Consider the following 56,693-nt stretch of genomic DNA (forward strand, 5'->3'; position numbering starts at 1 on the left):
AAGCCACAACAAGATGTCATTATCGATTGGCAAGCTGCCTTGAAACAGAGTGCGAATAAAGAAGACTTAGCCAAGGACATGCTGCGCATGCTGATTGACTTTATTCCTGAGGTAGAAGAGGTGGTCGATCAAGCCATAGAGCAAGAAGATTTCTCGCGTGACGATCTTATTCATGTGGTGCATAAACTTCATGGTAGCAGCTCTTACTGCGGCGTACCGAGGTTGAAGTCACTGTGTGCAACCTTAGAACAAGCCCTGCGCTCGGGTGCGAGTATCGAAGACATCGAGCCGGAAATGTTCGAACTGCAAGATGAGATGATTAAAGTCACCACGACAGCAAAGCTTTATATCGAGCAGTAGACATAAGCGCACCTAATTCGAAATCGCATCAATAAAAAAGCCAGAGCATCGACTCTGGCTTTTTCGTATTCGGTTATTAATCCGTAATCAGGCTAAGTTAGGATTCAAAAATCACCGTCGCAACGGCGTAATGACGTTCATCCGAAATCGACAGATGAACATGATTGACGCCCATCGACTCAGCGATTTGCTTCGCCACACCGGATAAGGTCAGTACTGGCTTTCCAAACTCATCATTAGAAACCGTAAAGTCATGGAAAGTTACGCCCTTCGCAATACCTGTTCCTAACGCTTTTGAGGCCGCCTCTTTTACTGCGAAACGCTTCGCAAGGTAACGCCCTTTTTGCTTCAATTCAGCAAACTTTATCATTTCATCATGCGACAAAATGCGCTTTGCGAATGGTTCACCTGTTCGACCGAGCGCTTTTTCAATGCGCTCAATCTCTGCGATGTCAGTGCCTAATCCTAAAATTGCCATGATTAAATCTGATTACTTACGAGCCGCAACCATGATGGCTTTCATTTCTGCCACAGATTTTTCTAGACCATCGAAAACCGCACGACCAATGATCGAGTGACCGATGTTCAGCTCGTAGATTTCTGGCAGTGCCGCGATTGGTGCAACGTTGTGGTAAGTCAGACCGTGACCTGCGTTTACGATGATACCTAGGTCATCTGCGTAGCTTGCGCCTGCTGCAATCTTCTTCAGTTCATCTTGCTGATCTTCTTCTGTTGTCGCATCTGCGTAGTGACCTGTGTGAAGCTCAATGTAAGGTGCGCCACAAGCTTTTGCCGCATCGATCTGTTGACGGTCAGCATCGATGAATAGAGAGACTTTAATGCCCGCTTCAGTTAGCTTTTGCGTTGCCGCTTTCACTTTCTCAAGTTGACCGACAACATCCAGACCACCTTCTGTTGTCAACTCTTCACGTTTTTCAGGAACCAGACAAACGAACTCAGGCTTAGTTTGTAGCGCAATCTCAACCATCTCGTCCGTTACCGCCATTTCAAGGTTCATACGAGTTTGAATGGTTTCACGTAGGATACGTACGTCACGATCTAGAATGTGGCGACGGTCTTCACGTAGGTGGATGGTAATACCGTCAGCACCGGCACGCTCTGCGATCTCAGCAGCATGAACTGGATCTGGGTATTTAGTACCACGTGCATTACGTAGAGTGGCAATATGGTCGATATTAACGCCTAAGTAGATTGAGCTCATTTTCCGTTACTCCGTGCTCGATATGTCTGAATAAATAATTCGCGACTTTTTAAAGGTTTGCCGCCAAGATACGGCTTTAATGCCATACGTGTAAAGCGTTTCGCCGCTTTTAATTGCTCTTTAGTGACGAATCGCCGTTCACTAATCGCAATCAATTCATTACCTAAAAATGTCAGATTGTCGCGCCTTACTGAAGCTATGAATCCCTTTTGTTCACGATAACGGTAAGTCATCTCAGGATCGACAGGCTCACCCGTCCCGGCACAATGCAAGAAATCAACGCCATAGCCCATTGAAGACAGCAGAGCCAGTTCAAAACGACGCAAGCCCGGTTCAGGGTTATCACTCTGAGCCAATTCCGTTAGTGCATGCAGGTAATCATGAAACAGCGCAGGCATCGGCACTTCCGCCATTAACACGCGCCCGACTAATTCATTTACGTACATTGCGGAGTAAAGGTTTATCCCAAACAACGGCAAACCCAAACTGATTGGCTCAGCCTGACGTAAGGTTTTCATTGAACCTTTGCCGGACCATTTCAGCAATAGTGGTGTGAAGGGCTGTAATGCCCCTTTAAGATTGGAGCGTTTGCTGCGTGCGCCTTTCGCCATCAATGTGATACGGCCATATTCCTCGCTGAATACATCAAGAATTAAGCTCGATTCACTATAAGGGCGTCGGTGCAATACAAAGCAGCGTTGAAAGCCTTCTGAAGACTGGTTGCTCATTTCAATCTGTGTGCCTAAGTCGGTAATAAAAAATAAGGAGCCAAGCGGCTCCTTATTCTAATCGATATTATATTTTAGTCGATGTTGGAACGAAGTGTCTTCGTTACCAAACTTACAAGCAACCAAACTTATAGATCGTCGATGTAACCCAGTGAGCGTAGTGCACGTTCATCGTCTGCCCAACCAGATTTCACTTTTACCCAAGTCTCTAGGTAAACCTTACGACCGAATAGTTCTTCCATATCTAGACGCGCTTCACGACCAATCGTTTTGATCTTCTCGCCGCCTTTACCAATCACCATTTTCTTCTGACCGTTACGTTCAACAAGAATCAGGGCGTTAATGTGAAAACCGTCGGTTTCTGGGTTGTAATCGAAACGCTCAATCTCAACCGTTACTGAATATGGCAGCTCTTCACCAGTAAAGCGCATCAGCTTTTCACGCACGATTTCAGACGCCATGAAACGCTGAGAACGGTCGGTTACGTATTCTTCTGGGAAGTGGTGCGTTGCTTCAGGTAAGTGGTCACGAACGTGCTTGCGCAGAACGTCGATGTTCTTACCTTGTTTTGCAGAGATTGGCACAACGTCAACGAAGTCCATTTTCTTAGACATGTCGGCCATGTGCATCATCACTTCGTTACGATCTTGCACGTTGTCTACTTTGTTCACACAAAGCACAACTGGGAAGTTCGACTTTTGAAGCTTAGTCAGCACCATCTCGTCGTCTTTGGTCCAATGTGTACCATCAACCAAGAAGAAGACTAGATTCACATCACTCAGAGATGAGTTAGCCGCTCGGTTCATCAAACGGTTAATCGCACGCTTCTCTTCAATGTGAAGTCCTGGTGTATCCACGTAAATCGCCTGGTAATCACCATCAGTGTCGACACCCATGATGCGGTGACGAGTTGTTTGCGGTTTACGAGACGTAATCGAAATCTTCTGACCCAAGATTTTGTTCAGAAGCGTCGATTTACCTACGTTTGGACGACCAACAATCGCAATGAAGCCACAGTGTTGGTTCTCTGGTGAACTTACTTCACCGTTTGATGCGAAGAACGCATCGATATCGAATTCGTTATCAGCCATTCGTTAATTGCTCAAGTGCCGTTTCTGCAGCCGCTTGTTCTGCCTTGCGGCGGCTGGTGCCTTTACCGATTACAGGCTTATCCACACCTGCTACGTCACACTCAACCGTGAACTCTTGGTTGTGCGCTTCACCTTTAATATTAGTCACTGTGTAGACAGGTAGTGGTTTTCTTCTGCCTTGCAGGAACTCTTGTAGGCGAGTTTTTGGATCTTTTTGTGATACGCCAGGCTTGATGGCTTCAAGACGCGAGTTGTACCAGCTCAGTACAATACCGCGCACGGCTTCAATATCACTATCAAGGTAAATCGCACCAATAATGGCTTCTACCGCATCGGCTAGAATAGAGTCTCGGCGGAAACCGCCACTCTTCAATTCACCTGGACCTAATTTTAAATAATCTCCTAGATCGAATTCACGACCTAGCTCCGCCAATGTGTGCCCACGAACCAAAGTAGCGCGCATGCGACTCATGTCACCTTCGTTAACTTTCGGGAAACGATGGTACAGATCATCAGCGATGACAAAACTTAAAATTGAATCGCCCAGAAACTCAAGACGTTCATTGTGCTTGCTATTGGCGCTGCGGTGAGTCAGCGCCAAGTTGATAAGCCCAGCATCCTTAAATTGGTAGCCGAGCTTTCTCTCTAGTTTCTCAATTGGAGAATTCATACTCTCTCGATATTTAAATGGTTAGTGAATACCACCGATGCGGTTGAAACGCACACCAGTTGGAATCCAAGAAGGTAGAACGCTATCTGCGCCACGTTCAAACTCGAAGCTGATCCAAATTGCGACAGCTTTACCGACTAAGTTAGCCTCTGGAACAAAGCCCCAGAAACGACTGTCCGCACTATTATCACGGTTATCACCCATAACAAAGTACTGACCTTGAGGTACAACCCATTCACTTGTGCCGCTACGAGGGTAGTAGTTTTCCACTCGGTTGCGGACGATAGGGTTAACCAAGATTTGATGTTCAACGTCACCCAACTTTTCATTCATCTGAATCAGAGGAATGCCATTTTGGATAAATTGGCTCTCTTCAACATTGCTCAGTTTAACTGGCTTACAAGCTGACTCACCTTTTGATTGAATACAAATTTGCTTGTCTGAAGAATAACGAACCGTATCACCAGGTAAGCCAACAACGCGTTTAATGTAGTCAATGTTTGGCTGTGGTGGATACTTAAATACAACGATATCACCACGCTCAGGTTTGCCTGTTTCTACTAGCTGATGACGCCACACTGGATCTTTCAATCCGTACGCGTATTTCTCCACCAAGATAAAATCACCTACAAGTAGAGTTGGCATCATTGAACCTGACGGGATTTGGAACGGTTCATAGATAAAAGAACGTAATACCAGAACAAATGCAATTACTGGGAAAATAGAGACACTATTCTCTACCCACCAAGGTTGGCTTTCTACTTTTTGCAGTGTCACTGCATCCAGACCGTTTGCCGTTTGCGCTTGAATCTCCGCTACTTTTGCTTGACGTTTTTTCGCAAACACCAACTTTTCCAGTAGCCAAACTACGCCAGTTACCAAAGTCACGATAACTAGAATCAGTGAGAATGTATTCGCCATTAAATTCCCTTATCTAAAAATACGAAAGTGAAAGAGCCGAAACCCTTTCACTTATTTTACTATCTAACGTCTTATGACAGACAAGAGTACGAGATAGTTCAACTCTAGTCTTTACCAACGTGAAGAATTGCTAGGAACGCTTCTTGAGGCAGTTCTACGTTACCGATCTGCTTCATACGTTTCTTACCTTCTTTCTGTTTCTTCAGAAGTTTCTTCTTACGGCTCACGTCACCACCGTAACATTTCGCGATTACGTTCTTACGTAGCTGTTTCACAGTAGAACGCGCGATGATGTGGTTACCGATAGCCGCTTGGATCGCGATGTCGAACATCTGACGAGGGATGAACTCTTTCATCTTCTCTACAAGCTGACGACCACGAGTCTGAGACTGATCTTTGTGCGTAATCAACGCTAGTGCATCCACTTTGTCGCCGTTCAGTAGTACGTCTACGCGTACCATGTTCGATGCTTCAAAACGTTGGAAGTTGTAATCCAGAGACGCGTAACCACGTGATGTCGATTTCAGACGGTCGAAGAAGTCCAGTACTACTTCCGCCATTGGGATATCGTAAGTAATCGCAACTTGGTTACCGTGATAAACCATATCCACTTGCACACCACGCTTCTCAACACAAAGTGTGATTACGTTACCTAGGTAGTCAGAAGGAACTAGGATGTTACAGCGCGCGATAGGCTCACGGATCTCTTCAATGTCATTAACCGCTGGCAGTTTTGCCGGGCTATCAACGTACATTGTCTCACCGTTAGTTTGCTCTACTTCGTAAACTACGGTTGGTGCCGTTGTAATTAGGTCAAGATCGTATTCACGCTCTAGACGCTCTTGGATGATTTCCATGTGCAGCATACCAAGGAAACCACAACGGAAACCAAAGCCAAGTGCTGCTGAGTTCTCTGGCTCATAGAATAGCGATGCATCGTTTAGGCTTAGTTTGCCTAGTGCGTCACGGAAGTTTTCGTAATCGTCAGAGGATACAGGGAACAGACCTGCGTATACCTGAGGTTTTACTTTCTTAAAGCCAGGTAGTGGCTTCTCGCTGCCGTTCTTCGCCAGTGTCAGTGTATCGCCTACTGGAGCACCTAAGATATCTTTGATACCACAAACAACCCAGCCTACTTCGCCCGTATTTAGAACATCAGTGTCCACTTGCTTAGGCGTGAAGATACCTAGGCGGTCTACGCCCCAAGTTTGACCTGTGCTCATTACTTTGATCTTGTCGTTTTTCTTCAGTGAACCGTTTTTAATACGAACCAAAGAGACAACGCCAAGGTAGTTATCGAACCATGAGTCGATGATCAGTGCTTGAAGTGGCGCTTCAGGATCACCTTCTGGTGCTGGAATTGCTGATACGATGTTTTCTAGAACGTCTTCAACACCTAGACCTGTCTTCGCAGAACAGCGGGTTGCTTCCATTGCATCGATACCAACGATTTCTTCAATTTCTTCCGCTACACGCTCAGGATCGGCTGCTGGTAGGTCAATCTTGTTTAGGATTGGTACAACCTCAAGATCCATTTCGATCGCGGTGTAACAGTTAGCTAGCGTTTGAGCTTCTACACCCTGACCTGCGTCAACCACCAGTAGCGCACCTTCACAAGCGGCTAGAGAACGTGATACTTCGTACGCAAAGTCAACGTGTCCCGGAGTATCGATGAAGTTCAGCTGGTACGTTTCACCGTCTTTAGCGGTGTAGTTTAGCGTCACACTCTGAGATTTAATGGTGATACCACGCTCACGTTCAAGATCCATAGAATCAAGAACCTGTGCGGCCATTTCACGATCACTTAATCCACCACAAACTTGGATTAGACGGTCAGATAGGGTCGACTTACCATGGTCGATGTGGGCGATAATCGAAAAGTTACGAATGTGCTTCATAGATTTATGGGTGACTAACTCTTTACAAATAGGGACATAAGAAAGCTGTCGTTTGACGGCATTTCAATCAAGTTGGCAGATTCTACCCAATTTCGTTAACGGGCGCACCTTATTTAGAGTGTAGGACTCATTGAATGGGCTCACCAAGAACTCGAATCAAAGTAACTTGCCGTTTTGACTCGTCTTCCAGTGGACGTGACACGCGTTTAGCAAGCCACATACCACCAGCAGCAAATAGCACTGAAGATAGAATGACGATTCCCTCACCACCAGAGGTAAGAGGCGCTAACAGGAAGTGGCCGATAATAGCGCCAATAATCAAACCAAAAAGAGGGAGGAGGTAGACTGCCATGGCTGATTTGATAAGGCTTGATTCAGGAAAACCTATTTCCACAACCTGACCAACTTTAACGGACTTTCGAGTGCGCAAATGCCATGACAATGTTTTATTTCCCATTGCTTTGGTCACCACGCCTGTGCCACAACTTTTTTGCGACGAACAGCTGCTGCAACTGGTTTGTTGCTCGCAGCTAAGATCGATATCATATTGCTGACCGTGACGATGAACACCCGTCACGGTAGCAAGTGCAGTCATCATGGTTGTTCACTCTTTGTTACATCAAAAGTAACCGACTGCGCAATTCTTTGCGCTGTTGCAGGGGGAATATCACCAACAACAGAAATCTCATGTTCACCTTTAATGAAGCTATGTAATGTACGACGACCTTGACGAACCAATTGTCCCTTTAAGGAGTGCTGGTCTTTTTTAGCAACATAAACAGAGAAGTTGAATAAGCCATCAGAATATAGTTGGCTCTCCACCATTTGGTCTGTCACAGCCATGCGGTAGCGATTAAGCTCATTTGGCTCAAAACCTTCTGGTGTCCAACCAACATGCCAATTACTCGTACCTATATCGCCTTTTGGCATTGTTAATACGGCTGGCAATTGAACATCTTGTAGGCCACTCATTAACTCGGCAATTTTGGGATTTACCGTGTAAGAAATCGCCCTGTACTGCTCAAGCATCTCACCATCACGATCGACTAAATCAGCACGCAAAGGCAATTTACTTTTTTCATCTATCCAAAGCACATATGAATAACGTAAGCCATCTTTCGGTACAATTCTCAGTACTTGTGTAGGTACACCCGCTTCTCGCGCTCGGCCGATTTGTACATAGTCATAATACAAATTGAGCTCATCGATGTCAGTGTTCAGCATAGGCATGATCGGAGCCACCATTTTACCTGATTCAATGGTAAAAGGTTCTGCACCAGTCTCGACATAACTGACTTCTCGCCCACGTCTAATCACTTCACGTACAGGACCACTTAGATAGACTAAGTGAGCATATTGCTCTTCACCATGTGGCGCATGACGATACAACAAAGGCTCGATGCTGTTCTTTTTGATAAGGATGTATGAGAGCTCGTAGCTTAGGGTTTGGCTCGCTTCGCTCATTTGATGCAATAAAGCCTCCGCTGGCTTGTCACCAGCAAAGGCTTGTGGAGTCATCATACTGAACAGAGCGCAAGCGCTGATCAGAAGTTTCTTCATTCAATATCCGGAGTCAGGGAAGCACCTTGCTCAGAAGCTTCACTGTTAATTCTTAACTGCAATTCGTAGTCACGCAGCATAGCATGAACGCGTTTACGTTGCTCTTGCATATTCGCTTCACCAACAGAACGCTCTACGGATTCACGAGTTAAACTCACTGGTTCTGCACTACCGGCAAATGGAATAGTCTGCAAGACTGGTAATTGTTCAGCTTGCGGAAGTGACGGATCGCTCCCTCCATATTGCTGAACACCGAGTATCACCGCTAAAGACACACAGGCAGCCACGGCAACTTGACCAAACTGCGTTAACCAAGCAGGAAGCTGACGCTTAGCTTGTTGTGGTTCAGGTTGTGACTCTCTAGGTGCATCACCAATTGAGATTACGTTGGCACTGTGCGTATCGATGGCACGATGTGCTGGCTCATCTTCTAATGCTAACGCTACGCTTTCAGCAATATTCCACTCAGGCTTTGCTGGTGCTTCACCTCGCATGACATCACCAATCAGATGATAATGTTGCCAAGCCTCTAGACTATCATGGTCTTGCTCTATCTCTTTGATAAGAGCCTTATCGACCAGTTCACCATCCATGAGAGCTGAAAGTTTTTCTTTGTCAGCCATTATTTTCACCATAGTTAACTTGTACTAGCGCTGTAAAAGAGGTTTGATTTTCTTTTCCACCGCTTCACGAGCACGGAAGATACGAGAGCGTACCGTTCCCACCGGGCAATCCATTACTTCAGCAATTTCCTCATAACTTAAGCCGTCTAGCTCACGTAGAGTCATTGCTGTCTTTAAATCTTCAGGTAAAGCTTCAATTGCACTGAACACTACCCGTTGCAATTCTTTGGACAACGTTAAGTTCTCAGGGTTCGAAATTTCTTTTAAAGCGTTACCTGTCTCATAAAATTCAGCTTCTTCAGCATCAACATCCGTTGCTGGAGGTCTGCGCCCCTGAGCTACGATGTGATTTTTCGCAGTATTCACAGCAATGCGGTACAACCATGTGTAGAACGCACTTTCTCCACGAAAACTCGGGATAGCTCGGTAAGCTTTAATAAATGCTTCTTGTGCTACATCTGGAACATCACCAGGATTACTTACGTATCTGGAAATAAGGTTACATACCTTGTTCTGGTACTTAGTTACCAGCAGGTTGAATGCTTGCTTATCGCCATTCTGAACTCGCTCAATCAATACTTGATCGGTCAGCTGCTCGTTCATTCGAGCGGATACTCCTATTTGTTATGCCCCTACTCTTCTCAGATATGGGTACTAATTATGCAAAACGTAGTATTGACACCACTGCTTACTTGAGCACTATTGTGACTCTGGTGTGAATGAGAAGTTCCATGTTTTTTCAATTTTTTCGTCATGGCAATTTCACAACGTGATGTCGATATCCTATTACGCTCCCAAAGCCCTGCTTACACGATGCGCTAACAGGCATGCATCTGAGTGTGACTTGGGTATAATGGACGAACTTTACCCTAGATTGTGCTGGGTCAAGTTCAGAAAAGCAATGGAGTTGACAAACTATTACTTTTCATTTGCATAGCTAAAGCAAACAAGGCAAGACCTCCAATTAGAGAGCGTCTGCGCCCAGTGATTACAAACAAAGCGTACGTAATTACACAAAGAAAGAAGAGTGGCTCAAGCCACCAATAACATTTGCAATGATTTTAGCCTTTTGGCGACGGATGTCGTAAACATGGAATGCACATGAAGTGCAAACAATACACAAGGTAACCCTTTTACCTTAGCTTGGGATCAGAAAAGTTTTATGAACATGAACCGTGAACACGAATGTGATGTGTTAGTGGTAGGGAGTGGTGCCGCAGGCTTGTCGTTAGCATTGCGAGTTGCCAACCACTGTAAGGTTATCGTATTGAGCAAAGGCCCACGAAGTGAAGGCGCAACGTATTATGCTCAAGGTGGTATCGCAGCAGTATTTGATGAATCCGATACAATCGAATCTCATGTAGAAGACACCCAAATCGCGGGTGACGGTATCTGTGATGAAGATACTGTAAAATTTATCGCCGAAAATTCCAAAGAGTGCGTTCAGTGGTTAATCGATGGTGGCGTGCCGTTCGATCGTGAAGATGATGACTCCGACGATGAGCCACGTTACCACTTAACTCGCGAAGGCGGTCACAGTCGTCGTCGTATTTTACATGCCGCAGATGCAACTGGTATGGCAATGCAAACATCATTGCAAGACAACGCACACAATCACCCAAACATTCATGTCTTTGAGCGTCATAACGCGCTCGACTTGATCACTGAAGATAAAGTCGGGGGAGACAAGAGCAAAGTTATCGGTGCTTACATTTGGAACCGTAACGAAGAACAGGTAGAAACTGTTAAAGCAAAGTTTGTGGTACTTGCCACTGGCGGTGCTTCAAAAGTTTACCAATACACCTCTAATCCAGATGTATCTTCCGGAGACGGCATTGCCATCGCATGGCGAGCAGGTTGTCGTGTAGCTAATATGGAATTCAACCAGTTCCACCCAACCTGTCTTTACCACCCAGAAGCGCGTAACTTCCTGCTAACCGAGGCTCTACGTGGAGAAGGTGCATATTTACGTCGACCAGATGGATCTCGCTTTATGCCGGACTTCGATGAACGTAAAGAACTTGCCCCACGAGATGTCGTCGCTCGCGCTATAGACTTTGAGATGAAGCGTTTGGGTGCCGATTGCATGTACCTCGACATCAGTCATAAGCCTGCTGATTTCATTACCAAGCACTTCCCAACCATCTACTCTCGATTGATGGATTTGGGCATCGACATGACCAAAGAACCAATCCCAATTGTTCCGGCCGCACACTACACGTGTGGTGGCGTAATGGTTGATCAAAACGGCCATACCGACCTAAAGAACCTATACGCTATTGGTGAAGTAAGCTACACGGGCTTGCATGGTGCAAACCGTATGGCTTCAAATTCACTATTAGAGTGTGTGGTGTACGCATGGTCAGCAGCCAAAGATATTCTTAAACACCATACCGAGGTTCAGATCACCACTAAGCTCCCATGCTGGGATGAGAGCCAAGTAACCAACAGCGACGAAGAAGTCATTATCCAACACAACTGGCATGAGTTGCGACTTTTCATGTGGGATTACATGGGTATCGTGCGTACTGATAAACGCTTGGAACGCGCACTGCGTAGAATTCAAATGTTGCAACAAGAAACGCATGAGTACTACAGCCATTTCCGTGTATCAAACAACTTGCTAGAACTGCGTAATCTATTGCAAGTGGCAGAGTTAATGGTGCGCTGTGCAATGCAACGAAAAGAGAGCCGAGGCCTGCACTACACTTTGGATTATCCAAATCAGTTAGAAAATAGTGGCCCGACGATCCTAACCCCTAACAAATAGTACTAAGCGGGAGCTTCGGCTCCCCTTTGCCACTGTCTGAGAATCAGGCAGAGTTGCCGATATTGCCGGTCGTCACACCCATCTCGCCACACATTTACCCGCCTACCACATTCAGTGACAAACGTAACCTTAAGAGCTTTGGCCGATAGATCCACTTTCATCAATGAAGAGGTCAACCTTTCACATTTCACAATGCCATTTCGATGGACAAACCACTGGCCTAAGCTAGGCTTTGCCACAAAGCCAGTACGATAGTGATACTGAAGAACCAGTAATAACAAATAAATAGATAATGAGAGTGGAATATTAGAAAGGACAGTCGCCCAAACCAAACCAGATAAAACCATCAGATTTAAGATTTGGGCACTTAATGAGGAGGTAACGGTGCAATTAACGAACTTTGCTGAGGTTGTGAGCGACAATTTTATCAACCATCGACGCATGACCTAGGTTTTCACTGCGACCATGCCCCATTACCCACGTAAATAGATCTGGATCATCACATTCTAGTAGTGAGACAAAATCACGCTGCTCTTGTTCACTCAGAGCATCAAAGCACTCTTCAAAAAACGGCATAATCACCACGTCAAGCTCAAGCATGCCACGACGACAAGCCCATTTAATACGCGCCTTTTCTTCCGCAGTGTACATTCAGTATTCCTTCATAGATGTGTAGTTCTTAGTGCGGAGTGTAACAAGGGATGTGAGACGTCACTAGTGTGCGGGTCACAATATATTGCCAAGTCACTGCAAATCCTGATCGCATTTAGTAAACAAACGTTCAACTGAGTCAAACACCTCAAAATTGAGTGGGTATATTGAGTGCTGACAAATGCCGATTCTGCAATTAACATAGCTGAAAAATATCTTCAAAAGGCATTGTAATCATGGAATGGCAAACTCGCTTTTCACCGCTGAACTTATCGACACAAGACGCACTACCTAAGCTGTCTATCTCGCTTTTGGATAACCTGGGCATGATCACCATGGTCGGTGACGACAAGAAGTCCTACCTACACGGTCAAGTCACTTGCGATGTGGTTTCTCTCGAGAAAGACCAATCAACATTGGGGGCACATTGTGATGCGAAAGGTAAAGTGTGGAGTGTTTTCCGCCTATTCCACCATAACGATGGCTACGCAATGGTTCAGCCGAAATCAGCGATTGAAGTGGAACTGAAAGAAATCAAAAAATACGCGGTATTCTCGAAGGTGGCCATCGAAGAATCAAGCGAAGTAGTACTGGGTGTTGCTGGTGAGAATGCAGATGCTTTCATCTCAACACTAAATGCTGATTCCGGCGACGTACTTGCAATTGAAGGCGGCACAGCTGTCAAAGTAGCTTCAAGCCGTTGGTTGCTTGCGCTTACAGCAGACGCCGCACAATCTATAGTTGAAAACAGCCAAGCAACACTGACCACAAATGAGCTTTGGACTCGTTTCGATATTGAAGCTGCACTACCATACGTGGCAGCAGACGCTCAAAACGAGCACATTCCGCAAGCACTAAACGTACAAGTGCTCGGTGGTATCAGCTTTACGAAAGGCTGCTACACAGGTCAAGAAACCGTAGCGCGTGCGAAATACCGCGGCACCAACAAACGTGCAATGTACATTGTTAAAGGTGCAACCGCTGAAGCCTTAGGTGAAGGTGCGATTGAATTGGAGCGTAGTGTTGGTGAAAACTGGCGTTCAGTAGGCGCATTGCTCACACATTACCAATTCAGCGACAACCAAGCGATGGGTCTCATTGTATTACCAAACAACCTAGACGATGACACTCGTCTGCGCTTGGTTGCTCAACCAGAGTGTGAATGGGAAATCGCAGCGCTACCGTACAGCCTTGACGATGAGTAATACCATTCATACCCCTTTGATGCAGTTTTTAGCGGACCAGAACATCGAATTCCGCCTTCTTCCTCATCAAAGACCTGCAATGACCATTGAAGATGCCGCGCAACAGCGCGGCATTCGCCCTTCTCAAATGGTCAAAGCAATCCTTTTGCGCGATATGGGGAACCAATACGCACTTGCCTGTGCGCCAGGTGACCGCAGTGTTGATCCAAAGAAAGTACGCGCCCTACTGCAATGTCGTCGTATGACGTGTGTTGATCGAGCGGACGTAGAAGCCATAACAGGGTACAAGATTGGCACTGTCACTCCGCTTCTATTGAAGCGCTATATGCCGATCGTATTCGACCCAAGCTTGCTCGAAGAAACGGAGATCACCATCAGTAGTGGTGATCGCATGGCAGGCTTAGCGATGTCCATCGATGATCTAATCCAATTGTGCCAACCAACCATGGCTGATATCTGCCGCTAACATGTAATCAAACGCAGGATTCTCACTCCTGCGTGATCTCACTCATATCTCCCCGATTACATCATGGAATCTTTAGTCATTTTTAAAACATAAATAGTCACAAGTGAAAAACTCGTATATGCTGAATTCGTTGGTTAAGTTTTCAACAACAACTCAGCCAACGTAAAGTGAATCTGCTGACCAAGTGACAATGTTCATAACGTCAGATATCCACTTTTGTGTAATGCATCTGTGACTATTCGCCCGCCATTGCGGGCTTTTTTTTGAACTTACCTCAGCTTTCTATCTCTAACTCTATAAATAAGAAACGTTTGCTATGTGAGTAGCCTTTTAGTTTGTGCACGCTAATGGCCAATTTAAAACCTTCAGCAAACAATCATTTTCCTTCTATTCTTAATTCTGTAACAAAGCTATTGCTTAATGCTCACACTTGAAGGAGAAAAGACAACAAGTTGGTTCCGGCGTACATATTTTTTTGGGGTAATCCTCACGTTAAATAAGATATGGCACTGTCAAATTGTCGATGACAGCACAAATATCTAAAGCCATCGTTCTAACCTGTACTTAATACCATTGCTGTCACAATAATTTTTGCGTCAGAAAAGTAGAATACTAACGCTAGGTAAGAGATAAGGAAGAGTAAATATGAGACTGTTTAAGCGCTATACACCAGGTATGATTGCTAAACACATAAGTCGTCTTTTTAAGGGAAGAATCTATATTTACGGAGTCGGTAAGTTCGAGTTTGATAACGGAAAATTGATGTTGCCAGAGAAAGCTGAGAGGCGTCACTTTCAGGCAGTAAAAGAGATTAATCAAGAGATTATGAAACTCAGATGCGCCTACGCTTAGCTTAAACATCGATGTAATAAGAAAGGCTGGATAAACCAGCCTTTTTTGTGCCTTCCGTTCGTCACGCAATAGGCGTTTTTATTGACGCGCTAGTTCCGGCAAATTGCCTTTCAAACCCAATGCACGTTTCATTATTTCATCTTTTGCACCGGGCAGTTGCCCTGCTAGGCTCAAACCAATACCACGAACCAGCTTCTTGGCAGGATTCTCACCGGAGAACAGGTCACGGAAGCCTTGCATTGCCGCTATCATTTTTGCTGCTTCAGCTTTACGCCAGCGTTCGTAACCACGTAGGTTACGTTTGGAGCCAATGTCTTGTCCTTGTTTCCACAACGCCAACACTTCTTGTGCTAAGCTAGCTGCATCCAATAAACCAAGGTTTACCCCCTGCCCTGCAAGTGGGTGAATGGTATGCGCTGCATCGCCAACCAACGCCACGCGTTCAACCACAAAGTCACGTGCGTAACGCATCTTAAGTGGGAATGCCGCACGTTCGCCAACCACTTCACACAAACCTAAACGCACATCAAACTCACTAGTTAATGCTTTATTGAACTCTTGTTCGTTCATCGCCAACAGTTGCTCTGCACGATTTGGTTCGGTTGACCAAACAATCGAACACATGTGTGGGTCAGACATAGGAAGGAACGCCAATGGACCATGCGGTGTAAAGATCTGGCGCGCAACGCTGTTGTGCGGATCAGCGGTTTTTACGTTTGCAACAAGTGCGCTATGACCGTAATCCCAATGTGTCAGAGGGATATCCATTTGGTTACGTAACCAAGAGTTTGCGCCATCTGCACCAACAACCAACTTAGCTGTCATAGCTTGACCATTGTCGAGCGTTAGCCAGCTTTCTTGCTCACCCACCGCAAGTGTTGCACAACGAGCAGGCATAAACAGCGTTACGTTATCCAGCTTTTGTACTTGCTCTAGCAACGCCAACTGAATCACACGGTTTTCAACGATATGACCGAGATCCGGCTGAGCCATGCTTTGTGCATCAAATGCGATATTGGCGAAGCTGTCTTGCTCCCATACTTCCATCGCGTAGTACGGTGACGCTCGACGCTGCTCAATGCCTTGCCATGCACCAAGGTTACGAAGGATGGTTTCACTTGAACGACTTAACGCCGAAACGCGAACATCTGGCAGTTCATTTAAGGTGCCGTTTGGTACTGCACCTTCGATAACGGCTACACGCAGGTCACTATCCTTAAAAGCGGCAGCCAATGCTAAACCTACCATTCCACCGCCGATGATGGCGATATCTACACTTTGCATCATTGCTTTTTGTTACCTAATTCGTTGCCGTTTATCGTTTCACTAAGCCAAGTGTATGGCGTAGCAGCGGCTGCTTAAAAGTAGAAAGGTTATCCATCGTTGCGAGGGCAAGGTTACGCCCGATTCGCATCGCAGGTAAATCATTTGAGAAAATATGCACCAGAGAGCTTGTTAGCCAAATCGTTTCGCTGCGATCGTCTTCACGGCGTTGGCTAAATCGCATTAAGCCTTGATAACAGCCTACGTCTTGGCGTTGCTTAACGAGCTCTTCCGCTAGCGATGCCACATCGCGAATACCAAGGTTGAAGCCTTGCCCTGCAATAGGGTGTAGCGTTTGTGCAGCATTGCCGACAATAGCAAAGCGGTGCGAAATGTTTTGCTTACGATGACGCAGAAGAAGTGGGTAGCTCGCACGTTGTCCAACTTTTTGCATCGCTCCTAGTCGCCAGCCAAAATCGCTCTGCAAGCGCTCAAGAAACTCTGCATCGGACAAGTTCACCACGGTTTGCGCCTCTTCAGGACGCAAACACCACACTAACGACATACGGTTGTCACTCATCGGCAACAGTGCGACGGGGCCATTCTCAGTAAAACGTTCAAAAGCGCGACCTTGATGAGGCTCTTGCGTCACAATATTCGCAATCACTGCCACTTGGTCAAAATCATGCTCAGACAGCTCTAAACCGATTTGCTGACAACATTGTGATACTGCGCCATCGGCAGCAACCAGCAACTTCGCTTCCAGGTTCTCACCGCTGCTCAGTTCAATGTGTGCTTTGTCTTGCTCACGCTCGATGTTCGCAACCGAATCAGGGCAAAACAGAGTGATCGCCTCACTCTTATCCAAAAGCTCTTGGTAGACACGGCCAACATCGGCGAGTTCCACTACGTAGCCAAGCGCTTCAACGCCAACTTCTTGCTTGGTAATCTCGGTCATGCCCGCATGAGAGCGGTCAGAAACATGAATATGTTCAATTGGGGTAGCACAAGGCTCGATGGCAGACCACAACTGTAAGTGACGCAGAATATTGACCGTGCCGTAAGACAGGGCAATCGAGCGAGAATCAAACCCCGGATGTTCATCCGACTGGGCTTTAAAAGGCTCGACTACTGCTATTTGCAGCGCACCTTTGGATAAACGATCGATTGCTAATGCAAGCGTAGCACCTGCCATAGCACCACCAGCAATTACAACGTCATATTGCCTCATGCTAACCTCTAGAAGCTGTTCGATGATTGGAAACGATGTGTTTAATGAATCGTTGGTTTGTTTTCATTACTTTCTGGACGAACTCCGAATTCAGCATGAATAGTAAGTACGCACGCTTTTATGTGTTCAATCACTTGTTCTAGCAATTGAGCTTGCTCACCTAGGTCATCATCTTCATCAATGCCTAACTTCGCGATTTCTTCTAGATCAGCCAATGCCTCTTTTACATCATCGGACGCTTTGTTCAAGGCAATTCCAGCCAGGCCAAGTCCAGAGATAAAGTGATTAACGAAATCTGATACGCTATCCGCTAAAGCGAACAAGCCCTCTTCACCGACTTCATCAGGAAGCAGCAAAGATAATTCCATTGACGTACCAGTGAGTTCATCTACAGTCACTTGGAATATACTTTGTGCTAACGCAAGTGCGGTTGTCGGCCACCCCATGCCATCATTAGTGTAATCAAACAAAATTGGTTGCCAGGTCTGGTCGTTGATCGCCAATCCACCGCTTAGCATACCAACAAGTAAACCGTGTAATTCTGCCGGCGTTACTGCAAGACTTGCGGAACTTAGCTCAGCAGCGATGGATTGGTATTCAGGGAGGGTGATTTCACTCATAATCTTGGCTCATTCTTCATAATCGTGTTTTGATATATCCTACCATCAAGCATAGTTCGCTGAAACGGCAATCAATTTCAAATTTGACCACCATTTATCCAATTTGCCCATTTCCTGTGTCATCACTTCATCATTTAACAATCTAACGAGGGAAATGCTTGAATCTTAATAGAGGTTTTCCTATAGTTTCCCCCTCGGTAGTTGTAGACAACAATACCTTAGATAGCGTGATAACAGAGTTTATTCATCATGAGCAACCAAGCGGTCGACGTTGAAATTCTTGGCAAAATGACACGAGTGAATTGTCCTGCTGGACAAGAAGAATCGCTCATTGCTGCGGCAAAAGATCTCGATCGTCGATTGAACGAGATGAAAGAACGTACTAAGGTAAGCAATGAAATTCAGCTACTGACTTTTGCTGCATTGAATATTAGCCACGAACTTCAAACTAAATCCTATGAAGCCAATGGCCAGCAGCAAGAAATCACTGAGCGAATGGAAGAGCTCACTGCATCGTTAGACGATGCACTTAGCAAAGTAAAGCAAGGACAGCAGTAATTACCAAATTTACCCTGGGGTGTTCGTCAGCAGGATTTAAGTCCCTGAGCCGATAAGCAATACCAAAGGGTTAGTACTTGATAGCTATTGAGCAAGCTTGGCATGCACCGAGAAGCCTACGGTTATCATTGCTGATCCGCCTTGAACCAGCTGGTTCAAGGGCCACAATCCTCAACGGCACCCTGGGGTATCCTCTCTATGTCAGATCTATCTCGACAAGACTTTCGAAAACTCATCCGCGAAAAACGCAACGCACTGTGCAGTGATACTCAGTTCCAAGCTGGACTTGATCTCCTTAAACAATTCTCACAATTGTCTGAAATACAAAGCGCACAGCACATCGCAATTTATCTTTCTGCTGATGGTGAATTAGATACCAAACCTCTCATTGAATGGCTATGGCAGCAAGGTAAGTCGATTTACCTGCCAGTGATTCATCCTTTTTCCAAAGGTCAGTTACTCTTCCTGCAGTATTTAAATAATGACCAGTTGGTGTACAACAAATACGGAATATTAGAACCTGCACTTGATATTCGCCATATCAAACCAGTTCGCGAACTCGATTTAATCTGCACGCCTTTGGTAGGCTTTGACAGTGTTGGGCACCGCCTAGGAATGGGCGGCGGCTATTACGACCGAACACTTTCGCACTGGTTTAGCACAGGCGAAGGTGCAAAACCTATCGGTATCGCCCACGATTGCCAGCATGTTGAGCGCTTGCCAGTTGAAAGTTGGGACATTCCTTTGCCAAAGATCGTGACACCAAGCCAAATCTGGCAATGGGAAATCTAGCACGTTACCGCTATAATCACGCCGCAAACGTTAAAGAACATCTATGCAGGAGATAGGCATGACTCAAGATGAAATGAAAAAAGCGGCTGGTTGGGCAGCACTTAAATATGTTGAAAAAGGCAGCATTGTCGGTGTTGGTACTGGCTCTACCGTGAATCACTTCATCGATGCCCTAGGTAGCATCAAAGACGATATTAAAGGCGCAGTGTCTAGCTCTGTTGCTTCAACTGAGCGTCTAAAAGAACTTGGTATTGAAGTTTACGAGTGTAACGATGTAGCTAAACTCGATGTCTACGTTGATGGTGCTGATGAAATCAATGCCGCTCGTGACATGATCAAAGGCGGTGGCGCAGCACTAACGCGTGAAAAAATCGTGGCGGCTATCTCAGATAAATTCGTATGTATTGTTGACGGCACAAAAGCAGTTGACGTACTTGGCCAATTCCCACTTCCAGTAGAAGTTATCCCAATGGCACGCTCTTACGTTGCTCGCGAGTTGGTGAAGCTCGGTGGTGATCCTGCATACCGTGAAGGTGTTATCACTGATAACGGCAACGTGATTCTAGACGTGCACAACATGCAAATCACGAATCCGAAAGAGATGGAAGACAAGATCAACGGCATTGCTGGTGTAGTAACGGTTGGTCTATTCGCTCACCGTGGTGCAGATGTGGTTATCACAGGAACACCAGAAGGTGCGAAAATAGAAGAATAAATCATTAGATGATCTGAATTTTCTGTTATTTCATTACAGACGGCGCCCTAGGGCGCCGTTTTTTCTTCCTTTTTCTAAGAAAAGCATGCCTTATTCCGTAATTTTCTTACCCAAAGCAAATTTTTTTTGTTACTTTATTGAACAGAAGACGCACAAGGAAACGTTTGTCTTCCGACAAAACTGTTAATTATCCCCTTTTTAGTAGTTTTGCTTTATGTGCGCCACATTAGCCCACCTTTCCATTTAAGGACGAGAAAAATGGCCAAAGTTTCACTGGAAAAAGAAAAGATTAAGATCCTCTTATTAGAGGGACTCCACCCTTCTTCAGTTGAAGTTCTTCAATCAGCTGGTTATAGCAACATTGAATATCACAAAGGCTCCCTTTCGGAAGAAGAACTGATCGAAGCAGTTAAAGACGTGCATTTTATCGGTATCCGCTCCCGAACCAACCTATCGGAAGAAGTGATCAATGCGGCAAATAAACTGGTTGCGATTGGCTGTTTTTGTATCGGTACTAACCAAGTTGATCTAGGTGCGGCATCAAAACGTGGTATCCCCGTATTTAATGCACCGTTCTCAAATACTCGAAGCGTAGCTGAACTAGTACTTGGGCAAATTTTATTACTTCTGCGTGGTATCCCAGAGAAAAATGCTTTAGCTCACCGTGGCATTTGGAAGAAGAGTGCGGACAGCTCATACGAAGCGCGCGGTAAACGTCTAGGCATCATCGGTTATGGTCACATTGGTACTCAGCTAGGTATCATTGCGGAAAACTTGGGGATGCGTGTCTACTACTATGACATCGAGAATAAGCTGTCATTAGGTAATGCAACACAGGTTCACACAATGAGCGAATTGCTCAACAAGTGTGACGTTATTTCTCTTCATGTTCCTGAGACACCAGAAACCAAGAATATGATGGGTGAAGAAGAGTTTGCTCGCATGAAGCCAGGAGCGATCTTTATCAACGCAGCTCGCGGTACAGTGGTTGATATTCCAGCGCTATGCCATAGCCTAGAGTCAGGCCATGTTTCAGGTGCTGCAATTGATGTATTCCCTGTAGAGCCGAAGACGAATAAAGATGCATTTGAATCGCCACTACAAAAGTTCGACAACGTTATCTTAACACCGCACGTAGGTGGCTCAACGCAAGAAGCACAAGAGAATATCGGTGTCGAAGTTGCGGGTAAACTGGCGAAATACTCTGACAACGGCTCAACGCTATCAAGCGTGAACTTCCCAGAAGTATCATTGCCTGAGCACTGTGAATGTTCACGTCTATTACACATCCACAAAAACCGCCCAGGTATCTTGACGCAAATTAACACCATCTTCGCAGAAGAAGGCATTAACATCGCAGGCCAGTATCTACAAACGGCGGCAGATATCGGTTATGTAGTTATTGATGTTGAAACTCACCGCTCAGAAGAAGCGCTGGTGAAACTAAAGGGTATTGAAGGCACCATTCGAGCTCGTATTCTTCACTAATTGCTGACCAGTAAATACACAAAAGGCAGGGTTACCCTGCCTTTTGTTTTCTAGCCATCGTTACTGATGTCAGTATTATTTCAGTCTGTAAACCACATCCACCTGATCACGAATAACCAAAGTCGAGTCTTGATAGCTATTCGAACTTTGCTTCGCATCCATCGCCATTGATCGCATTAAAATTGGCTGTCCATTCATTTGGTTATATGAAATCTGCCAAACATCACCAAGTTTCTTTTCAAATCCAACAGCCAATGATGCCGCTTTTTCTTTCGCATCTTTAATTGCTGCCATGCGTGCTTTTTGCTGATACTCAGCCTGGTTGCTCACTTTCAACTGAATATTATCAACTTGGTTGATACCGGACTCTAACGCCATGTCCAAGTACTTATTCAGGTTTGCGAGATCATTGACATTTACATTGATACTGCGTGATGCACGGTAACCAACAAGCTCAGCTTTACCTGATTTAGGGTAATGATATTGCGGCGCCAAATATAGATTCGAACTCGTCACATTGTCTTTTGAAAGACCTGCATCAGATAACTTTTTCAAGAACTCATCAACCGACTTGTCTACTGACTGCTTTGCTTGCTCAGCCGTCATTGTCGTATCAACGACTTTTACCGAAAAAGTCGCCATATCAGGGGTAGCGACCACTTCACCATACCCAGTGGTAGTTACATGAGCAAACTCTGGTACGTTCGCAAAGACAGATAAACTAGTTAAGCTCAATGCTGAAGCGAGCAGGTAAGACGAAAGTTTCATTATACAAATCCATCCATATTAATATGACTTCATCATAGGTAATTCTGGCGAATATCCAAGCATCATCAATCACTTCTAACACAATCCTGACTCAGTAAATAAGATGTTACTGGGGCAAATTTTGCTGTGCATATGACACAATCGCATTAGAGATCTCCTGTAAAACCCCTGTCTCTAATTGCCAATGGTGCCAATAAATTCGATATGACATCAAAAAGCCCGGCGTAATATCAATCAACTCACCTTTCTCCAGTTCGTCAGTGATCTGTAAGCGCGGAATCAAACAATAAGCCACGCCCGCTAACGCCATCTTAAGGAAAGCTTCAGAGCTACTGATATTATGGTGGATCACGCTGTCTGGCCTGACATTGAAATGTTCGGTTAAAAACTTCTTGTGTAAATCATCATATTGGTCGTAAGACACCGCAGGTGCTTTTGCTAAGGTTTGATTGTTTACACCTTCAGAGAAATAGCGTTGATAAAACTCAGGGTTGGCGACACAGACATAATCGATACGTCCAAGATAATCTGCTCGGCAACCTGGTATTGCTTGAGATTCTAGACTGATCGCCCCAGCTACCTCACCACTTCTAAGTTTTTCAATTGATCGCGATTCACCATAGATAGTTAGCTTCAACTCCACTTGGCGATGTTTCATCACATCCTGTAATGCTGGTAATAACCAAGTAGCAAGACTATCTGCATTGGTAGCAAGAGATAATTGGACAGGACGTGTCGACGTGTCGTTTTTCAGCTCAGGAAGAATTTCATGCTCAAGAAGCCTAACACGACGATAAAGTCCAAGCAGCTTCTTACCAATAGGCGTCGGCTTTGGGGGTTGCTCGCGAACAAGAACCGGCTGAGCAAGATATTTCTCGAGTTGCTTGATACGCTGGGAAATGGCTGATTGTGAGACGAAAAGGTGCTCCGCTGCTCGGTCAAAACTCCCCTGATGTACCACCGCATCTAAAGCTTCTATCCACTTATAGTCCAATCCTCGCACGTGTTTTCCTCCCTAATAAACGCCAAAACCACGAGATAAGCAAAGCTAATAATATATTAAAATCATTAATTATACTTATTTCAATAAAAGCTTTATCTTCCCTTTCTCTGTTGTTTTATAGCTAATTTTTGAGGTGTGTTGTGAGCTTTTGGGTGTTATTACAAGGATTCGGTTTAGGTGCGACGATGATCATTCCAATCGGTGCGCAGAATGCGTATGTCCTTAACCAAGGTATTAAGCGCCAACATCACCTGACGACTGCCACCATCTGTAGCATCCTAGATATGCTCTTCATTTCGCTCGGCATTTTCGGTGGCGGCGCGATTCTGTCACAAAATGAAATCCTGTTGACATCGGTGACATTAGGTGGCATTGCTTTCTTGAGCGTTTACGGCTTATTGTCATTAAAGAGTGCATTCAAACCTGCTGACGCTTCCGAGTCGAAAGGTGAAGTGGTTGCACGCGGTCGCCGTACCGTGATTCTTGGCGCACTGGCGGTTACCGTTTTAAACCCACACCTCTACTTGGATACTGTGGTGATCTTAGGTTCGATCGGTGGTCAGTTCGAAGGCAACGATCGCATCGCCTTTGCAATAGGCACTATCATGGCATCGTTTGTATGGTTCTACACCTTATCATTAGGTGCAGCGAAACTAGGTCCAACACTCTCAAAACCAAAAGTTAAGAAAGGCATCGATATAGCAGTTGCTACTATGATGTTTACTATTGCTTTTGTACTTGCGAATGAGTTAGTCACCAAATACTGGTAAAGACAAATAGGAAAGAAACACGACATGGAGTCACTGCAAAAAATCTATCAACTCAACCGAGAGCGATTCAACGCGCTCTCTATCCCCTTTCGAGAATGGCAACATGAAGCCATTCTCGACTTCGAAACCGACGTCAAAGTCGCCGCACAACTTGGTTGGACCGGCACTCATACTAAGAGTCTTTTTCTCAAGCTAAAAGGGCAAGGTTATGCAGTCTACCTGACCGACAAAGACTCTCGATTAGACTCCAAACAAATCAAAACTATAACTGGTAAGCGGCCTTCGATTTGTAGTGACGATGAAATGATTGAGCAGCTAGGTTGTGTACCCGGTGCGGTGTGTCCGATAGGGTTGCCGGAGCACGTCATCATCATTGTCGATACGGCACTCTATCGACATGAAGAGCTACTCTATACACCAGGTTTACCCGAGTTAACCTTTGGCTTTGCAGGTAGCGAACTTAAACGTCTGCTCCTTGCTGGCAGTAACACTCTGCTAGAACTTTAGAACATTGGGATATAAAAAAGCGAGGCCATTGCCTCGCTTTTTTATGTTCTCAATCGAAGTGATTAAGCTTCTACTTTGTTCAAGTGAACATCCATTTGTGGGAATGGAATTTCGATGCCAGCTGCATCCAACGCTTCTTTGATTGCTAGAGTAGAATCGAAATAAACGTCCCAGTAGTCAGCTGTTTTACACCATGGGCGAACCACGAAGTTCACTGAAGAATCTGCTAGTGCTAGCACACCAATCGTCATGTCTGGATCTTTCAGGATACGAGGGTCTTTTTCTAGCGTTTCACGAATCACTTGCTTAGTTTGCTTAAGATCCGCTTTGTAAGATACACCAATCACCAAGTCAACGCGGCGAGTCTCATGACGTGAGTAGTTTGTGATTGCACCACCGATAACCGATGAGTTAGGCACAACAACCATCTTGTTGTCAGGTGTTTTTAGTACAGTTTGGAAGATTTGAATGGCTTCAACACTACCAGCCACACCACCAATTTCCACATAGTCACCAGACTTGAATGGACGGAATGCAACAATCAATACGCCCGCTGCAAAGTTAGACAGTGAACCTTGTAGAGCAAGACCAACTGCAAGACCTGCCGCACCAATAACTGCAACTACAGATGCTGTTTGAACACCTACACGACCAAGTGCCGCGATAAGTACAATAACAAATAGAAGGTAACGAACTAGACCGTGGACAAATTCAACAACCGCTTTGTCCATCTTTTTCTTTTCAAGTACTTTTGAAACACTATTCGCTACTGCTTTAACGATAATGTTACCGATAAATAGAATCAGTAGTGCAGAAATGATGTTCACACCGTACTGAATAAGAAGATCTGAGTTATTGGTTAGCCACGTTTCAGCTTTGCTCAAACCATCTGTTAAAGAGGTATCGATACCCATCGATTCACCTGCCATAATTCGTATCCTCAAAATAAAGATATAAAAATCTAATTGCCGTTAACTTATGAACCTTGTTTTTTATAGGTTCTTATCTACAACAACATCCCTATTGTTTTACTGAACAGTGTCAGATTTTTGGCACAATATCTCAAAACTGAATTTTTTCAAAGTCAGAGTTTCGCAAAGATATGCAAAACAAAGATTTATCAGAAATTTCTGATATTGGCTTGTTACAGAGTACGCAAAGGTTTTACATTTCGCCACACTTTTTGCTCAGTTCTATGCTACTTGGCGTCGAAATAGACCGGGTTTCGAAATTTACGTAAAAACGAAGGGATATGAAGTGAGGTGATCATATAGCAGTTGATTTAGTTATCAATTGCTCAGACATGGAGAATGTCGGAAGTCTCATAGTTTAGACATAAAAAAACCCGCTCTAAGAGCGGGCTTTTAGAAACTCAGTTGAGACGAATTATAGTACGTCTACTGCGTTTAGGTCAGCAAATGCTTTCTCTAGACGAGCTACCATTGAAGCTTGACCAGCACGTAGCCATACGCGTGGATCGTAGTACTTCTTGTTTGGAGCGTCTTCGCCAGTTGGGTTACCGATTTGGCCTTGTAGGTAATCGCGGTTTTCCGCTTCGTATGCACGGATACCGTCCCATGTAGCCCACTGTGTATCAGTATCGATGTTCATTTTGATAACACCGTAGCCGATAGACTCTTGGATTTCTGCTTCAGTAGAACCAGAACCACCGTGGAATACGAAGTTTAGAGCGTTTGGTGCGATACCGAACTTCTCTGCACAGTATGCTTGAGAGTCACGTAGGATAGTTGGAGTTAGAACAACGTTGCCTGGCTTGTAAACACCGTGTACGTTACCGAAAGATGCTGCGATAGTGAAACGTGGGCTAACAGCGCTTAGTTTCTCGTATGCGTATGCAACGTCTTCTGGAGAAGTGTAAAGCTCAGATGCGTCCATATCAGAGTTATCAACGCCGTCTTCTTCACCACCAGTACAACCAAGTTCGATCTCGATTGTCATGTTCATTTTAGCCATGCGCTCTAGGTACTTAGCACATGTTTCGATGTTCTCTTCTAGAGACTCTTCAGAAAGGTCTAGCATGTGAGAAGAGAATAGAGGCTTACCAGTTTGAGCGAAGAATTCTTCACCAGCGTCTAGTAGACCGTCGATCCATGGTAGAAGTTTCTTAGCAGCGTGGTCAGTGTGTAGGATTACTGGCACACCGTAAGCTTCTGCTACAGCGTGAACGTATTTAGCACCAGCTACAGCACCAAGGATTTGAGCACCTTGACCTTCAAGTTTAACGCCTTTACCAGCGAAGAAAGCAGCACCGCCGTTAGAGAACTGAACAACTACAGGAGCTTTAACTTTTGCAGCCGCTTCTAGTACAGCGTTTACAGAATCAGTACCAACAACGTTTACTGCTGGAAGTGCAAAGTTGTTCTCTTTTGCTACTTCAAATACTTTCTGAACGTCATCGCCAGAGATAACACCTGGTTTTACGAAGTCGAAGATCTTAGACATGGATGTAATCCTATTTATCTGTCGTTTTTTAAACAAAACTTGTTAAATTGAAAAATCTTGCAAACGTTTGCTCACAACTGAGGCTATTCTAGCAGAGTTCCACTCTCGTTGCAGCAAACAAGAAAGCGGGAGATGACTCCCCCGCTTTGCGATTATTACTTAGCGCGTGCTTCTAGCATTTCAACTGCTGGAAGTACTTTACCTTCTACGAACTCAAGGAAAGCACCGCCGCCAGTAGAGATGTAAGATACGTCAGCTTTGATACCGAACTTGTCGATAGCTGCTAGCGTGTCACCACCACCTGCAACAGAGAAGCCTTCAGAAGCTGCGATAGCTTCAGAGATACCTTTAGTACCAGCTTCGAAGTTCTTGAATTCGAATACGCCTACTGGACCGTTCCAAAGGATAGTCTTAGCGTTCTTAAGGATTTCTGCTAGTTCAGCAGTTGAATCTGGACCAAGGTCGAAGATCATATCGTCGTCTTGTACTTCAGAAACGTGCTTGATTTCAGCTTCTGCGTTCTCGTCGAATGCTTTCGCACATGCAACGTCAGTTGCTACTGGAATTGCACACTCGTCCATTAGCTTCTTAGCTGTTTCAACTAGGTCTGCTTCGTATAGAGACTTACCAACGTTGTGACCAGCAGCTGCGATGAATGTGTTAGCAATACCACCACCAACAACTAGTTGGTCAGCGATTTTAGATAGAGACTCAAGAACAGTTAGCTTAGTAGAAACTTTTGAACCACCTACGATAGCAACCATCGGACGAGCTGGCTTGTCCATTGCTTTGCCTAATGCTTCTAGTTCGTTCGCTAGTAGAGGACCAGCACATGCTACATCTGCGTGCATACCAACACCGTGAGTAGATGCTTGTGCACGGTGAGCCGTACCAAACGCGTCCATTACGAAGATGTCACATAGTGAAGCGTATTGCTTAGATAGTTCTTCTTCGTTTTTCTTCTCGCCTTTGTTGAAGCGAACGTTTTCAAGAACAACTAGTTCACCAGCGTTTAGCTCTAGACCGTTTAGGTAGTCTTTCGCAAGTTTAACTTCGCAATCTAGTGCGTCGTTTAGGTAGTTAACTACAGGTTGTAGAGAGAACTCTTCAGCGTATTCACCTTCAGTTGGGCGACCTAGGTGAGAAGTAACCATTACTTTAGCGCCTGCTTCTAGACAGTGCTTGATAGTTGGAAGAGATGCGATGATACGTGCATCAGAAGTTACTTTACCGTCTTTTACTGGCACGTTTAGGTCAGCACGGATAAATACACGTTTACCTGCAAGATCCAGGTCAGTCATCTTGATTACAGACATGATGTGTCCTCTCAAATATTAAATAATTAAAGTTTTTAAAAACCCGGCAATCCTGCCAAGCCCGTTAATTCTTCAAACTGGTTATTGATATGGAGATACGTCAAATTTATTTCAAGGTCTAAAATAAAAATTTTCTCCATCGCTACTTCACTCTTATTGCTCCACTAGTGAAGAAGCTTGCATTGCTAAGGCGGTATCCAGCATCCGGTTAGCAAAGCCCCATTCGTTATCGCACCAAACGAGCATTTTTACGAGTTGCCCATTACTCACTCTGGTCTGAGTTCCATCCACAATTGCACTATGGGGATCGTGGTTAAAGTCGATAGAAACGAGTGGCGATTCAGTATAGTCAACAATGTTACGTAATGTACACTGAGATGCGTTAACAATGGTTTGATTTACGTCATTAACTTTCACATTTGTACTAATTGTGACACTTAAATCCATCGCAGTGACGTTTACAGTTGGTACTCGAACCGAAATTGCTTCAAATTTGTTGGAAAATTTCGGGAAGATTCTTTCAATCCCCTTATGCAACTTGGTATCAACTGGAATGATGGATTGACTGGCCGCGCGTGTGCGACGCAAATCATTATGGTAAGCATCGATAACTTGCTGATCGTTCATTGAAGAATGAATGGTTGTGATGGTGCCAGACTCAATGCCGAAGGCTTCATCCAAGACTTTGATGATTGGAACGATGCAGTTGGTGGTACATGAACCATTGGACACCACGCGGTGTTCGTCTTTCAGAGTTTCGTGGTTCACACCGTAGATAATGGTGTTATCGAGATCGCTCGCTCCAGGGTGTGAAAACAGTACTTTTTGAGCACCAGCTTCAATGTGGGCTTGGCCATCTGCTTGTGAGCCGAAGACACCAGTACAGTCGAGAACAATATCAACTTCGAGGTCACGCCATGGTAATAATTCAATCTCAGCAAGGTGAAGGATACGGATAGGGTCAAACTCGCCACTGTCATGGTGAACAAAAAGGTGCTGTTGATCATGAGAGATTTTCTTTCCAAAGCGGCCATGGCTGGTGTCATATTGAAGAAGATGAGCCATCGCTTCTGGCTGTGCCAGCTCATTTACCGCCACAACCTTAATCTGTTGGTGCTTACCACTCTCATATACTGCTCGCAGTACATTACGACCGATACGCCCAAATCCATTGATCGCAACCTTTAGCATTTATCCTTCGCCTCACTAAAAATTCGTGGCACAGATAGTACCTGATACGCAGACTGAACGCATTAAGTAAGTGATCTCACTCGCGGTAAACTATCTTTTCACTTCACGAAATATTCACTGCACTAATATATTAATTTCTGACACCGCATGTTTCGCTTGGCACTTTAACTCCTTGTTTGACCACCAAAAGGAAATGCGTATGTCAGGTTTTCCCGCTGCTCACTTTTGCAAGCGATGCAATAGAGAAACACCACACTCAGAGGTGCTGGTCCGTAAACCAAGCAGTTACGATACGGATAAATCGATTCTTGGAACCTTAAAACTTTGGGCTCATACCCTGATAAACGGCGGTCACTATTACGATATGGATCGTTATGTCACTTGTAAGGAATGTGGACACAAAGAGAAGGATAACTGGGGAAACGAATTTGAATAGGCACAAAAAAACCGAGCACTAACGCTCGGTTTTTCATTTCTAGCGCTAAATTACGCTAATAGTTCTTTTGCTGTATTCACTACGTTTTCTACAGTGAAACCAAACATTTCGAACAGTTGGTCAGCTGGCGCAGATTCACCAAACGTTGTCATACCGATGATACGACCGTCGAAGCCAACGTACTTGTACCAGAAGTCTGCAATGCCCGCTTCTACAGCGATACGTGCCGTTACGTCTGATGGCAGTACTGATTCACGGTAAGCCGCGTCTTGTTTGTCGAATGCATCTGTTGATGGCATTGAAACAACACGTACTTTCTTACCTTCAGCGGTTAGTTGTTCTGCTGCTTTCACAGCTAGCTCAACTTCTGAACCAGTCGCGATTAGGATCAGCTCAGGCTTACCATCGCTGTCTTTCAGGATGTAACCACCTTTTGCGATGTCTGCAACTTGCTCAGCAGTACGCTCTTGTTGTGCTAGGTTTTGACGAGAGAAGATAAGTGCAGATGGTGCATCTTTACGTTCAATTGCTAGTTTCCAAGCTACCGCAGACTCAACTTGGTCACATGGACGCCATGTGCTCATGTTTGGAGTCAGACGTAGAGACGCGATTTGCTCAACTGGTTGGTGAGTTGGACCATCTTCGCCAAGACCGATAGAGTCGTGTGTGTAAACTTGGATGTTCTGAACTTTCATCAGAGCAGCCATACGCATTGCGTTACGTGCGTATTCCATGAACATTAGGAATGTCGCGCCGTAAGGAACGAAACCACCGTGCAGAGCAATACCATTCATGATTGCTGTCATACCAAATTCACGTACACCATAGTGAATGTAGTTACCAGAGAAGTCGTTTGCTTCAAGCGACTTAGAACCAGACCACATTGTTAGGTTAGAAGGCGCTAGGTCAGCAGAGCCACCCATGAATTCTGGAAGCATTTGACCAAACGCTTCTAGTGCGTTTTGAGACGCTTTACGTGATGCGATGTTTGCTGGGTTAGCTTGAAGGTCAGCAATGATTTGAGTTGCTTTCTCTTCCCATTCTGCAGGAAGTTCGCCGTTTAGACGACGCTTAAGCTCTGCTGCTTCAGCTGGGTAAGCCGCTGCGTATGCTTCAAACTTTGCGTTCCAAGCAGCTTCTTTCTCAGAACCTGCCGCTTTAGCATCCCACTCAGCGTATACGTCTGCAGGGATTTCAAATGCTGGGTGTTCCCAACCTAGGAATTCACGCGCTGCTGCGATTTCTTCAGCACCTAGTGGTGCACCGTGACAATCGTGTGAACCAGATTTGTTTGGTGAACCAAAACCGATGATAGTTTTAGTACAGATAAGTGTTGGACGAGGGTCTGCTTTCGCAGCGATGATTGCTGCGTTGATCGCTTCAGAGTCGTGACCATCTACAGCAGGGATTACGTGCCAGCCGTAAGATTCAAAACGCTTAGGAGTATCGTCAGAGAACCAACCTTCAACGTGACCATCGATAGAGATGCCGTTGTCATCCCAGAATGCGATCAGTTTACCAAGGCCTAGTGTACCAGCAAGAGAACATGCCTCGTGCGAGATGCCTTCCATCAGACAGCCGTCGCCCATAAACACGTAAGTGAAGTGGTCAACGATGTCATGACCTTCTTTGTTGAACTGAGCTGCTAGCGCTTTCTCAGCCATAGCCATACCAACAGCGTTAGTAATGCCTTGACCTAGAGGACCTGTTGTTGTCTCGATACCAGGTGCGTAGCCGTACTCTGGGTGACCAGGAGTCTTAGAGTGAAGCTGGCGGAAGTTCTTAAGATCGTCGATAGACAGCTCGTAACCGCTCAGGTGCAGTAGAGAGTAAATCAGCATAGAGCCGTGACCGTTAGACAGTACGAAACGGTCGCGGTCAGCCCACTCTGGGTTAGCTGGGTTGTGGTTTAGGTGAGAACGCCAAAGAACTTCAGCGATATCAGCCATACCCATAGGTGCGCCTGGGTGGCCAGAGTTAGCTTGTTGAACACCATCCATGCTAAGAGCGCGGATTGCATTTGCCAGATGTTTACGAGAAGACATGTCTGCTCCTGAGTGCATTAAGCGAATTGATAAAGGAATGTGGGCACTTTCATCTAGCGAGCTGAGTATAAAAGTGCGGGCAATATTCTCTCAAAGCCAAAATCTGACTGCAAACGTTTTACTCACCATTTTTGCGGTTTTAACTCAATCTTTTTGCAGTTACTGGTGAATTTATTAAAAATTCACCCCATCAAAAGCAAACGATTGGGTAATAAGCTAGACGAATTCAAATCGAAAAAGAGCTTGTAATTCGACCGTGGGAAATTAAAATAGACGTCTAGATGTAGAAACACCTACAAACTGTATTGTATTTTTCGTGGCAAGCTTGCGTTAGTTAGCCATGAGTAAACCTAAAGATTGGAGCTATCATGGCTAAGCACCTGTTCACTTCTGAGTCAGTATCAGAAGGTCATCCAGATAAAATCGCAGACCAAATCTCTGACGCAGTTCTTGATGCAATCCTTGAGCAAGACCCAAAAGCACGCGTTGCTTGTGAAACTTACGTAAAAACCGGCATGGTAATGGTTGGTGGTGAGATCACGACTTCTGCATGGGTTGATATTGAAGAATTGACTCGTGAAACAGTACGTGAGATCGGCTATGTTCATTCTGACATGGGCTTCGACGCAAACTCGTGTGCAGTTCTAAACACCATCGGTAAGCAATCTCCAGACATCAACCAAGGTGTTGATAAATCTGATCCTAAAGAGCAAGGCGCGGGCGACCAAGGCATCATGTTCGGTTACGCAACAAACGAAACTGAAATCCTAATGCCAGCTCCAATTACTTACTCTCACCGTCTTGTTCAAAAACAAGCGGAAGTACGTAAAAACGGCACACTACCTTGGTTGCGTCCAGACGCTAAATCTCAGGTAACGTTCCAGTACGACCAAGGTAAGATCGTTGGTATCGACGCAGTTGTTCTTTCAACTCAACACTGTGACTCAATCTCTACTCCAGACCTACGTGAAGCAGTAATGGAAGAGATCATCAAGCCAGTACTACCTTCAGAGTGGATTAGCAAAGACACAAACTTCTTCATTAACCCAACCGGTCGTTTCGTTATCGGTGGTCCAATGGGTGACTGTGGTCTAACTGGTCGTAAAATCATCGTAGATACTTACGGCGGCGCAGCTCGTCACGGTGGTGGTGCATTCTCTGGTAAAGATCCATCGAAAGTAGACCGCTCTGCAGCTTACGCAGCACGTTACGTAGCGAAAAACATCGTAGCAGCTGGCATGGCTGACCGCTGTGAAATCCAACTTTCTTACGCAATCGGTGTTGCTGATCCAACGTCTATCATGGTTGAAACGTTCGGTACTGAAAAAGTATCTCACGACATCATCATTGAAGCAGTTCGTCAATTCTTCGACCTACGTCCATACGGTCTACAAGAAATGCTTAACCTTCTTCAACCAATCTACAAGAAGACAGCAGCATATGGTCACTTCGGTCGCGAAGAGTTCCCATGGGAAGCGACTGATAAAGCTGAACTTCTACGCGACTTCGCTGGCATCAAGTAACCAAGCCACGCAAGAATCGATAAAGCCCTCGCCTCTGGCGAGGGCTTTTTGTTTTAGACCTATCCATTCTTTTCTCTCTTTCTCCTTGAACAAAAATTCGGCAATTATTTGTAAATTGCTCCATCTCCGCCAATAGTTAACATAATGTTAAATGCACTTTCGATGTATATAACGTAAACAGCTGTGATGCAGGCTCACGTGGCTAAACAGAGTCATGAAAAACGTCAGCCAACCATCTTTTATGGCCTAGGTGCCACCGTGGGAATAAATCAAGGAGGAGTTATGCCTCGTACCGTAAATCCATCTGACTTCCAAAATAAGCGAAAGGAAGTTCCAGATAACGAATACGCCAGAACCATTCCATGCAATACCGTGAATCTTTCTGCGCCATTCCATTGGCTCGCTCTAGGCCTGCATGACTTTGTCCGCATGCCGATCATCAGTGCCTTTTATGGCATCTGTTTTATGGCGGCCGCGATCGGCATTGTGTTATTGGTGCAATGGCAAGGCACACACTTGGTAGTGATGCCTAGTCTAATTGTCTACATGCTAATCGGCCCATTCCTAGCACTCGGCTTATATGACGCAAGTTGGGAGAGAGAGCGCGGACACAAACCAAGCTTGTTCCATTCAATGAAAGCCATTGGGCGCAACTCCACCTCCCAATGGGCATTCGCCGTTATGCTCGCAGTGTGTATGATTTTCTGGATGCGAATCGCCGCACTACTTCACGCTCTATACCCTTCTGTGCAAGGTGCTCCACTTACTGAATTCCTACCATTTTTGGTTATAGGTTCTCTGGTCGGTTTTGTCTTGGCATGTGTGGTGTTCAGCATTTCTGCTTTCTCAATTCCACTTATGATGGAACGTCGCGTTGATATGATGACAGCCGTTTTCACCAGCTTCAACGCTGTAAAATCCAACATTCCTGCGATGATCGTATGGGCAGCCATTATTTGTGGCGGCATCTTAATCGGCTTTGCGACATACGGTATTGGTATGCTCTTCACTATGCCAATCCTAGGTTACGGTACATGGCATGCGTACCACGCGACTGTTAAGAAAAAACACACGCCTTAGAAAACTGATGCTATGATCCAGCCCTCGCCAATGCGGGGGCTTTTTTATTGAGTAAATGGGGTGAATCGTGGATATAGAACTGAGCTACAAAGCCAAGCAAGTGATGGCCGATTGCATCGCCATGGCAGAACAAGCTTTCCAACGTTCTTTCCCCATTCCATCCCTGACTTTCAATGTACGTGGCAAAGCCGCAGGAAAAGCCTACTTACAGCTGAATGAGGTTCGATTGAATCCAAAACTCTTTAAAGAAAACCCTCAAGCCTTTCTTGAAGAAGTGCTCCCACATGAAGTCGCGCATCTCATTACTTATCAAGTCTACGGTCGAGTTCGCCCGCACGGAAAGGAGTGGCAAGGCGTAATGGAAGCTGTGTTCAAAGTCCCAGCCAAAACCACTCACAGCTTCGATGTGGCCTCTGTGCAAGGTAAAACCTTTGAATACCAATGTAGCTGTATGACCTACCCGTTATCGATTCGTCGCCATAACAAAGTTCTTCGTAAAGAAGCGGTGTATTCATGCCAAAAATGCCGCCAACCACTTAGCTTTACTGGCACGCAGCTCTCCTAAAGCCACGAGCATCCACTTTTCTGTTCCAGAAAGAGAGACATTCGATCTCAAAGCACTGCTTTTCGAGATCTACTGTTAACTTACTCATCACTAAAGCCCATTTATGCGTGTTAGAATGAATAAAGTCATACTTTATAAAGACTTTAATCATGAAATACCTGTTCTCTTTATTTCTACTTGTGCTTTCTAGTGCGGCAATGGCTGCACCTCCAAACTCTTTCTCTGCGGCTAAGCGTGAAGCGGTAAAAATTTACGCCGATCACCCAACCAGCTTCTACTGTGGTTGTGACATCAAATGGCAAGGTAAGAAAGGCGTACCGGATCTTGCTTCATGCGGCTACCAAGTTCGTAAGCAAGAAAAGCGCGCATCACGCATCGAATGGGAGCACGTTGTCCCAGCATGGCAATTCGGCCACCAGCGTCAGTGTTGGCAAAATGGTGGACGCAAAAACTGCACAAGAAACGACAAAGTTTTCAAATCAATGGAAGCTGATCTCCACAACCTGACTCCGGCTATCGGTGAGGTAAACGGCGACCGTTCAAACTACAACTTCAGTCAGTGGAACGGTATGGACGGCGTAAGCTACGGTCGTTGTGAAATGCAAGTTAACTTTAAGCAGCGTAAAGTCATGCCGCCCGATCGCGCGCGTGGTTCAATTGCACGTACTTACCTCTACATGAGTAAAGAGTACGGCTTCAAACTTTCGAAACAACAAACTCAGTTAATGAGTGCTTGGAACAAAACCTACCCTGTAGACAAGTGGGAATGTGAGCGTGATGAGCGCATTGCTAAGATTCAAGGCAACCACAACCCATTCGTTCAAGAGGCTTGTCGCGCACTGTAATTCTTCCTGCAATTATCGCGATACACCTCCGTAGTTTGAGGCGTTGTCATTTACTGCAATGGAAACGCCTCTTGCCCCTTGTTTTTTCGGTGGAAAGCATCCATGTTAGTGTCTAAACACTCGCGTATGCAGGAAATCGAAACACTATGCGTATCCCTCGAATTTATCATCCAGAAACCATTCAACAACTTGGCATTATTGCTCTGAGCGACGATGCTGCCGGCCATATTGGTCGCGTGCTGCGCATGAAAGAAGGGCAAGAAGTCCTACTGTTTGACGGTAGCGGCGCAGAATTCCCAGCAGTCATCAGCGAAGTCAGCAAAAAGAATGTAATGGTTGAGATCACTGAGCGCGTAGAGAGCGACATTGAGTCACCACTTGATCTTCATCTTGGTCAGGTTATTTCGCGTGGCGACAAAATGGAGTTCACCATCCAAAAATCGGTAGAGCTTGGCGTAAATACCATTACACCACTTATCTCTGAGCGCTGTGGCGTGAAGTTAGACCAAAAACGTTTTGAGAAGAAACTGGCTCAGTGGCAAAAGATTGCGATCAGTGCATGTGAACAGTGTGGTCGCAACGTAGTACCTGAAATTCGCCCGATCATGAGTTTAGAAGAGTGGTGCCAAGAAGAGTACGACGGCTTGAAGCTGAACCTTCACCCTCGTGCGAAGTACTCGATAAACACTCTGCCAACGCCTGTTGAAAAAGTTCGTCTATTGATTGGTCCTGAAGGCGGTCTATCTTCCGACGAAATCGACATGACTCGCGAATACCAATTTGAAGAGACGCTACTCGGTCCTCGCGTTCTGCGCACCGAAACTGCGGCTCTGACAGCAATTACAGCCTTACAAGTTCGTTTCGGCGATCTTGGTTAAAACGGAGAAAAATAATGATCAAACTCGGTATTGTAATGGACCCTATCGCGTCCATTAACATCAAGAAAGACTCTAGCTTTGCCATGATGCTTGAAGCGCAACGCCGCGGCTACGAAATCCACTACATGGAAATGAACGATCTGCACCTAGACCAAGGTAAAGCGATCGCAGACACCAAAGTGGTTGAGCTCAAAGAAGATCCAAACGGCTGGTACGAATTCAAGTCAGAGCAGACTATCGAACTGTCCGAGCTTGATGCTGTACTGATGCGTAAAGATCCTCCGTTCGACACTGAATACATCTACGCAACTTACATCCTTGAACGTGCAGAAGAGCAAGGCGCACTGATCGTGAACAAGCCACAAAGCCTACGCGACTGTAACGAGAAACTGTTCACAGCTTGGTTCCCAGAGCTAACGCCAACCACTATCGTGACGCGTAAAGCAGAAAAGATTAAAGCCTTCCGTGAAGAGCACGGTGATGTGATCCTAAAGCCACTTGATGGTATGGGCGGCGCATCTATCTTCCGCGTTAAAGAGAACGATCCAAACGTATCTGTGATCATTGAGACGCTAACGAACCATGGTCAAAACTACGCGATGGCGCAAACCTTCGTGCCAGACATCAGCAATGGTGACAAACGTATCCTAGTGGTTGATGGTGAACCAATGCCTTACTGCCTTGCTCGTATCCCCGCAAAGGGTGAAACGCGTGGTAACCTAGCGGCAGGCGGCACGGGTGAAGCTCGCCCACTAAGTGAAACTGATATGAAGATCGCTCAAGCAGTGGCACCGACCCTAAAAGAAAAAGGCCTTATCTTTGTTGGTCTTGACGTGATTGGCGACAAGCTTACGGAAATCAACGTAACTAGCCCTACTTGTATTCGTGAAATCGAAGCGGCTTTTGATATTTCAATCACTGGCAAGCTAATGGACGCAATTGAGCGCCGCGTAAAAGGCGAATAACTCAAACTGTATTACAGTTAATAAAGAGTGTTGCGGATTAAATTAAGCAAACTCATGCACATACCTACACGGGTGAAAACATGGTGTTTGCTTAAGTATTTTAATAGCCTTATAAGGTCGAGATGAGAATGAACCTCACAAACCACTTCTTAGTTGCCATGCCGGGAATGAAAGATCCCTACTTCCAGAATAGCGTTATCTACGTCTGTGAACACAACGAAGAAGGCGCTATGGGGTTGATGATCAACGCACCTGTCGATATCACGGTTGGTAGTATGCTTAATCAAGTCGAAGTGCAACCTGTGCACCCTCGACTGTTTGAAGCGAGCTTGGATAGGCCAGTTTACAATGGCGGCCCTGTTTCTGAAGATCGCGGTTTTATCCTGCACAAGCCAAAAGACTACTACGAATCAAGCATTCAGATGACCGATGAACTGGCGGTTACTACCTCTAAAGACATCTTGTCAGTACTGGGGACAGAAGCTGAACCTAGCGACTATTTGGTAGCACTGGGATACTCAGGCTGGAGTGCGGGTCAGTTAGAAACCGAGTTGGCTGAGAATTCTTGGCTGACCATCGAAGCGACGCCTGAGATCATTTTCGATACACCGATTATCGATCGCTGGAAAAAAGCAGTCGAGAAGCTTGGCATCGATCCGAGTCAACTGTCTGCGGATGCTGGCCACGCTTAAAGGCGTAAACAACCACTACTTTCATTTATTTAGATTCGAGACTCCTTATGTCACGTACAATCATGGCTTTCGATTTCGGTACCAAGAGCATTGGTAGTGCCATCGGGCAAGAAGTCACAGGCACAGCCTCACCGCTAAAAGCATTCAAAGCGAATGACGGCATTCCAAACTGGGATGACATCGAAAAGCAAATTAAAGAGTGGCAACCAGACCTATTAGTGGTGGGTTTGCCGACAGACTTACACGGTAAAGATCTAGAAACCATTACACCACGAGCAAAGAAGTTCGCCAATCGTCTCCAAGGTCGTTACGGTTTGCCCGTTGAATTGCATGATGAACGCCTATCAACAGCAGAAGCACGCGCAGAGCTGTTCAGTATGGGTGGCTACAAAGCGCTATCGAAAGGCAATATCGACTGCCAATCCGCGGTGGTGATTCTTGAGAGCTGGTTTGAAAACCTTTGGGGTGAGTAGACATTTCAAGCGTAAATAAAAAAGGTTGGCTTCTGCCAGCCTTTTTCGTTTCTGGAGTAGATTATACCAATCACAGTAAATAAGTGATCAGAAATAGCGTAGGGAAAATGCTTGAGAACAAGGCGCAATTTTTTGATAAGTAGTTATTCTACAATCAAAAATTGCAACGCAGTTATCGAGTATTTTAACAAGCTAGAATGACCAGTTATTTACTACGATTGGTATTAATCCATATCGATCTTAACGTTCGCCAGCGTACCTGTAGAGAAGGCTTCACCGCGTTGCGTCTTCAACATCAAACGCAGATCGTTGGCTGAATCCGCACTGTGCAATGCATCTTCTTCGCTGATCTTACCTTGCATCACCAATTTGTAGAGCGATTGGTCGAAAGTCAACATCCCAAATTCGTTAGAGCGAGCCATGGTCGATTTCAACTCATGCAGATCACCTCGACGGATCAGATCAGAAACACGCGGGCTGTTTAATAAGATTTCAAACACGCCATGACGTCCTTGACCGTTTTTATCGCGGATCAACTGCTGACCGACAACACCTTTTAAGTTCATCGACAGATCAAACAGGAACTGATCTTTCTGATCTTTTGGCACTAGATGCAAAATACGCTCAAGCGCTTGGTTTGCATTGTTGGCGTGCAGTGTCGCCATACACAAGTGACCTGTTTCAGCAAAGGTCATTGCGTATTCCATCGTTTCTCGGCTACGGATCTCACCAATCAAAATCATGTCTGGAGCCTGACGTAACGAGTTTTTCAACGCCACCTCATAGCTGTCGGTGTCTAGGCCCACTTCACGCTGTGTCACGATACAACGCTTATGCTCGTGCACAAATTCAATCGGGTCTTCTACCGTCAGGATATGGCCAGTTTTGTTGTTGTTTCGATAGCCCGTCATCGCCGCCATAGTCGTTGACTTACCAGAGCCAGTTGCACCAACCACCAGCACTAAACCACGCTTGGCAATGGCAAGATCTTGCAGCACCAAAGGTAACTTGAGTTGCTCAAACGTCGGAATATTGGTTTCAATACGACGAATGACTGCTCCCGGTAATTCGCGTTGGAAAAAGGCACTGACACGGAAGCGACCACAATCACGGACAATGGCAAAGTTAGACTCACGGCTTTTGCGAAACTCCTGACGTCGCTCTGGGTCCATCGCGCTGTCAAGCAACAAGGCGACGTCATTTTCAGTCAACTTATCGCCTTGCGGGCGCAGTTCGCCATCGACACGAAACAAGATCGGTGCACCAACAGTGATATAGAGATCCGACGCTTTTAACGCCAGCATGCCTTCGAGAAATTTATTCAGGTCCATTATCCGTCTTCATTTTATCAAGATGTCTATTACGAGAATTGCTGCGCTTCAATTTCGATTTTCTTATCCACTTCTTCACGAGTAACCATACCTTGCGCCATCAGTTGACGAGCGTTTTGCTCCATGGTTTGCATACCGTGCGCCGCACCAGTTTGAATGATTGAATACATCTGTGCGACTTTATCTTCTCGAATAAGGTTACGGATCGCTGGTGTCGCCATCATGATTTCATGACAGGCAATACGACCGCCACCGTTACGTTTTAATAGTTTTTGCGCGATAACCGAACGCAATGATTCAGACAGCATCGAACGCACCATGTCTTTGTCACTACCAGGGAAGACGTCAATGATACGGTCGATGGTTTTCGCTGCTGAGCTAGTGTGCAGCGTACCGAAAACAAGGTGGCCCGTCTCAGCGGCTGTCAGCGCCAAACTGATGGTCTCTTTATCACGCATCTCACCAACTAGAATTACATCCGGGTCTTCACGCAATGCGCTGCGCAGTGCGTTTTGGAAGCTGTGTGTATCACGGTGTACTTCACGTTGGTTGATCAGACACTTATTGTTGGTGTGAACAAATTCAATCGGATCTTCAATTGTTAGGACATGCTTATTGTGATTACGGTTAATGTAGTCAACAATGGCAGCCAAGGTAGTCGATTTACCAGAACCCGTAGGACCGGTAACCAGTACCAAACCTTTTTCCGCATTGGCGATCTTTCTGAAGATCTCTGGAGCTTCTAGCTCTTCCAGTGTTGGGATGCTACTTGGGATGGTACGGAACACCGCTGCACAACCGCGAGATTGGTTGAAGGCGTTGACACGAAAACGGCCAACGTTATGCAATTCAAATGAGAAGTCGACTTCGAGTTTTTCTTCGAACTCACTGCGCTGCGCATCGTTCATGATTTCAAAAACCAAACGATGCACTTCTTGGTGTGTAAACGCTGGAATGCCCAGTTTTCTCACATCACCATCAATACGAACCATTGGTGGTACACCTGCAGAAAGATGTAGATCCGAAGCATTATGTTTTACACTAAAATCCAGTAACTCAGTGATATCCATTTAAAATCCTTAAGTCTAAAGTACAGCTATGAGTAGTATTCAACAAAACATTGAACATATCACCTCTCAAATTCGACACGACGAACAAAAATGCGGTCGTTCTCCAGAGTCAGTGCAACTTCTAGCAGTAAGCAAAACTAAACCTGTCGAGGCAATTCTCGAAGCTTACCAAGCTGGTCAAATAGCATTTGGTGAAAACTACGTCCAAGAGGGCATCAGTAAAGTTCAGCACTTTGCCGAACATTATCCAGATAATCGAATCGAATGGCACTTCATTGGTCCAATTCAATCCAATAAATCACGCCCTGTCGCTGAACATTTCGATTGGGTTCACACCATTGATCGCGCTAAGATCGCTCAACGCCTCAATGATCAGCGTCCTAGTGAGCTAAAACCGCTACAAGTTCTGATTCAAGTTAACACCAGTGGTGAAGAATCAAAATCTGGTGTCGCCGATGCAGAAATATTCGAGCTGGCTGAGTTGATTTCTCGCCTGCCAAACCTCACGTTAAGAGGGTTGATGTCAATTCCTGCTAACGTGCCTGATTACGAGTCACAACTTCGTGCATTCAAACAACTTGAGGAGCTAAAGCAAAAGCTAGCTCAGCAATACCCAGATGTCGACACACTGTCCATGGGGATGAGCGGTGACATGGATGCAGCAATCGAAGCAGGTAGCACCATGGTGCGCATCGGCACGGCGATCTTTGGCACGCGCGACTACAGCAAACAGCAATAAAAGCGACTCGTTGTTAGACACTGCGAATTTGAGTCTGACCGCCTTTCTTTAGGCAGTCAGAGCAATGTGGTGCAATTATACACCTGAGCGCACAACAAATTGTAAGAATTTATATTTGGAAATCAGACATATGGAACATAAAAAGATTGCCTTTATCGGCGCAGGAAACATGGTGCGAGCGATTGTTTCTGGCCTTGTAGCAAATGGCTACCCTGCACAGAACATCGTTGCGACCGCACCATCTGACACGCGTCGCCAACCTCTTGAGCAAGACTTTGGTATCCGCACCACCAGCGATAACATCGCAGCCGCGTCAGAAGCGGATGTTGTGGTATTGTCTGTAAAACCACAAATGATGGAAGACGTTTGTAAACCACTGCAATCTATCGACTTCAGTGACAAACTGGTTATCTCCATCGCGGCAGGCATAAACTGTTCACGTTTGGATGACATGCTAGCAGCTAAGCTGAACTTGGTTCGCGTGATGCCAAACACGCCATCGCAACTTGGTCTAGGCATGAGTGGGCTTTATGCTCCTGAACATGTGCAAGAACAAGATAGAGTCTTCGCGGCAGAGCTAATGCAAGCCTGCGGTAAGGTATGTTGGGTTGAAAAAGAGTCTGGCATCAACAACGTGATAGCAGCGGCTGGCAGTGCACCAGCTTACTTCTTCCTGTTTATGGAAGCGATGCAAGCAGAAGCGATTGCTCAAGGCTTCGATAAAGACACTGCTCGCACGTTAGTTCAACAATCCGCACTTGGTGCAGCAAGTATGGTGGTAGAAAACCCAGAAACTGAGCTTTCTACACTGCGTGAGAACGTGACATCAAAAGGCGGCACGACAGCAGAAGCACTACGTACGTTCAACGAGCACCAACTGTCTGATATTGTGGCGAAAGCAATGCAAGCTGCAGTTGCTCGCGCTGAAGAAATGGAAAAACTGTTTTAATGACTTGAGTGATACCCACTCTGTGTCACTCACTTACTTGTTAAGGGTACCTTATGAATTCAATGAGTTTTCTAATCTCAACCCTATTTGACCTGTACATCATGGTCGTGATTTTGCGTATTTGGTTGCAGGCTGCACGTGCAGATTTCTACAACCCATTCTCGCAGTTTATTGTCAAAGCAACTCAACCGATTGTAGGACCGATGCGCCGCGTGATCCCATCCATCGGTAGCATCGACTTAGCGACGGTACTGTTCGCTTACGTGCTGTGTGTACTTAAGTTTGTTGCACTGATCCTAATTGCTTCAAGTGGTTCAGTTTCTTTCAGTGCTGATTTCCTATTCCTAGGTTTACTATCGCTGGTTAAAGCCGCAGGTGGCTTGTTGTTCTGGGTACTACTAATCCGCGCAATCCTAAGCTGGGTTAGTCAAGGTCGCAGCCCTATCGAGTACGTGTTCCACCAACTAACAGAACCAATGCTAGCGCCAATCCGCCGCATCATCCCTGCAATGGGTGGCTTCGACTTAAGCGTACTAGTACTGTTCATCGGCCTGCAATTCGCTAACTTCCTAATGGGCGACATGATTGGTCCTATCTGGTATCAACTATAATGTCAGAAGCAGTTTGGCATGATGGCGAGGATGTAGTGCTTCGGCTCTACATCCAACCAAAAGCAAGTCGTGACAAGATCGTCGGCTTACATGGTGAAGAACTCAAAATTGCCATCACCGCACCGCCTGTTGATGGAAAAGCGAATGCGCACCTAACCAAATTTTTAGCCAAACAATTTAAAGTTGCTAAAGGTTTGGTTCACATAGAAAAAGGTGAACTGGGACGTCATAAACAAATTCGGATAGAATCCCCAGTACAAATACCGACAGAAATTAAAGCCATCATTTGATGGCTTTTTATTTACGAAATTCGTACCAATAATTAAACGCCCGATTCGAGGAAGTGATAATGAGCAAATGGATTACCGCCCTACTGATCAGCCTATTGTCTTTACCAAGCATGGCAGGTCAGTTCAAAACCATGAAAGACATCGAGGTCCACTACATCGCGTTTAACTCGACCTTTTTAACCCCCAAGATCGCCCGTAGCTACGACATAAAACGCAATGGCTACAATGCAGTACTGAACATCAGCGTGCTCGATAGCGCTTCTCTGGGTAAACCTGCCGTTGAAGCTAAAATCAGTGGTCAGGCAAAGAACCTTATCGGTCAAACACAAAAGCTCACCTTCCGTGAAGTGAAAGAAGGCGATGCGATATACTACCTAGCAGAGCTCGGTATCACTAACGAAGAAACTTTTACCTTCGATATTGACGTTAAAGCTGGAAACAAAGGCTCAGGTAAGCTTAAATTCACCCAGAAATTTTATGTCGAAGAGTAATTGGGTTGTGATGATCTAAAAGCTTTTAGAACATCATAGCCTTAGGGTCTGTTTACCTTTCGAGCTGATTTTTGCAGCGAATTGTTGGGTATTTATACAAGGCAGAGACTTTGCTATGTAGCTAGCCTACATGAGAAGTCGATAACGCAGTAGAAATGACCAACAAACGCTGCCCAAAGGGTTCGGCTAAAATCGTTTTATGCTTTGTTAAGGAGTATTTGCTTAGAGTGACTAGGCGACACACTCCTTGCCTCACCTAAAACGATTTTATCTCGAACAAAATTTAACCGCGAAAGGTCAACAGACCCTAGAACCAATTTAATCAGGGAGAACACTGCGTTCTCCCTTTATCGCTACAGAAAGAGACGACCATGAAAAAGATAGTGCTAGCAACAGGCAACCAAGGCAAAGTTCGTGAGATGGCAGATTTGCTGTCTGACTTCGGTTTTGAAGTATTGGCGCAAAGTGAATTCAACGTATCTGAAGTAGCAGAAACTGGCACGACTTTCATCGAAAACGCGATCATCAAAGCTCGCCATGCAGCACAAGAAACGGGTCTTCCTGCGATTGCGGACGACTCTGGCTTAGAAGTCGATTTCTTGAAAGGTGCTCCGGGCATTTACTCTGCACGTTACGCAAGTGAAAAAGCCTCTGACCAAGAGAACCTAGAGAAGCTGCTTAAAGCAATGGAAGGCGTACCAGAAGCAGAGCGCACCGCACGTTTCCACTGCGTATTGGTTTTAATGCGTCACGAGAACGATCCAACCCCTATCGTTTGTCACGGTAAGTGGGAAGGTCGCATTCTAACTGAAGCACACGGTGAAAATGGCTTTGGCTACGACCCAATCTTCTTCGTACCTGAAGACAACTGCGCGTCTGCCGAACTTGAGCCAGCACGTAAAAAACAACTGTCTCACCGCGGTAAAGCACTCAAATCGTTGTTTGCTCAACTGTCTGAGCAAGTGTCTCAGTAATCACGAGCGAATTAGACCATGTTAACGCCCCCAGCACTGAGCTTGTATGTACACATCCCATGGTGTGTACAAAAGTGCCCGTATTGCGATTTTAACTCTCATGCACTTAAAGCTGAGATCCCAGAAGAAGAGTACATCAATGCCCTTCTTGAAGATTTGGATACCGACATTGAGAAATACCGTCTTAACGAAGCGCCACGTCCACTGCATTCAATCTTCATTGGTGGTGGTACGCCGAGCTTAATTTCGGCAGAAGGCATCGAGCGTCTACTTAAAAGCATTGAAGCGCGTATTCCGTTCAAGCCTGAAATCGAAATCACCATGGAAGCTAACCCTGGCACCATTGAAGCTGAGCGTTTTGTTGGCTACCGCAAGGCTGGTGTAACGCGAATCTCTATCGGCGTGCAAAGCTTTGAACAGCAAAAGCTTGAGCGCTTGGGGCGCATTCACGGCCAAGATGAAGCCGTCAATGCTGCTAAGCTGGCGCACCAAATCGGTTTGAACAGCTTTAACCTCGATCTCATGCACGGTTTACCTGATCAAAGCACCGAACAAGCCTTAGCAGATTTGGACAAAGCTATTGAGTTAGCGCCACCGCACTTGTCTTGGTATCAGCTGACCATCGAACCAAACACCATGTTCTACTACAAGCCACCGACTTTGCCAGATGACGATGACTTGTGGGATATCTTCGAGCAAGGGCATGAGAAGCTGGCAGCGGCAGGTTACGTTCAATACGAGATTTCTGGTTACAGCAAGCCGGGCTATCAGTGTCAGCACAACCTGAACTACTGGCGCTTTGGTGACTACCTTGGCATTGGTTGCGGCTCACACGGTAAGCTGAGCTTTGCTGATGGCCGCATTATTCGTACCACTAAGGTCAAGCACCCGCGTGGCTATCTGATGGCATACCAAAACATGGTGAAGCCCTACTTGGATAGTGAACAGCTTGTGGCTGATGAAGATCGTCCGTTTGAGTTCTTTATGAACCGTTTCCGCTTAATGGAAGCGTGCCCGAAACAAGACTACATCGATACAACAGGTCTGCCGTTGAGCTCAATTCAAGAGACTATCGATTGGGCGCTTGAAATGGGTTACCTGAGTGAAACAGAGACTCACTGGCAAATTACCGAGAAAGGTAAGCTGTTCCTCAATGATTTACTTGAAGCCTTTATGGCGGAAGAGGAATAGGAATCGAGATTCGGGAACGGACTGGGTCCTTCGAGGAACAAAAAGGGTTGGCGCTCAAACGTCAACCCTTTCTTTAATTCGTAACAACACTTATCTAAAGCGAAGCGCTCCTAAGTCCCGAATCCACAAGGACGAAATCCGTTCTCGCTTCTCGTCTCTTTTCCTTAGAAAATCGAACGACCAATACGCTCAGCAAGTAACTCAAGCGCTTTAGTACCAGCGAGTGAGTTACCAGATGCATCAAGCTCTGGAGACCAGACCGCAATCGTCATTTCACCCGGAACGACAGCGATGATGCCACCACCAACACCTGACTTACCCGGCATACCAACGCGGTAAGCAAATTCACCAGCACCATCATACAAACCACATGTTGCTAGTAGTGCATTCAACTGTTTGGTTTGCGTTGGTGATACCACAGGCTTACCCGTTTGTACCGACGTGCCTTTATTGGCTAAGTAGCTAAAGGTCTTTGCGAGATCGACACAGCTCATCTTCAATGCACACGCATGGAAGTAGTTTTGCAGAACAGGGATAACCTCGTTCTCGAAGTTACCAAATGAACGCATCAAGTACGCAATCGCAGCGTTGCGGTCACCATGCATCATTTCAGACGCGGCAACCACTTTGTCGTACACGATATGAGTATCACCAGATAGCTGACGAGCAAATTCCAATAGACGCTGACGAGGCGCAGAGAGACGGCTTTGCAGCAAATCAGCAACCACAATAGCACCAGCGTTAATGAACGGGTTACGTGGAATGCCCTGCTCCATCTCTAGCTGGATCATCGAGTTAAACGCCTGACCAGAAGGCTCTTTACCTACACGACACCAGATCTCTTCTTGCTTGTACAAGCACATAGCCAGAGTCAGGCTTAACGCTTTTGAGATCGACTGAATCGAAAACGACTCTTCTGCATCGCCCGCTTTAATCACTTCACCTTCATTGGTGTATACCGCAATACCCAGTTTGGTATTGGGTACTTTTGCCAATGCGGGAATGTAGTCGGCGACTTTGCCTTGACCAATTAAAGGGCGAACTTCCGCTAGAATGTCTGTCAAAATTTGCGCTGTAGGTTTCATCTTCTACCTTCTTGTCACAAGAACCCAAATAGCTGGGCCCAGAGGTAAAAAAAGCCAACGCGGACGTTGGCTTTTCCATGGAATTTATTCGACTCAAGTCGATTATGGTTTTATTGCCACAATGATGTTGCGGTTGATGGATTGATCAACGCGGTGAAGATAACCGATGTAAGGCTCTTCTGAAAGCACCTTCCACCCTTGCTCTTCAAATAATGACGCCACGTCTTTCCACTTCAAAGTGAATTCGTTGAAAGACAGCACCACAGAACCTTGTTTCTTCAACACCACTTTCCATGCAGGCAGAGCCTCTTTCAGAAGCTCCAGTGGGCTGCGGTTCAGTTTGCTGTCTTTGGCATTTTTGCTGCCGTGCTGCACGCCGTAAGGCAAGTCAGACACCATCACATCTACCGAGTTTTTCTTCACAACTTGGTCTGCAATACGCGTATCTGCTGAGTACAGCTTCATCGTTTGAAGATTACCTTTGTTGTAATCGTCTTTGTCTGCTGCCGCCTCAACCACGAAGCCATCTGCCACTTTTTTACCACCAGAAGTGCGCTTTTCTTTGCTCACTTTGTGCTTAAAGCGACCGTTCTTCATGAACTTAACGATGAAGGTTTGGATCTCTTGAACCCATTTCTGGTTGATCTCAACACCCACAACATTCAAGCCGTGGATCAAACCTTCAAACAGTGTTGTACCTTTACCACACATAGGATCCATCAGCGTCAATTGCGCACTGCCCGTGTTGGCAGCACTTACACCTAGGTTCACCATCAAACGCGTAAACTGCTCGTTTGTTTTACCTGTGTAACGCAGGATCTGACTCATGCTCTCAGGAAAAGTATTGAATGCAGGCGCCTGAATTGGACGTAATAAGCCATCTTCACGCACTTCAAATAGCGCGTAGTAGATAGATGACGCAGCAATCTTGCCTGCCTGTGCTTCACTTAGTGCTGTTTCGCAAGAGAACACAAGTGCAGCAGGAAGACCCACGTCTTTATTGCCAATTTCAGTTACTTCAACACCTTCCGACGCCAAAATCGCTTTTAGCTCAGAACATGCAATCGTCATAGCGCTATCAAAGTAAATACGGTTATGACCCGGATTCGCTAATATCGCGTAGTGGTACATCTACTGGCTCCTTAAGCAGTACGCTTGAATTTGATATCCCACACACCGTGACCTAGACGGTGACCGCGAGCTTCAAATTTAGTCAGTGGACGTTCTTCCGGACGAGGAATGAAGTCGCCTTCTTCAGCGATGTTTTCGAAACCAGGTGCTTGGTTCATGATTTCAATCATGTGCTCAGCGTAGTTTTCCCAGTCTGTCGCCATGTGGAAGATACCTTCATTAAGGATAAGCTTCTGACGAACCATTTCAGCGAACTCAAGCTGTACGATACGACGCTTGTGGTGACGCTTTTTGTGCCATGGGTCTGGGAAGAACAGTTGTAGCGTTGCTAGGCTGCCATTTGGGATCATGTGTTCGAATACTTCCACCGCATCGTGACACATTACACGTAGGTTCGTGATACCTGCTTCGCGAGCATCGGCAAGACAAGCACCAACGCCTGGGCTATGAACTTCGATACCGATGAAGTTTTTCTCTGGCGCGTTCTTTGCCATTTCAACCAATGAAGCACCCATACCAAAACCGATCTCAAGCACTACTGGGTTATCGTTGCCAAATACTTCTTTCCAATCAAGAAGTTCTGCTTTGTAGCCGATACCCATTGTTGGCCAGCACTCGTTCATCGCATTCTCTTGGCCCTTAGTTAGACGACCTTCGCGACGCACGAAACTGCGGATTTTACGGATCATTTTACCGTCTTCGTTGTATTCGTTAGTGGTTACTTCACTCATTGATTTTGCCTGCACATTGATTAATCAAAGCGGGGATTATCCAAAGAATTCACTTAGGTGCAAGTATTTGTTGAGCTATCGGACTATGGCAGCCCAAAAGCAAACAAATCAGACACAATATCCCCACAGTTTATCTGTTGTACTTACACCACAATCTGTGGTGCAATTTTGCTCCTAACCAATAATAGAATACAGAGCAAGTCGTGACACCTTTCGCCAGTGCCATCTTAGAATGGTATGACGCATATGGAAGAAAAGATCTTCCGTGGCAACAAAACAAGACCGCTTACAGTGTCTGGTTGTCTGAAATCATGCTTCAGCAAACTCAGGTCACTACGGTTATCCCTTATTACCAACGCTTTTTGGAGCGCTTCCCGACCGTGGTCGATCTTGCCAATGCTGAGCAAGATGAAGTGCTGCACCTTTGGACCGGCTTAGGTTATTACGCACGTGCTCGTAACCTTCATAAAGCCGCAAAAGAGGTCGCCCATAAATACAATGGTGAGTTCCCTTTAGACCTAGAGCAGATGAATGCCCTACCGGGGATTGGTCGCTCCACAGCCGCAGCGGTACTGTCCTCTGTCTATAAACAGCCTCATGCGATATTAGATGGCAATGTAAAGCGCACACTCTCACGCTGCTTTGCCGTAGATGGATGGCCGGGACAAAAGAAAGTCGAAAATCAATTGTGGGAAATCGCAGAAACGCACACACCACAAACGGATGTCGACAAGTACAACCAAGCCATGATGGATATGGGTGCCATGATGTGTACCCGCAGTAAGCCTAAGTGCACCTTGTGTCCGGTCAACGACCTTTGTGTAGCAAAAAAACAAGGTAATGTGCTTGATTACCCAGGTAAGAAGCCAAAGAAAGACAAGCCGGTCAAGCAAACACGTTTCGTTATGCTGCATCACAAAAATAACGATGGTCACGAAGTATGGCTAGAACAAAGACCGCAGACGGGTATTTGGGGCGGGCTATTTTGCTTTCCGCAAACTGAGCATATTGATGTAGAGAGCGATATCGATTTACTACTTGAACAGCGTGGTATTCAAGCTAGCGACATTAAACATCAAGAGACGCTGATTACATTCCGCCACACATTCAGTCATTACCACCTTGATATCACGCCGATTTTGATTGACCTGTCAAAGCAACCTAATGTGGTGATGGAAGGTAACAAAGGTCTTTGGTATAACTTATCTAAACCTGAAGAAGTCGGTTTGGCAGCTCCAGTAAAACTCTTACTGGAAGCGCTACCCCACGAGCTTCGTTAATTAATTGCAAGGAGTCATTATGAGCCGCACTGTTTTTTGTGCTCGACTAAAGAAAGAGGGCGAAGGTCTAGACTTTCAACTTTACCCAGGTGAACTAGGTAAACGTATTTTCGATAATATCTCGAAAGAAGCTTGGGCTCAGTGGCAGCACAAACAAACTATGTTGATCAACGAGAAGAAGCTCAACATGATGGATCCTGAACATCGCAAACAACTTGAGACTGAAATGGTGAATTTCTTGTTCGAAGGTAAAGATGTTCACATCGAAGGCTACACGCCACCAAGCGAATAAAGCAAACTTGTTTTAAAACAATGACATCACAACCAACCTTGTGGTGTCATTTTTATATTAGAGCCCACAAAGCCATCTCAATAGTTATGAAAAAAATTGCCTTTATTGCTACCGCACTCTTAATGGCAGGTTGCAGCCGCGAATTCGTCGAGCAAATTTACGACGTCAATTACGAGCCAACCAACCGTTTTGCCAACAACTTAGCAGAACTGCCGGGACAGTTTGAAAAAGACACCGATGCACTCGACGCACTGATCAACAGCTTCTCAGGCAACATTAAGAAACGTTGGGGCCAACGTGAAGTGAAGTTTGCAGGTAAAAGCAATTACGTAAAATACATCGATAATTATTTGAGTCGTGCTGAAGTCGACTTCCAAAAAGGTGTTATTACCATCGAAACGGTTTCTCCCACCGAACCGCAAAAACACCTAAAGAACGCCATTATCACCACGTTGTTAACGCCAGATGACCCGGCTAATGTCGACTTATTCTCTTCTAAAGAGATCAAACTTGAGGGGCAACCTTTCCTGTATAAGCAGGTTGTCGACCAAGACAAAAAGCCGATTCAGTGGTCATGGCGAGCAAATCGCTTTGCCGATTACTTGATCGCCAACCAAGTCAAAACCAAGGATGTCGACTTTAAGAAAGCGTATTACGTTGAAATCCCGATGGTAGAAGATCACTTCTCGCAGCGCAGTTACCAATATGCGGACATCGTACGTCGTGCATCAAAGAGATACGATATTCCTGAAGATTTGATTTACGCCATCATCAAAACCGAAAGTAGCTTTAACCCATACGCAGTAAGTTGGGCAAATGCGTATGGCTTGATGCAGGTTGTGCCAAAAACGGCTGGTCGTGACGTATTCAAGTTGGTGAAGAATCGTTCTGGGCAGCCAAGCCCAGAATATTTATTTAACCCAGAGAACAACATTGATACCGGAACGGCTTACTTTTACATCCTTAAAAACCGTTATTTGAAAGATGTACAGCACCCAACCTCGTTGGAGTACAGCATGATTTCTGCTTACAACGGCGGAACTGGTGGTGTTTTAAACACTTTCCATCGAACTGATCGCAAACGCGCAATGAAAGATTTAAATTCTTTACAGCCAAATCAAGTTTATTGGGCATTAACAAAAAAACATCCAAACGCGGAAGCACGTCGTTACCTAGAAAAAGTTACAAATTTCAAAAAGGAATTTAACGCTGGATAAACTTTAGCGCGACAGTTGAATAAAAAGCGTTCGAACAACCACTTTTTTGAAATTATTTAAAAAAAGTGGTTGACGCAAAGCAGGAAAATCCGTTTAATAGCGCTCCGTTGCCCGGATAGCTCAGTCGGTAGAGCAGAGGATTGAAAATCCTCGTGTCGGTGGTTCGATTCCGCCTCCGGGCACCACAATTTGATTTGTTGGTGTCTTAACTAAATGTTATTGCACGAACGAAGCACAAAGAATATAGTGTGCCGACTTAGCTCAGTAGGTAGAGCAACTGACTTGTAATCAGTAGGTCACCAGTTCGATTCCGGTAGTCGGCACCATTCTTTTGCCTCGATAGCTCAGTCGGTAGAGCAGAGGATTGAAAATCCTCGTGTCGGTGGTTCGATTCCGCCTCGAGGCACCATATTTGGTGCGCTTGCTTAAAGCAAGACACAAAACAGAATAGTTCCTCCTTAGCTCAGTTGGTAGAGCGACGGACTGTTAATCCGCAGGTCACTGGTTCAAGTCCAGTAGGAGGAGCCAACTTCTAGAGTTTCATGTAAATGAGATTCTTAAAAATGAAGAGTTAACTCTTCTAAAAAGAATAAAGTGTGCCGACTTAGCTCAGTAGGTAGAGCAACTGACTTGTAATCAGTAGGTCACCAGTTCGATTCCGGTAGTCGGCACCATTCTTTTGCCTCGATAGCTCAGTCGGTAGAGCAGAGGATTGAAAATCCTCGTGTCGGTGGTTCGATTCCGCCTCGAGGCACCATATTTGGTGCACTTGCTTAAAGCAAGACACAAACAGAATAGTTCCTCCTTAGCTCAGTTGGTAGAGCGACGGACTGTTAATCCGCAGGTCACTGGTTCAAGTCCAGTAGGAGGAGCCAACTTTGAAAGCCAAGTCTTCGGACTTGGCTTTTTTCTTATCTGCAACACTCACCCCCCTCTCTACTTTCATTTCCTTCTTTTCCTTTTCTCATCAACCTCCCCTCGAAACCTCGTTATAAACTCATACTTCATTTGATAAAAAGCACTTATTTCACGCTAAAAATTTAATCCAAATCATAGTTTCAACATTGATGCATAGGCGCTTGTGTACAAGTTCAATATGATGAATTTATTATTACGCCCCCTAATAAGCTATGCATTGCATAGTAAATAACACGCCTTGTGAGCTAACTATGAAATTAAAAACTCAAGCCTATTTATTATCTGCAATCATTTTGATTGCCCTGCTTGCTTTGACCGCAACGGGTCTTTGGACACTGCGTGTCGCAAGTAATCTAGATAACAAAGCTCGAGTTACAGAGCTATTTAAGAGTGCCTATAGCATTCTGACTGAAGTCGAGAAAATGGCAGTGGAAGGCAAAATGCCGGAAGACGAAGCAAAATCACTAGCGACTCGCCTACTTCGCAACAATATCTACAAAGATAACGAATATGTGTATGTTGCAGATGAAAATATGATATTCGTAGCAGCACCGCTTGACCCTCAATTACACGGCACAAGTTTCCATGACTTCCGCGATGGCGATGGCAACAGTGTTGGCCAACTGATCTTAGATGTTCTGGGTCGAAAGACAGGTCAAATCGTTGAATATACTTGGACACAGAAACTGCCTGACGGCACGATTGAAGAAAAGCACTCTATCGCAGAGAAAACCCCGCACTGGAACTGGGTTGTCGGTACAGGCATTGGCTTTAACGAAGTAAATGCGCGCTTCTGGTCTACAGCGCAGTGGCAGCTTGCACTGTGCCTAGCGATCGCAGGAGCTATCCTGGGTGGTTTAATTATCTCTATCCGTAAAATGCTTAACCTGCTAGGTGGTGAGCCAAATGACGTACGTGAAGCAGTTCAAGCGGTTGCTCAGGGTAACATCCAAACCAGCTTTGAGTACGCAGCACCTAAAGACAGTATCTATGGCGCCGTACAGGAGATGAGTCAATCGTTAGCTAAGATGGTTACTAACTTGGACGAATCAATGCATGCATTACGTTCAGAGCTGTCTGCTGTAGAGTCTCGCTCTAATTCCATTGCTGATTTGACCATGTCTCAACAACAATCAACAGCCATGATCGCAACCGCTATGACAGAAATGGCATCGTCAGCAAACCATGTAGCAAGTTCAGCAAGTGATACAGCACACAACACTGATGAAGCCGACAAACAGAGCCAGCACACACAATCACTGATCCACAGCACGGTAGACAACATTCAGGGCCTAGCAACGCAACTAAACACAGCAAGCAAAGCCGTGGCAGACCTAGATCAGGACGTAAACAGCATTGTTAAAGTGCTAGATGTCATTGGTGATATTGCAGAACAAACAAACCTACTGGCATTGAATGCCGCAATTGAAGCTGCACGTGCAGGTGAACAAGGTCGAGGCTTCGCAGTTGTTGCAGATGAAGTTCGTAACTTAGCAGGTCGTACGCAAGATAGCACAAAAGAGATACAGCAAATGATCTCTAACCTACAAGAAGGCTCACGTAACGCAATTCACACGATGGAAGTTTGTGCTGAAACTAGTGAAAGTACTGTGACAGAATCAATGAACGCGTCAGAAGCACTACAGCAGATCGTCACAGCATTAGAGTCAATCACTGGTATGAGTCAACAAATTGCTACGGCAGCGGCAGAACAAACTCAAGTGAGTGATGATATTGCACACCGTATTAATCTCATTGAAGAAAGTGGTAGCCAGCTAAATGTCGTAGTGACAGAGAGCCAATCAAGCACACAGACATTGGCATCTTTGGCTGATGAGCTCGAAGGCTGGGTCAACAAGTTCTCTGTAAAGCACTAGTTTAAAGTCAATTGTTCAATAAAAAGCACGTTTTAGGACGTGCTTTTTTTGTTTTTACTGATAAATAATAGCTACCGCCTTCTAAAACCGATGGCCGACATTGCCTATCAGGTGGTGATATTATGTCAAAAATGCATAAAAACACCCCATTACGCACACAAAAACAGCAAACGATATTTTTTTTGTATTTTATTGTTGACCTAAAAGCCGAAAAGCCTTTTAATACACCTCGTCGCCCGGATAGCTCAGTCGGTAGAGCAGAGGATTGAAAATCCTCGTGTCGGTGGTTCGATTCCGCCTCCGGGCACCACAATTTAAAATTGTTGGTGTCTAACACGAACAATATAAAGAATAACGGTACGCCGACTTAGCTCAGTAGGTAGAGCAACTGACTTGTAATCAGTAGGTCACCAGTTCGATTCCGGTAGTCGGCACCATTTATTCTTACACAAGATAATTCCTCCTTAGCTCAGTTGGTAGAGCGACGGACTGTTAATCCGCAGGTCACTGGTTCAAGTCCAGTAGGAGGAGCCATCTTTCAGTTAGTAAGTCGATTACTTATTAACGAAAATGTGCCGACTTAGCTCAGTAGGTAGAGCAACTGACTTGTAATCAGTAGGTCACCAGTTCGATTCCGGTAGTCGGCACCACTTATTAAAATTTGTTCCTCCTTAGCTCAGTTGGTAGAGCGACGGACTGTTAATCCGCAGGTCACTGGTTCAAGTCCAGTAGGAGGAGCCATATTAGAAAAAGCCGCATCACTTGATGCGGCTTTTTTATATCTGAAGAAAATCCACTGCCCCCATCCACCTTTCTCTGAATAAACAAAAAGCCAGGTGATGTACCCAGCTTCCTCTTTTTTGTTTCGTATCAGTGAGCAGCTAAACAGAAGACTAGCTCAAACCTCCAAGACAGATGAACTTAGTCTCTTGATACTCATCCATGCCTTGCTTAGCACCTTCACGACCAATGCCAGATTCTTTGATCCCGCCAAACGGCGCAACTTCCGTAGAAATAATTCCTTCATTTACCCCTACCATGCCATATTCCAAACCTTCACTAAATTTGATGATGCGCTTCAAACTATCGGTGTAGAAGTAGCAAGCTAAACCATATTCAGTGTCATTCGCCATCGAGAGCACTTGTTCATCGTCATCAAAACTAATGACTGGCAGAACCGGACCAAACAACTCTTGTTGCACGATCGCCATACCTTGTTCGACATTACCTAAGATAACTGGCTCCATAAAGCGCCCAGGACGTTTTTGAGGCTGATTAAGTATCGTTGCTCCTTCTTGTACTGCCAGATCGA

59 protein-coding genes, 12 tRNA genes and 1 other RNA gene (2 of these 72 only partly in view) are annotated in these 56,693 nt (G+C 45.4%); 44 read left to right on the forward strand and 28 right to left on the reverse strand.

Annotation, left to right across the window (positions count from 1 at the left end; all coding sequences use genetic code 11):
* Window positions 1-360, forward strand: partial view of a two-component sensor histidine kinase BarA gene (barA, locus tag KIV41_RS11145; protein WP_285336394.1) — the 3' portion only. Its footprint begins 2,439 nt before the window's first position; only the last 360 of its 2,799 coding nucleotides appear in the window; its start codon lies beyond the left edge, outside the window; it ends in the stop codon at window positions 358-360.
* 97 nt (window positions 361-457) lie between these two features.
* On the opposite strand, the gene acpS is transcribed toward barA, so the two are convergent.
* From acpS to rpoE, 11 genes are all read right to left on the reverse strand, one after another.
* On the reverse strand, window positions 458-838 hold the full coding sequence (gene acpS, locus KIV41_RS11150; RefSeq protein ID WP_039987176.1) for a holo-ACP synthase: 381 nt from the start codon (window positions 836-838) through the stop codon (window positions 458-460).
* A gap of 12 nt (window positions 839-850) precedes the next feature.
* The gene (pdxJ, locus tag KIV41_RS11155; RefSeq protein WP_005426507.1) at window positions 851-1,582 is read right to left on the reverse strand and encodes a pyridoxine 5'-phosphate synthase; all 732 of its coding nucleotides are present in this window, start codon (window positions 1,580-1,582) and stop codon (window positions 851-853) included.
* Window positions 1,579-2,310, reverse strand: a complete 732-nt coding sequence (gene recO / locus KIV41_RS11160; RefSeq protein WP_005426504.1) for a DNA repair protein RecO — start codon at window positions 2,308-2,310, stop codon at window positions 1,579-1,581. Before recO ends, pdxJ begins: the two co-directional genes overlap by 4 nt.
* Window positions 2,311-2,438: 128 nt before the next feature.
* Window positions 2,439-3,401 (reverse strand): GTPase Era, encoded by a 963-nt coding sequence (gene era / locus KIV41_RS11165; RefSeq protein ID WP_005436447.1) that lies wholly within the window; start codon window positions 3,399-3,401, stop codon window positions 2,439-2,441.
* Window positions 3,394-4,071, reverse strand: coding sequence for a ribonuclease III (gene rnc / locus KIV41_RS11170; RefSeq protein WP_005531649.1), 678 nt, complete (start codon window positions 4,069-4,071; stop codon window positions 3,394-3,396). Before rnc ends, era begins: the two co-directional genes overlap by 8 nt.
* Window positions 4,072-4,092: 21 nt before the next feature.
* On the reverse strand, window positions 4,093-4,992 hold the full coding sequence (gene lepB, locus KIV41_RS11175) for a signal peptidase I (protein WP_010450279.1): 900 nt from the start codon (window positions 4,990-4,992) through the stop codon (window positions 4,093-4,095).
* Window positions 4,993-5,096: 104 nt separating this feature from the next.
* Window positions 5,097-6,890 carry a translation elongation factor 4 gene (lepA, locus tag KIV41_RS11180; RefSeq protein ID WP_252041168.1) on the reverse strand — a complete coding sequence of 598 codons (1,794 nt, stop codon included), beginning with the start codon at window positions 6,888-6,890 and terminating at the stop codon, window positions 5,097-5,099.
* A gap of 127 nt (window positions 6,891-7,017) precedes the next feature.
* Window positions 7,018-7,488 carry a SoxR reducing system RseC family protein gene (locus KIV41_RS11185; RefSeq protein WP_010450284.1) on the reverse strand — a complete coding sequence of 157 codons (471 nt, stop codon included), beginning with the start codon at window positions 7,486-7,488 and terminating at the stop codon, window positions 7,018-7,020.
* On the reverse strand, window positions 7,485-8,450 hold the full coding sequence (rseB, locus tag KIV41_RS11190; protein WP_252041170.1) for a sigma-E factor regulatory protein RseB: 966 nt from the start codon (window positions 8,448-8,450) through the stop codon (window positions 7,485-7,487). The genes KIV41_RS11185 and rseB overlap by 4 nt, the downstream gene beginning before the upstream one ends.
* On the reverse strand, window positions 8,447-9,073 hold the full coding sequence (locus KIV41_RS11195) for a sigma-E factor negative regulatory protein (protein ID WP_010450288.1): 627 nt from the start codon (window positions 9,071-9,073) through the stop codon (window positions 8,447-8,449). Before KIV41_RS11195 ends, rseB begins: the two co-directional genes overlap by 4 nt.
* Before the next feature lie 24 nt (window positions 9,074-9,097).
* On the reverse strand, window positions 9,098-9,676 hold the full coding sequence (gene rpoE / locus KIV41_RS11200; RefSeq protein ID WP_005449784.1) for an RNA polymerase sigma factor RpoE: 579 nt from the start codon (window positions 9,674-9,676) through the stop codon (window positions 9,098-9,100).
* A gap of 559 nt (window positions 9,677-10,235) precedes the next feature.
* Here rpoE and nadB point away from each other — a divergent pair.
* A complete protein-coding gene (nadB, locus tag KIV41_RS11205; protein ID WP_010450290.1) occupies window positions 10,236-11,843 on the forward strand; it encodes an L-aspartate oxidase in 1,608 nt (535 codons plus the stop codon).
* A 390-nt stretch (window positions 11,844-12,233) separates the two neighbouring features.
* On the opposite strand, the gene KIV41_RS11210 is transcribed toward nadB, so the two are convergent.
* Complete coding sequence (locus tag KIV41_RS11210; protein WP_010450292.1) at window positions 12,234-12,494, reverse strand: succinate dehydrogenase assembly factor 2; 261 nt, start codon at window positions 12,492-12,494, stop codon at window positions 12,234-12,236.
* A gap of 236 nt (window positions 12,495-12,730) precedes the next feature.
* Between KIV41_RS11210 and ygfZ the strand changes: the two genes are divergently transcribed.
* From ygfZ to KIV41_RS11225, 3 genes are all read left to right on the forward strand, one after another.
* Complete coding sequence (ygfZ, locus tag KIV41_RS11215) at window positions 12,731-13,699, forward strand: tRNA-modifying protein YgfZ (RefSeq protein ID WP_285336396.1); 969 nt, start codon at window positions 12,731-12,733, stop codon at window positions 13,697-13,699.
* On the forward strand, window positions 13,692-14,165 hold the full coding sequence (locus KIV41_RS11220; protein ID WP_285336398.1) for an aminoacyl-tRNA deacylase: 474 nt from the start codon (window positions 13,692-13,694) through the stop codon (window positions 14,163-14,165). The genes ygfZ and KIV41_RS11220 overlap by 8 nt, the downstream gene beginning before the upstream one ends.
* 645 nt (window positions 14,166-14,810) lie before the next feature.
* Window positions 14,811-15,017 carry a DUF1107 domain-containing protein gene (locus KIV41_RS11225; RefSeq protein ID WP_038881174.1) on the forward strand — a complete coding sequence of 69 codons (207 nt, stop codon included), beginning with the start codon at window positions 14,811-14,813 and terminating at the stop codon, window positions 15,015-15,017.
* 78 nt (window positions 15,018-15,095) lie between these two features.
* Here KIV41_RS11225 and KIV41_RS11230 read toward each other — a convergent pair whose 3' ends face one another.
* From KIV41_RS11230 to KIV41_RS11240, 3 genes are read right to left on the reverse strand one after another with little or no spacing between them, the layout of a single operon-like run.
* The gene (locus KIV41_RS11230; RefSeq protein WP_285336401.1) at window positions 15,096-16,304 is read right to left on the reverse strand and encodes an FAD-dependent 2-octaprenylphenol hydroxylase; all 1,209 of its coding nucleotides are present in this window, start codon (window positions 16,302-16,304) and stop codon (window positions 15,096-15,098) included.
* 28 nt (window positions 16,305-16,332) lie between these two features.
* Window positions 16,333-17,511 (reverse strand): 2-octaprenyl-6-methoxyphenyl hydroxylase, encoded by a 1,179-nt coding sequence (gene ubiH, locus KIV41_RS11235; protein WP_285336403.1) that lies wholly within the window; start codon window positions 17,509-17,511, stop codon window positions 16,333-16,335.
* 41 nt (window positions 17,512-17,552) lie between these two features.
* A complete protein-coding gene (locus tag KIV41_RS11240; RefSeq protein ID WP_285336405.1) occupies window positions 17,553-18,131 on the reverse strand; it encodes a YecA family protein in 579 nt (192 codons plus the stop codon).
* 249 nt (window positions 18,132-18,380) lie between these two features.
* On the opposite strand from KIV41_RS11240, the gene KIV41_RS11245 reads away from it, so the two are divergent.
* From KIV41_RS11245 to serA, 5 genes are all read left to right on the forward strand, one after another.
* Window positions 18,381-18,689 carry a cell division protein ZapA gene (locus KIV41_RS11245; protein WP_010450307.1) on the forward strand — a complete coding sequence of 103 codons (309 nt, stop codon included), beginning with the start codon at window positions 18,381-18,383 and terminating at the stop codon, window positions 18,687-18,689.
* Window positions 18,690-18,697: 8 nt separating this feature from the next.
* A non-coding RNA gene (gene ssrS, locus KIV41_RS11250) (6S RNA) lies at window positions 18,698-18,882 on the forward strand.
* Between the two features lie 5 nt (window positions 18,883-18,887).
* A complete protein-coding gene (locus KIV41_RS11255) occupies window positions 18,888-19,481 on the forward strand; it encodes a 5-formyltetrahydrofolate cyclo-ligase (RefSeq protein ID WP_010450309.1) in 594 nt (197 codons plus the stop codon).
* 58 nt (window positions 19,482-19,539) lie between these two features.
* Window positions 19,540-20,196: a ribose-5-phosphate isomerase RpiA gene (gene rpiA, locus KIV41_RS11260; protein WP_010450312.1), complete on the forward strand. Its 657-nt coding sequence runs from the start codon at window positions 19,540-19,542 to the stop codon at window positions 20,194-20,196.
* Between the two features lie 258 nt (window positions 20,197-20,454).
* A complete protein-coding gene (gene serA, locus KIV41_RS11265) occupies window positions 20,455-21,684 on the forward strand; it encodes a phosphoglycerate dehydrogenase (RefSeq protein WP_285336409.1) in 1,230 nt (409 codons plus the stop codon).
* A gap of 75 nt (window positions 21,685-21,759) precedes the next feature.
* Here the strand turns inward: serA and KIV41_RS11270 are convergent, their stop codons facing one another.
* A complete protein-coding gene (locus KIV41_RS11270; RefSeq protein ID WP_143692978.1) occupies window positions 21,760-22,452 on the reverse strand; it encodes an oxidative stress defense protein in 693 nt (230 codons plus the stop codon).
* Between the two features lie 106 nt (window positions 22,453-22,558).
* A complete protein-coding gene (locus tag KIV41_RS11275; RefSeq protein WP_038885699.1) occupies window positions 22,559-23,455 on the reverse strand; it encodes a LysR family transcriptional regulator ArgP in 897 nt (298 codons plus the stop codon).
* A 140-nt stretch (window positions 23,456-23,595) separates the two neighbouring features.
* On the opposite strand from KIV41_RS11275, the gene KIV41_RS11280 reads away from it, so the two are divergent.
* Together KIV41_RS11280 and KIV41_RS11285 are read left to right on the forward strand one after the other, a co-directional pair.
* A complete protein-coding gene (locus KIV41_RS11280; protein ID WP_038885697.1) occupies window positions 23,596-24,225 on the forward strand; it encodes a LysE/ArgO family amino acid transporter in 630 nt (209 codons plus the stop codon).
* A 24-nt stretch (window positions 24,226-24,249) separates the two neighbouring features.
* Window positions 24,250-24,732, forward strand: a complete 483-nt coding sequence (locus KIV41_RS11285) for a YbaK/EbsC family protein (protein ID WP_285336413.1) — start codon at window positions 24,250-24,252, stop codon at window positions 24,730-24,732.
* 62 nt (window positions 24,733-24,794) lie between these two features.
* On the opposite strand, the gene mscS is transcribed toward KIV41_RS11285, so the two are convergent.
* The 4 genes from mscS to epd form a co-directional block, all read right to left on the reverse strand.
* Complete coding sequence (mscS, locus tag KIV41_RS11290; protein WP_010450324.1) at window positions 24,795-25,661, reverse strand: small-conductance mechanosensitive channel MscS; 867 nt, start codon at window positions 25,659-25,661, stop codon at window positions 24,795-24,797.
* Window positions 25,662-26,118: 457 nt separating this feature from the next.
* Window positions 26,119-27,195, reverse strand: coding sequence for a class II fructose-bisphosphate aldolase (fbaA, locus tag KIV41_RS11295; RefSeq protein ID WP_005436482.1), 1,077 nt, complete (start codon window positions 27,193-27,195; stop codon window positions 26,119-26,121).
* A gap of 155 nt (window positions 27,196-27,350) precedes the next feature.
* On the reverse strand, window positions 27,351-28,511 hold the full coding sequence (locus KIV41_RS11300; protein ID WP_005436484.1) for a phosphoglycerate kinase: 1,161 nt from the start codon (window positions 28,509-28,511) through the stop codon (window positions 27,351-27,353).
* Between the two features lie 153 nt (window positions 28,512-28,664).
* On the reverse strand, window positions 28,665-29,702 hold the full coding sequence (gene epd, locus KIV41_RS11305; protein ID WP_285336414.1) for an erythrose-4-phosphate dehydrogenase: 1,038 nt from the start codon (window positions 29,700-29,702) through the stop codon (window positions 28,665-28,667).
* A 199-nt stretch (window positions 29,703-29,901) separates the two neighbouring features.
* On the opposite strand from epd, the gene KIV41_RS11310 reads away from it, so the two are divergent.
* Entirely contained in the window at window positions 29,902-30,138 is a 237-nt protein-coding gene (locus KIV41_RS11310; RefSeq protein ID WP_010450330.1) for a hypothetical protein, read from the forward strand.
* A 50-nt stretch (window positions 30,139-30,188) separates the two neighbouring features.
* Here the strand turns inward: KIV41_RS11310 and tkt are convergent, their stop codons facing one another.
* Window positions 30,189-32,183: a transketolase gene (gene tkt / locus KIV41_RS11315; protein ID WP_285336416.1), complete on the reverse strand. Its 1,995-nt coding sequence runs from the start codon at window positions 32,181-32,183 to the stop codon at window positions 30,189-30,191.
* 368 nt (window positions 32,184-32,551) lie between these two features.
* Between tkt and metK the strand changes: the two genes are divergently transcribed.
* The 8 genes from metK (at window position 32,552) to ruvX (ending at window position 39,204) form a co-directional block, all read left to right on the forward strand.
* Window positions 32,552-33,706: a methionine adenosyltransferase gene (metK, locus tag KIV41_RS11320; protein WP_010450334.1), complete on the forward strand. Its 1,155-nt coding sequence runs from the start codon at window positions 32,552-32,554 to the stop codon at window positions 33,704-33,706.
* A 282-nt stretch (window positions 33,707-33,988) separates the two neighbouring features.
* The gene (locus KIV41_RS11325) at window positions 33,989-34,786 is read left to right on the forward strand and encodes a DUF2189 domain-containing protein (RefSeq protein WP_010450336.1); all 798 of its coding nucleotides are present in this window, start codon (window positions 33,989-33,991) and stop codon (window positions 34,784-34,786) included.
* 67 nt (window positions 34,787-34,853) lie between these two features.
* Entirely contained in the window at window positions 34,854-35,351 is a 498-nt protein-coding gene (locus KIV41_RS11330) for a SprT family zinc-dependent metalloprotease (protein ID WP_045389730.1), read from the forward strand.
* Window positions 35,352-35,500: 149 nt separating this feature from the next.
* Complete coding sequence (gene endA / locus KIV41_RS11335; protein WP_285336419.1) at window positions 35,501-36,196, forward strand: deoxyribonuclease I; 696 nt, start codon at window positions 35,501-35,503, stop codon at window positions 36,194-36,196.
* 146 nt (window positions 36,197-36,342) lie between these two features.
* Complete coding sequence (gene rsmE / locus KIV41_RS11340; protein WP_038886322.1) at window positions 36,343-37,074, forward strand: 16S rRNA (uracil(1498)-N(3))-methyltransferase; 732 nt, start codon at window positions 36,343-36,345, stop codon at window positions 37,072-37,074.
* Between the two features lie 14 nt (window positions 37,075-37,088).
* Entirely contained in the window at window positions 37,089-38,039 is a 951-nt protein-coding gene (gene gshB, locus KIV41_RS11345) for a glutathione synthase (protein WP_045389733.1), read from the forward strand.
* Between the two features lie 128 nt (window positions 38,040-38,167).
* Window positions 38,168-38,731, forward strand: coding sequence for a YqgE/AlgH family protein (locus KIV41_RS11350; protein ID WP_010450344.1), 564 nt, complete (start codon window positions 38,168-38,170; stop codon window positions 38,729-38,731).
* Between the two features lie 47 nt (window positions 38,732-38,778).
* Window positions 38,779-39,204, forward strand: coding sequence for a Holliday junction resolvase RuvX (gene ruvX, locus KIV41_RS11355; RefSeq protein ID WP_010450345.1), 426 nt, complete (start codon window positions 38,779-38,781; stop codon window positions 39,202-39,204).
* 224 nt (window positions 39,205-39,428) lie between these two features.
* On the opposite strand, the gene KIV41_RS11360 is transcribed toward ruvX, so the two are convergent.
* Both KIV41_RS11360 and KIV41_RS11365 read right to left on the reverse strand, forming a co-directional pair.
* Window positions 39,429-40,535 carry a PilT/PilU family type 4a pilus ATPase gene (locus KIV41_RS11360; RefSeq protein ID WP_010450346.1) on the reverse strand — a complete coding sequence of 369 codons (1,107 nt, stop codon included), beginning with the start codon at window positions 40,533-40,535 and terminating at the stop codon, window positions 39,429-39,431.
* 29 nt (window positions 40,536-40,564) lie between these two features.
* Window positions 40,565-41,605 (reverse strand): type IV pilus twitching motility protein PilT, encoded by a 1,041-nt coding sequence (locus KIV41_RS11365; protein ID WP_010450347.1) that lies wholly within the window; start codon window positions 41,603-41,605, stop codon window positions 40,565-40,567.
* A 28-nt stretch (window positions 41,606-41,633) separates the two neighbouring features.
* On the opposite strand from KIV41_RS11365, the gene KIV41_RS11370 reads away from it, so the two are divergent.
* From KIV41_RS11370 to hemW, 7 genes are all read left to right on the forward strand, one after another.
* Entirely contained in the window at window positions 41,634-42,344 is a 711-nt protein-coding gene (locus KIV41_RS11370; RefSeq protein WP_285336420.1) for a YggS family pyridoxal phosphate-dependent enzyme, read from the forward strand.
* A gap of 130 nt (window positions 42,345-42,474) precedes the next feature.
* Complete coding sequence (gene proC / locus KIV41_RS11375; RefSeq protein ID WP_071235275.1) at window positions 42,475-43,293, forward strand: pyrroline-5-carboxylate reductase; 819 nt, start codon at window positions 42,475-42,477, stop codon at window positions 43,291-43,293.
* A 53-nt stretch (window positions 43,294-43,346) separates the two neighbouring features.
* Window positions 43,347-43,904 (forward strand): YggT family protein, encoded by a 558-nt coding sequence (locus tag KIV41_RS11380; RefSeq protein WP_182027296.1) that lies wholly within the window; start codon window positions 43,347-43,349, stop codon window positions 43,902-43,904.
* Window positions 43,904-44,194 carry a DUF167 family protein YggU gene (yggU, locus tag KIV41_RS11385; protein ID WP_005425805.1) on the forward strand — a complete coding sequence of 97 codons (291 nt, stop codon included), beginning with the start codon at window positions 43,904-43,906 and terminating at the stop codon, window positions 44,192-44,194. Before KIV41_RS11380 ends, yggU begins: the two co-directional genes overlap by 1 nt.
* 59 nt (window positions 44,195-44,253) lie before the next feature.
* A complete protein-coding gene (locus KIV41_RS11390) occupies window positions 44,254-44,685 on the forward strand; it encodes a DUF4426 domain-containing protein (RefSeq protein WP_005425804.1) in 432 nt (143 codons plus the stop codon).
* Between the two features lie 371 nt (window positions 44,686-45,056).
* Window positions 45,057-45,659 (forward strand): XTP/dITP diphosphatase, encoded by a 603-nt coding sequence (locus KIV41_RS11395; RefSeq protein WP_285336422.1) that lies wholly within the window; start codon window positions 45,057-45,059, stop codon window positions 45,657-45,659.
* 18 nt (window positions 45,660-45,677) lie between these two features.
* Entirely contained in the window at window positions 45,678-46,850 is a 1,173-nt protein-coding gene (hemW, locus tag KIV41_RS11400; protein WP_285336423.1) for a radical SAM family heme chaperone HemW, read from the forward strand.
* A 164-nt stretch (window positions 46,851-47,014) separates the two neighbouring features.
* Here the strand turns inward: hemW and glsB are convergent, their stop codons facing one another.
* From glsB to trmB, 3 genes are all read right to left on the reverse strand, one after another.
* Window positions 47,015-47,935, reverse strand: coding sequence for a glutaminase B (gene glsB / locus KIV41_RS11405; RefSeq protein ID WP_005425799.1), 921 nt, complete (start codon window positions 47,933-47,935; stop codon window positions 47,015-47,017).
* A 102-nt stretch (window positions 47,936-48,037) separates the two neighbouring features.
* A complete protein-coding gene (locus KIV41_RS11410; protein WP_038886316.1) occupies window positions 48,038-49,066 on the reverse strand; it encodes a TRM11 family methyltransferase in 1,029 nt (342 codons plus the stop codon).
* 11 nt (window positions 49,067-49,077) lie between these two features.
* Window positions 49,078-49,797, reverse strand: coding sequence for a tRNA (guanosine(46)-N7)-methyltransferase TrmB (trmB, locus tag KIV41_RS11415; protein ID WP_285336425.1), 720 nt, complete (start codon window positions 49,795-49,797; stop codon window positions 49,078-49,080).
* A gap of 203 nt (window positions 49,798-50,000) precedes the next feature.
* Between trmB and mutY the strand changes: the two genes are divergently transcribed.
* The 16 genes from mutY (at window position 50,001) to KIV41_RS11495 (ending at window position 56,122) form a co-directional block, all read left to right on the forward strand.
* Window positions 50,001-51,077, forward strand: coding sequence for an A/G-specific adenine glycosylase (mutY, locus tag KIV41_RS11420; protein ID WP_182027298.1), 1,077 nt, complete (start codon window positions 50,001-50,003; stop codon window positions 51,075-51,077).
* A gap of 19 nt (window positions 51,078-51,096) precedes the next feature.
* Entirely contained in the window at window positions 51,097-51,369 is a 273-nt protein-coding gene (locus tag KIV41_RS11425) for an oxidative damage protection protein (RefSeq protein ID WP_005425792.1), read from the forward strand.
* A gap of 86 nt (window positions 51,370-51,455) precedes the next feature.
* Window positions 51,456-52,586 (forward strand): membrane-bound lytic murein transglycosylase MltC, encoded by a 1,131-nt coding sequence (gene mltC / locus KIV41_RS11430; protein ID WP_285336427.1) that lies wholly within the window; start codon window positions 51,456-51,458, stop codon window positions 52,584-52,586.
* 109 nt (window positions 52,587-52,695) lie between these two features.
* Window positions 52,696-52,771 (forward strand) — tRNA-Phe (locus tag KIV41_RS11435).
* A gap of 65 nt (window positions 52,772-52,836) precedes the next feature.
* Window positions 52,837-52,912 (forward strand) — tRNA-Thr (locus tag KIV41_RS11440).
* 7 nt (window positions 52,913-52,919) lie between these two features.
* Window positions 52,920-52,995: transfer RNA gene (locus KIV41_RS11445), tRNA-Phe, on the forward strand.
* 43 nt (window positions 52,996-53,038) lie between these two features.
* Window positions 53,039-53,114: transfer RNA gene (locus tag KIV41_RS11450), tRNA-Asn, on the forward strand.
* 70 nt (window positions 53,115-53,184) lie between these two features.
* Window positions 53,185-53,260: transfer RNA gene (locus KIV41_RS11455), tRNA-Thr, on the forward strand.
* 7 nt (window positions 53,261-53,267) lie between these two features.
* Window positions 53,268-53,343, forward strand: a tRNA-Phe gene (locus tag KIV41_RS11460).
* A gap of 42 nt (window positions 53,344-53,385) precedes the next feature.
* Window positions 53,386-53,461, forward strand: a tRNA-Asn gene (locus KIV41_RS11465).
* Window positions 53,462-53,755: 294 nt separating this feature from the next.
* Entirely contained in the window at window positions 53,756-55,381 is a 1,626-nt protein-coding gene (locus KIV41_RS11470) for a methyl-accepting chemotaxis protein (RefSeq protein WP_138955812.1), read from the forward strand.
* Window positions 55,382-55,615: 234 nt separating this feature from the next.
* Window positions 55,616-55,691 (forward strand) — tRNA-Phe (locus KIV41_RS11475).
* Between the two features lie 51 nt (window positions 55,692-55,742).
* Window positions 55,743-55,818 (forward strand) — tRNA-Thr (locus KIV41_RS11480).
* A gap of 21 nt (window positions 55,819-55,839) precedes the next feature.
* Window positions 55,840-55,915: transfer RNA gene (locus KIV41_RS11485), tRNA-Asn, on the forward strand.
* A 40-nt stretch (window positions 55,916-55,955) separates the two neighbouring features.
* Window positions 55,956-56,031 (forward strand) — tRNA-Thr (locus KIV41_RS11490).
* A 15-nt stretch (window positions 56,032-56,046) separates the two neighbouring features.
* Window positions 56,047-56,122: transfer RNA gene (locus KIV41_RS11495), tRNA-Asn, on the forward strand.
* A 152-nt stretch (window positions 56,123-56,274) separates the two neighbouring features.
* Here KIV41_RS11495 and KIV41_RS11500 read toward each other — a convergent pair.
* Window positions 56,275-56,693 carry the 3' end of an NAD-dependent succinate-semialdehyde dehydrogenase gene (locus KIV41_RS11500; protein WP_285336428.1) on the reverse strand. It continues 1,018 nt past the right edge of the window, so 419 of the gene's 1,437 nt are visible here — the last part of the coding sequence; its start codon lies beyond the right edge, outside the window; it ends in the stop codon at window positions 56,275-56,277.

This window comes from Vibrio sp. D401a, from assembly GCF_030248515.1.
In the GTDB taxonomy this organism is placed as follows: Bacteria; Pseudomonadota; Gammaproteobacteria; order Enterobacterales; family Vibrionaceae; genus Vibrio; species Vibrio rotiferianus.

Coding starts and splice junctions, on each gene's coding strand:
- acpS (WP_039987176.1), bottom strand. CDS start 838: ATGGCAATTTTAGGATTAGGCACTGACATCGCAGAGATTGAGCGCATT.
- pdxJ (WP_005426507.1), bottom strand. CDS start 1,582: ATGAGCTCAATCTACTTAGGCGTTAATATCGACCATATTGCCACTCTA.
- recO (WP_005426504.1), bottom strand. CDS start 2,310: ATGAGCAACCAGTCTTCAGAAGGCTTTCAACGCTGCTTTGTATTGCAC.
- era (WP_005436447.1), bottom strand. CDS start 3,401: ATGGCTGATAACGAATTCGATATCGATGCGTTCTTCGCATCAAACGGT.
- rnc (WP_005531649.1), bottom strand. CDS start 4,071: ATGAATTCTCCAATTGAGAAACTAGAGAGAAAGCTCGGCTACCAATTT.
- lepB (WP_010450279.1), bottom strand. CDS start 4,992: ATGGCGAATACATTCTCACTGATTCTAGTTATCGTGACTTTGGTAACT.
- lepA (WP_252041168.1), bottom strand. CDS start 6,890: ATGAAGCACATTCGTAACTTTTCGATTATCGCCCACATCGACCATGGT.
- KIV41_RS11185 (WP_010450284.1), bottom strand. CDS start 7,488: ATGATGACTGCACTTGCTACCGTGACGGGTGTTCATCGTCACGGTCAG.
- rseB (WP_252041170.1), bottom strand. CDS start 8,450: ATGAAGAAACTTCTGATCAGCGCTTGCGCTCTGTTCAGTATGATGACT.
- KIV41_RS11195 (WP_010450288.1), bottom strand. CDS start 9,073: ATGGCTGACAAAGAAAAACTTTCAGCTCTCATGGATGGTGAACTGGTC.
- rpoE (WP_005449784.1), bottom strand. CDS start 9,676: ATGAACGAGCAGCTGACCGATCAAGTATTGATTGAGCGAGTTCAGAAT.
- nadB (WP_010450290.1), top strand. CDS start 10,236: ATGAACATGAACCGTGAACACGAATGTGATGTGTTAGTGGTAGGGAGT.
- KIV41_RS11210 (WP_010450292.1), bottom strand. CDS start 12,494: ATGTACACTGCGGAAGAAAAGGCGCGTATTAAATGGGCTTGTCGTCGT.
- ygfZ (WP_285336396.1), top strand. CDS start 12,731: ATGGAATGGCAAACTCGCTTTTCACCGCTGAACTTATCGACACAAGAC.
- KIV41_RS11220 (WP_285336398.1), top strand. CDS start 13,692: ATGAGTAATACCATTCATACCCCTTTGATGCAGTTTTTAGCGGACCAG.
- KIV41_RS11225 (WP_038881174.1), top strand. CDS start 14,811: ATGAGACTGTTTAAGCGCTATACACCAGGTATGATTGCTAAACACATA.
- KIV41_RS11230 (WP_285336401.1), bottom strand. CDS start 16,304: ATGATGCAAAGTGTAGATATCGCCATCATCGGCGGTGGAATGGTAGGT.
- ubiH (WP_285336403.1), bottom strand. CDS start 17,511: ATGAGGCAATATGACGTTGTAATTGCTGGTGGTGCTATGGCAGGTGCT.
- KIV41_RS11240 (WP_285336405.1), bottom strand. CDS start 18,131: ATGAGTGAAATCACCCTCCCTGAATACCAATCCATCGCTGCTGAGCTA.
- KIV41_RS11245 (WP_010450307.1), top strand. CDS start 18,381: ATGAGCAACCAAGCGGTCGACGTTGAAATTCTTGGCAAAATGACACGA.
- KIV41_RS11255 (WP_010450309.1), top strand. CDS start 18,888: ATGTCAGATCTATCTCGACAAGACTTTCGAAAACTCATCCGCGAAAAA.
- rpiA (WP_010450312.1), top strand. CDS start 19,540: ATGACTCAAGATGAAATGAAAAAAGCGGCTGGTTGGGCAGCACTTAAA.
- serA (WP_285336409.1), top strand. CDS start 20,455: ATGGCCAAAGTTTCACTGGAAAAAGAAAAGATTAAGATCCTCTTATTA.
- KIV41_RS11270 (WP_143692978.1), bottom strand. CDS start 22,452: ATGAAACTTTCGTCTTACCTGCTCGCTTCAGCATTGAGCTTAACTAGT.
- KIV41_RS11285 (WP_285336413.1), top strand. CDS start 24,250: ATGGAGTCACTGCAAAAAATCTATCAACTCAACCGAGAGCGATTCAAC.
- mscS (WP_010450324.1), bottom strand. CDS start 25,661: ATGGCAGGTGAATCGATGGGTATCGATACCTCTTTAACAGATGGTTTG.
- fbaA (WP_005436482.1), bottom strand. CDS start 27,195: ATGTCTAAGATCTTCGACTTCGTAAAACCAGGTGTTATCTCTGGCGAT.
- KIV41_RS11300 (WP_005436484.1), bottom strand. CDS start 28,511: ATGTCTGTAATCAAGATGACTGACCTGGATCTTGCAGGTAAACGTGTA.
- epd (WP_285336414.1), bottom strand. CDS start 29,702: ATGCTAAAGGTTGCGATCAATGGATTTGGGCGTATCGGTCGTAATGTA.
- KIV41_RS11310 (WP_010450330.1), top strand. CDS start 29,902: ATGTCAGGTTTTCCCGCTGCTCACTTTTGCAAGCGATGCAATAGAGAA.
- tkt (WP_285336416.1), bottom strand. CDS start 32,183: ATGTCTTCTCGTAAACATCTGGCAAATGCAATCCGCGCTCTTAGCATG.
- metK (WP_010450334.1), top strand. CDS start 32,552: ATGGCTAAGCACCTGTTCACTTCTGAGTCAGTATCAGAAGGTCATCCA.
- KIV41_RS11325 (WP_010450336.1), top strand. CDS start 33,989: ATGCCTCGTACCGTAAATCCATCTGACTTCCAAAATAAGCGAAAGGAA.
- endA (WP_285336419.1), top strand. CDS start 35,501: ATGAAATACCTGTTCTCTTTATTTCTACTTGTGCTTTCTAGTGCGGCA.
- rsmE (WP_038886322.1), top strand. CDS start 36,343: ATGCGTATCCCTCGAATTTATCATCCAGAAACCATTCAACAACTTGGC.
- gshB (WP_045389733.1), top strand. CDS start 37,089: ATGATCAAACTCGGTATTGTAATGGACCCTATCGCGTCCATTAACATC.
- KIV41_RS11350 (WP_010450344.1), top strand. CDS start 38,168: ATGAACCTCACAAACCACTTCTTAGTTGCCATGCCGGGAATGAAAGAT.
- ruvX (WP_010450345.1), top strand. CDS start 38,779: ATGTCACGTACAATCATGGCTTTCGATTTCGGTACCAAGAGCATTGGT.
- KIV41_RS11360 (WP_010450346.1), bottom strand. CDS start 40,535: ATGGACCTGAATAAATTTCTCGAAGGCATGCTGGCGTTAAAAGCGTCG.
- KIV41_RS11365 (WP_010450347.1), bottom strand. CDS start 41,605: ATGGATATCACTGAGTTACTGGATTTTAGTGTAAAACATAATGCTTCG.
- KIV41_RS11370 (WP_285336420.1), top strand. CDS start 41,634: ATGAGTAGTATTCAACAAAACATTGAACATATCACCTCTCAAATTCGA.
- proC (WP_071235275.1), top strand. CDS start 42,475: ATGGAACATAAAAAGATTGCCTTTATCGGCGCAGGAAACATGGTGCGA.
- KIV41_RS11380 (WP_182027296.1), top strand. CDS start 43,347: ATGAATTCAATGAGTTTTCTAATCTCAACCCTATTTGACCTGTACATC.
- yggU (WP_005425805.1), top strand. CDS start 43,904: ATGTCAGAAGCAGTTTGGCATGATGGCGAGGATGTAGTGCTTCGGCTC.
- KIV41_RS11390 (WP_005425804.1), top strand. CDS start 44,254: ATGAGCAAATGGATTACCGCCCTACTGATCAGCCTATTGTCTTTACCA.
- KIV41_RS11395 (WP_285336422.1), top strand. CDS start 45,057: ATGAAAAAGATAGTGCTAGCAACAGGCAACCAAGGCAAAGTTCGTGAG.
- hemW (WP_285336423.1), top strand. CDS start 45,678: ATGTTAACGCCCCCAGCACTGAGCTTGTATGTACACATCCCATGGTGT.
- glsB (WP_005425799.1), bottom strand. CDS start 47,935: ATGAAACCTACAGCGCAAATTTTGACAGACATTCTAGCGGAAGTTCGC.
- KIV41_RS11410 (WP_038886316.1), bottom strand. CDS start 49,066: ATGTACCACTACGCGATATTAGCGAATCCGGGTCATAACCGTATTTAC.
- trmB (WP_285336425.1), bottom strand. CDS start 49,797: ATGAGTGAAGTAACCACTAACGAATACAACGAAGACGGTAAAATGATC.
- KIV41_RS11425 (WP_005425792.1), top strand. CDS start 51,097: ATGAGCCGCACTGTTTTTTGTGCTCGACTAAAGAAAGAGGGCGAAGGT.
- mltC (WP_285336427.1), top strand. CDS start 51,456: ATGAAAAAAATTGCCTTTATTGCTACCGCACTCTTAATGGCAGGTTGC.
- KIV41_RS11470 (WP_138955812.1), top strand. CDS start 53,756: ATGAAATTAAAAACTCAAGCCTATTTATTATCTGCAATCATTTTGATT.